Annotated in this window: 50 protein-coding genes and 1 riboswitch (1 of these 51 running past the window's edge); of the genes, 43 read left to right on the plus strand and 7 right to left on the minus strand. The window is 38.6% G+C overall.

The window, feature by feature from the left end; translation table 11 throughout:
• Positions 1–273, minus strand: the 5' portion of a protein-coding gene (locus OU989_RS02275) for a cell wall hydrolase (protein ID WP_274795499.1). 153 nt of this gene lie to the left of the window's left edge; 273 of the gene's 426 nt are visible here — the first part of the coding sequence; it begins with the start codon at positions 271–273; its stop codon lies beyond the left edge, outside the window.
• 241 nt (positions 274–514) lie between these two features.
• Between OU989_RS02275 and OU989_RS02280 the strand changes: the two genes are divergently transcribed.
• Both OU989_RS02280 and OU989_RS02285 read left to right on the plus strand, forming a co-directional pair.
• A complete protein-coding gene (locus tag OU989_RS02280; protein ID WP_197278966.1) occupies positions 515–685 on the plus strand; it encodes a hypothetical protein in 171 nt (56 codons plus the stop codon).
• 216 nt (positions 686–901) lie between these two features.
• Positions 902–1084 carry a hypothetical protein gene (locus tag OU989_RS02285; RefSeq protein ID WP_274795500.1) on the plus strand — a complete coding sequence of 61 codons (183 nt, stop codon included), beginning with the start codon at positions 902–904 and terminating at the stop codon, positions 1082–1084.
• A 41-nt stretch (positions 1085–1125) separates the two neighbouring features.
• On the opposite strand, the gene hemQ is transcribed toward OU989_RS02285, so the two are convergent.
• Positions 1126–1875: a hydrogen peroxide-dependent heme synthase gene (gene hemQ / locus OU989_RS02290; protein WP_274795501.1), complete on the minus strand. Its 750-nt coding sequence runs from the start codon at positions 1873–1875 to the stop codon at positions 1126–1128.
• Positions 1876–2030: 155 nt separating this feature from the next.
• Here hemQ and OU989_RS02295 point away from each other — a divergent pair, with 155 nt between their 5' ends.
• Complete coding sequence (locus OU989_RS02295; RefSeq protein ID WP_274795502.1) at positions 2031–2867, plus strand: octanoyl-[GcvH]:protein N-octanoyltransferase; 837 nt, start codon at positions 2031–2033, stop codon at positions 2865–2867.
• Positions 2868–2901: 34 nt separating this feature from the next.
• On the opposite strand, the gene OU989_RS02300 is transcribed toward OU989_RS02295, so the two are convergent.
• Complete coding sequence (locus tag OU989_RS02300; RefSeq protein WP_274795503.1) at positions 2902–3552, minus strand: RsfA family transcriptional regulator; 651 nt, start codon at positions 3550–3552, stop codon at positions 2902–2904.
• A gap of 236 nt (positions 3553–3788) precedes the next feature.
• Here OU989_RS02300 and OU989_RS02305 point away from each other — a divergent pair, with 236 nt between their 5' ends.
• The 3 genes from OU989_RS02305 (at position 3789) to OU989_RS02315 (ending at position 11539) form a co-directional block, all read left to right on the plus strand.
• Positions 3789–4013 (plus strand): YuzB family protein, encoded by a 225-nt coding sequence (locus OU989_RS02305; RefSeq protein WP_049667962.1) that lies wholly within the window; start codon positions 3789–3791, stop codon positions 4011–4013.
• Between the two features lie 210 nt (positions 4014–4223).
• A complete protein-coding gene (locus OU989_RS02310; protein ID WP_274795504.1) occupies positions 4224–5528 on the plus strand; it encodes an HD domain-containing protein in 1305 nt (434 codons plus the stop codon).
• 461 nt (positions 5529–5989) lie between these two features.
• Positions 5990–11539 carry a collagen binding domain-containing protein gene (locus OU989_RS02315; RefSeq protein ID WP_274795505.1) on the plus strand — a complete coding sequence of 1850 codons (5550 nt, stop codon included), beginning with the start codon at positions 5990–5992 and terminating at the stop codon, positions 11537–11539.
• 46 nt (positions 11540–11585) lie between these two features.
• Here OU989_RS02315 and OU989_RS02320 read toward each other — a convergent pair whose 3' ends face one another.
• Together OU989_RS02320 and OU989_RS02325 are read right to left on the minus strand one after the other, a co-directional pair.
• Positions 11586–12248: a class A sortase gene (locus tag OU989_RS02320; RefSeq protein WP_274795506.1), complete on the minus strand. Its 663-nt coding sequence runs from the start codon at positions 12246–12248 to the stop codon at positions 11586–11588.
• A 77-nt stretch (positions 12249–12325) separates the two neighbouring features.
• The gene (locus tag OU989_RS02325; protein WP_004231516.1) at positions 12326–12511 is read right to left on the minus strand and encodes a 2-hydroxymuconate tautomerase; all 186 of its coding nucleotides are present in this window, start codon (positions 12509–12511) and stop codon (positions 12326–12328) included.
• Positions 12512–12678: 167 nt separating this feature from the next.
• Between OU989_RS02325 and OU989_RS02330 the strand changes: the two genes are divergently transcribed.
• Positions 12679–13197: a YwhD family protein gene (locus tag OU989_RS02330; RefSeq protein ID WP_274795507.1), complete on the plus strand. Its 519-nt coding sequence runs from the start codon at positions 12679–12681 to the stop codon at positions 13195–13197.
• A gap of 341 nt (positions 13198–13538) precedes the next feature.
• Here the strand turns inward: OU989_RS02330 and OU989_RS02335 are convergent, their stop codons facing one another.
• Positions 13539–15611, minus strand: coding sequence for a transglycosylase domain-containing protein (locus OU989_RS02335; RefSeq protein ID WP_274795508.1), 2073 nt, complete (start codon positions 15609–15611; stop codon positions 13539–13541).
• A 317-nt stretch (positions 15612–15928) separates the two neighbouring features.
• On the opposite strand from OU989_RS02335, the gene speB reads away from it, so the two are divergent.
• The 24 genes from speB (at position 15929) to OU989_RS02455 (ending at position 43064) form a co-directional block, all read left to right on the plus strand.
• Entirely contained in the window at positions 15929–16801 is an 873-nt protein-coding gene (gene speB, locus OU989_RS02340) for an agmatinase (protein WP_274795509.1), read from the plus strand.
• A 205-nt stretch (positions 16802–17006) separates the two neighbouring features.
• Positions 17007–17285 carry a hypothetical protein gene (locus OU989_RS02345; protein ID WP_274795510.1) on the plus strand — a complete coding sequence of 93 codons (279 nt, stop codon included), beginning with the start codon at positions 17007–17009 and terminating at the stop codon, positions 17283–17285.
• 23 nt (positions 17286–17308) lie between these two features.
• A complete protein-coding gene (gene yidC, locus OU989_RS02350) occupies positions 17309–17941 on the plus strand; it encodes a membrane protein insertase YidC (protein ID WP_274795511.1) in 633 nt (210 codons plus the stop codon).
• Positions 17942–18095: 154 nt separating this feature from the next.
• A complete protein-coding gene (locus OU989_RS02355) occupies positions 18096–18527 on the plus strand; it encodes a YwiB family protein (RefSeq protein ID WP_274795512.1) in 432 nt (143 codons plus the stop codon).
• Positions 18527–20194 (plus strand): arginine--tRNA ligase, encoded by a 1668-nt coding sequence (gene argS, locus OU989_RS02360; protein ID WP_274797263.1) that lies wholly within the window; start codon positions 18527–18529, stop codon positions 20192–20194. Before OU989_RS02355 ends, argS begins: the two co-directional genes overlap by 1 nt.
• Positions 20195–20238: 44 nt before the next feature.
• Positions 20239–20367, plus strand: a complete 129-nt coding sequence (locus OU989_RS02365) for a hypothetical protein (RefSeq protein ID WP_274795513.1) — start codon at positions 20239–20241, stop codon at positions 20365–20367.
• Between the two features lie 118 nt (positions 20368–20485).
• Positions 20486–20875, plus strand: a complete 390-nt coding sequence (locus tag OU989_RS02370) for a MerR family transcriptional regulator (protein ID WP_274795514.1) — start codon at positions 20486–20488, stop codon at positions 20873–20875.
• Positions 20868–22370 (plus strand): class I adenylate-forming enzyme family protein, encoded by a 1503-nt coding sequence (locus tag OU989_RS02375; protein WP_274795515.1) that lies wholly within the window; start codon positions 20868–20870, stop codon positions 22368–22370. Before OU989_RS02370 ends, OU989_RS02375 begins: the two co-directional genes overlap by 8 nt.
• A gap of 1 nt (position 22371) precedes the next feature.
• The gene (locus tag OU989_RS02380; protein WP_274795516.1) at positions 22372–24039 is read left to right on the plus strand and encodes an acyl-CoA dehydrogenase family protein; all 1668 of its coding nucleotides are present in this window, start codon (positions 22372–22374) and stop codon (positions 24037–24039) included.
• Positions 24040–24096: 57 nt separating this feature from the next.
• Positions 24097–24280: riboswitch (cobalamin riboswitch) on the plus strand.
• A 142-nt stretch (positions 24281–24422) separates the two neighbouring features.
• Positions 24423–25391 (plus strand): ABC transporter substrate-binding protein, encoded by a 969-nt coding sequence (locus OU989_RS02385; protein WP_274795517.1) that lies wholly within the window; start codon positions 24423–24425, stop codon positions 25389–25391.
• Positions 25388–26389: a FecCD family ABC transporter permease gene (locus tag OU989_RS02390; RefSeq protein ID WP_274795518.1), complete on the plus strand. Its 1002-nt coding sequence runs from the start codon at positions 25388–25390 to the stop codon at positions 26387–26389. The genes OU989_RS02385 and OU989_RS02390 overlap by 4 nt, the downstream gene beginning before the upstream one ends.
• The gene (locus OU989_RS02395) at positions 26386–27846 is read left to right on the plus strand and encodes an adenosylcobinamide amidohydrolase (protein WP_274795519.1); all 1461 of its coding nucleotides are present in this window, start codon (positions 26386–26388) and stop codon (positions 27844–27846) included. Before OU989_RS02390 ends, OU989_RS02395 begins: the two co-directional genes overlap by 4 nt.
• 12 nt (positions 27847–27858) lie before the next feature.
• Positions 27859–28422, plus strand: a complete 564-nt coding sequence (locus OU989_RS02400) for a cob(I)yrinic acid a,c-diamide adenosyltransferase (protein ID WP_004231536.1) — start codon at positions 27859–27861, stop codon at positions 28420–28422.
• Positions 28423–28691: 269 nt separating this feature from the next.
• A complete protein-coding gene (locus OU989_RS02405) occupies positions 28692–30926 on the plus strand; it encodes a heterodisulfide reductase-related iron-sulfur binding cluster (protein WP_274795520.1) in 2235 nt (744 codons plus the stop codon).
• Between the two features lie 198 nt (positions 30927–31124).
• Positions 31125–32330, plus strand: a complete 1206-nt coding sequence (locus OU989_RS02410; RefSeq protein ID WP_274795521.1) for an acetyl-CoA C-acetyltransferase — start codon at positions 31125–31127, stop codon at positions 32328–32330.
• Positions 32330–33181 (plus strand): 3-hydroxybutyryl-CoA dehydrogenase, encoded by an 852-nt coding sequence (locus OU989_RS02415; protein ID WP_274795522.1) that lies wholly within the window; start codon positions 32330–32332, stop codon positions 33179–33181. Before OU989_RS02410 ends, OU989_RS02415 begins: the two co-directional genes overlap by 1 nt.
• Before the next feature lie 56 nt (positions 33182–33237).
• Positions 33238–34374, plus strand: a complete 1137-nt coding sequence (locus tag OU989_RS02420) for an acyl-CoA dehydrogenase (protein WP_274795523.1) — start codon at positions 33238–33240, stop codon at positions 34372–34374.
• Between the two features lie 199 nt (positions 34375–34573).
• On the plus strand, positions 34574–34870 hold the full coding sequence (locus OU989_RS02425; RefSeq protein ID WP_274795524.1) for a hypothetical protein: 297 nt from the start codon (positions 34574–34576) through the stop codon (positions 34868–34870).
• 52 nt (positions 34871–34922) lie between these two features.
• A complete protein-coding gene (locus tag OU989_RS02430; protein ID WP_274795525.1) occupies positions 34923–36059 on the plus strand; it encodes an acyl-CoA dehydrogenase in 1137 nt (378 codons plus the stop codon).
• Between the two features lie 3 nt (positions 36060–36062).
• Positions 36063–36695: a TetR/AcrR family transcriptional regulator gene (locus OU989_RS02435; RefSeq protein WP_274795526.1), complete on the plus strand. Its 633-nt coding sequence runs from the start codon at positions 36063–36065 to the stop codon at positions 36693–36695.
• 93 nt (positions 36696–36788) lie between these two features.
• Positions 36789–40037, plus strand: coding sequence for a fused isobutyryl-CoA mutase/GTPase IcmF (gene icmF / locus OU989_RS02440; protein WP_274795527.1), 3249 nt, complete (start codon positions 36789–36791; stop codon positions 40035–40037).
• A gap of 142 nt (positions 40038–40179) precedes the next feature.
• Positions 40180–40338: a hypothetical protein gene (locus OU989_RS02445; RefSeq protein ID WP_274795528.1), complete on the plus strand. Its 159-nt coding sequence runs from the start codon at positions 40180–40182 to the stop codon at positions 40336–40338.
• 153 nt (positions 40339–40491) lie between these two features.
• Positions 40492–41031: a DNA-directed RNA polymerase subunit delta gene (gene rpoE / locus OU989_RS02450; protein ID WP_274795529.1), complete on the plus strand. Its 540-nt coding sequence runs from the start codon at positions 40492–40494 to the stop codon at positions 41029–41031.
• A 440-nt stretch (positions 41032–41471) separates the two neighbouring features.
• Positions 41472–43064, plus strand: coding sequence for a CTP synthase (locus OU989_RS02455; protein ID WP_274795530.1), 1593 nt, complete (start codon positions 41472–41474; stop codon positions 43062–43064).
• Between the two features lie 51 nt (positions 43065–43115).
• Here the strand turns inward: OU989_RS02455 and OU989_RS02460 are convergent, their stop codons facing one another.
• Positions 43116–43646, minus strand: a complete 531-nt coding sequence (locus tag OU989_RS02460) for a DUF2529 family protein (protein WP_274795531.1) — start codon at positions 43644–43646, stop codon at positions 43116–43118.
• A gap of 155 nt (positions 43647–43801) precedes the next feature.
• Between OU989_RS02460 and OU989_RS02465 the strand changes: the two genes are divergently transcribed.
• The 12 genes from OU989_RS02465 (at position 43802) to rpmE (ending at position 57619) form a co-directional block, all read left to right on the plus strand.
• Positions 43802–44161: a response regulator gene (locus tag OU989_RS02465; RefSeq protein WP_274795532.1), complete on the plus strand. Its 360-nt coding sequence runs from the start codon at positions 43802–43804 to the stop codon at positions 44159–44161.
• 650 nt (positions 44162–44811) lie between these two features.
• The gene (locus OU989_RS02470) at positions 44812–45666 is read left to right on the plus strand and encodes a class II fructose-bisphosphate aldolase (RefSeq protein WP_274795533.1); all 855 of its coding nucleotides are present in this window, start codon (positions 44812–44814) and stop codon (positions 45664–45666) included.
• A 149-nt stretch (positions 45667–45815) separates the two neighbouring features.
• Positions 45816–46466: a fructose-6-phosphate aldolase gene (gene fsa / locus OU989_RS02475; RefSeq protein WP_274795534.1), complete on the plus strand. Its 651-nt coding sequence runs from the start codon at positions 45816–45818 to the stop codon at positions 46464–46466.
• A gap of 65 nt (positions 46467–46531) precedes the next feature.
• Positions 46532–47818: a UDP-N-acetylglucosamine 1-carboxyvinyltransferase gene (locus tag OU989_RS02480; RefSeq protein WP_274795535.1), complete on the plus strand. Its 1287-nt coding sequence runs from the start codon at positions 46532–46534 to the stop codon at positions 47816–47818.
• Positions 47819–47913: 95 nt separating this feature from the next.
• Positions 47914–48870 (plus strand): class II fructose-bisphosphatase, encoded by a 957-nt coding sequence (gene glpX / locus OU989_RS02485; RefSeq protein WP_274795536.1) that lies wholly within the window; start codon positions 47914–47916, stop codon positions 48868–48870.
• A gap of 228 nt (positions 48871–49098) precedes the next feature.
• Positions 49099–50382: a transcription termination factor Rho gene (gene rho / locus OU989_RS02490; RefSeq protein ID WP_274795537.1), complete on the plus strand. Its 1284-nt coding sequence runs from the start codon at positions 49099–49101 to the stop codon at positions 50380–50382.
• Positions 50383–50507: 125 nt separating this feature from the next.
• The gene (locus OU989_RS02495; protein WP_274795538.1) at positions 50508–52406 is read left to right on the plus strand and encodes an AraC family transcriptional regulator; all 1899 of its coding nucleotides are present in this window, start codon (positions 50508–50510) and stop codon (positions 52404–52406) included.
• Between the two features lie 85 nt (positions 52407–52491).
• Positions 52492–54216 (plus strand): ABC transporter ATP-binding protein, encoded by a 1725-nt coding sequence (locus OU989_RS02500; protein ID WP_274795540.1) that lies wholly within the window; start codon positions 52492–52494, stop codon positions 54214–54216.
• 37 nt (positions 54217–54253) lie between these two features.
• Entirely contained in the window at positions 54254–55048 is a 795-nt protein-coding gene (locus OU989_RS02505; protein WP_274795541.1) for an ABC transporter ATP-binding protein, read from the plus strand.
• Positions 55049–55067: 19 nt separating this feature from the next.
• A complete protein-coding gene (locus tag OU989_RS02510; RefSeq protein ID WP_274795542.1) occupies positions 55068–56120 on the plus strand; it encodes a FecCD family ABC transporter permease in 1053 nt (350 codons plus the stop codon).
• On the plus strand, positions 56117–57151 hold the full coding sequence (locus OU989_RS02515; RefSeq protein WP_274795544.1) for a FecCD family ABC transporter permease: 1035 nt from the start codon (positions 56117–56119) through the stop codon (positions 57149–57151). The genes OU989_RS02510 and OU989_RS02515 overlap by 4 nt, the downstream gene beginning before the upstream one ends.
• A 264-nt stretch (positions 57152–57415) precedes the next feature.
• Positions 57416–57619 (plus strand): 50S ribosomal protein L31, encoded by a 204-nt coding sequence (gene rpmE / locus OU989_RS02520; RefSeq protein WP_004269457.1) that lies wholly within the window; start codon positions 57416–57418, stop codon positions 57617–57619.
• Positions 57620–57671 lie beyond the last annotated feature (52 nt).

Raw genomic sequence — 57671 nt, forward strand, 5'->3', positions numbered from 1 at the left:
AATCACCCGTTTTGCTAACCGAATATCTTGATCACGTGCTCGTTGATAAAAATAACTTTTTTGAGTCGCTTCAAAGCCTCCTGGACGTTGATAAACCATCTGCTCAATTGTTCGAATATCACCAAAGTCTAAACAATCACCCCTTACACGATTAACACCAACATTCCCAACCATTAACATGCCTAGCTCTCCTTCACCTTCTGCTTCGGCACGCATAAGTCTTGCTAGTAGGGCTGTTTGTGCATCATTCGTCTTGATAACAGCGATTTTCATACCTCCTCGCAGACAGTATATGCACGAGGGTATTGTAGACATGTTCAATTTTGATAAGAAAGACAATCACACATCAAAGTTAGTATGCATATAGTAGTAATAACGACAAATGCCCATAAATTAATTTATAATCCTACAAGTTCCATAGTTTTTTAGATAAAACGGGTAAATAGAAAAAGATAGAAATAGGGGAACGTGAAATGAATTGCATGTGTATTCCATACATGTGAGGTGATGGGTAATGGAAATTGGGGTTTGGTTCGGGATTTTATTAAGTGCAGTATTAGCCTTTCTACTAGGAGAGTTTTATGGACAGCCACTCCATTGGTACCTCTTTATATTAATTATTGTGATTGGCTTTTTTATTCAAACGGTTATTTTAATTTTAAAGGTAAAGGATGAAAGCTCTTAAGGAAGTATGTGGAGGTTAAAATCTACTGGATAAGAAAGTGTCATCGTAGAGGGATGGCGCTTTTTTATCTTGGATCTGGCGAAGCGTTATAAGAATATATCCTCAAAAAAGATGAATCTTGCCTAGACGTAAAACTTTTACGTAGCAAGTATAGTAACTATTAACCGAGACATACTAAAGATGAAATAATATATGCATTTATGAAGGAGCGTATCCATGCGTATTTTTAGTATGTTTGTAGCCATTATTATCAGTGCTTTTTTGGCAGTAGCAATAGCAGAATACTACAATCAACCATATAATGGGTATTTGATTTTTCTGATGATTCTTACTGGATTTTTTATTCATATCATTATTTTAATATTTGAATCCGAGAATGCTGAAGAAAACGAAATTTAAAAATGCGAGTCCATAGCAGGGACTCGCATTTTTAATTGGTATTAAACAGTTAAGAATTTAACCAGTTTATCTTTATCCAGTAGGTTTCCGACGAAGAATTCACCGAACTCGCCGTAGCGTGCAGATACTTCATCGAAGCGCATTTCATATACTAATTTTTTGAATTGTAGCACATCATCAGCAAATAATGTTACGCCCCATTCGTGATCATCAAAGCCCACAGAACCTGTAATAATTTGCTTAACTTTACCAGCATAGCCTCGGCCAATCATTCCGTGAGAACGCATTAATGATTTACGCTCATCCATTGATAGCATGTACCAGTTATCGTTCCCTTGACGGCGTTTATCCATCGGGTAGAAGCATACATATTTAGCACGTGGAAGTTCAGGATATAAACGTGCACGTACATGTGGATTTTGGTACGGATCTTCATTTGATTCGCCGGCTAAATAGTTAGAAAGCTCCACAACAGATACATAAGAGTATGTAGGAATTGTAAAATCAGCTATCGCTAATTTATTAAATTCTGCTTCAAGCTCTTGTAGCTCATCCATTGTTTCACGCAATGTCATAATCATAAAGTCAGCTTTTTGGCCAACGATTGCATAAAATGCATGTGCACCTGTTTTTGCGATATCAGCTTCGTTTAGCTTTTCTAAATAAGCAATAAATTCTTCTACTGCTGCCTGACGTTCTTCAGCAGAAACAAGTTTCCAAGAAGCCCAGTCGATTGAGCGGAAGTCATGTAAAGCATACCAACCATCTAATGTAATTGCTGCTTCATTCATTATTGAAAACACTCCTTTATAAGTGAATACCATTCAAAAATTAGTTTATCATAGTTTGTACAAAATCCCTAAATTCATGATAGTAGTTCACGAATTTGACACCAACAAGAGATAATGTATGCTAAGAGAAGAGATGTAGATAGAGGAGTACCAATATGAAAAGTATGTTACAACAGCCAATTTGGCGTTTTTATGATCAATCGATTAGTGCAAAGCAAAGATCACCGTTAGAATCATTTGCTACAGATGATACGTTGTGTCAATTAGTTGGACAATTAACTTCGCCGCCAACAATTCGTACCTGGGTTCATGAGGCTTCGGTTGTACTTGGTATTCAAGATCATCGTTTACCTTATGTTCAACAAGGTATGGAATTACTAGAGTCTAGAGGCTATCATCCTATCGTTCGTAACTCGGGTGGATTAGCGGTGGTGCTAGATGAAGGAGTTCTCAATATTTCTATTATATTGTCTGAACAAACTCAGTCACTTAGCATTAATGATGGCTATGATGTAATGGTAGATCTTGTGCAGGGGGTGTTCCCAGAAGTAGCTACTAAAATTGAGGCTTATGAAATAGTAGGCTCTTATTGTCCAGGATCTTATGATTTAAGTATTGAAGGGAAAAAGTTTGCAGGTATTTCACAAAGACGTCTACGCCAAGGAGTAGCTGTTCAAATCTATTTATGTATTGAAGGAAGCGGCTCACAACGTGCTGCACTTATTCGTGACTTTTATGAGGAAAGTTTGCAACAGGCAGAGACAAAGTTTGTGTATCCTCAAATTGTGCCTGAAGTCATGGCTTCGCTTTCAGAACTTGTCGATCCAAATTTAACAGTAGAGGCGGTTGTCATTCGTCTTCAGCAACTACTTCATCATTTAGCTGAGGAAGTTCGTCCTCAATCTTTCGATAATGAGGAATTAAAGCTATACGGTTTTTATTTACAGCGTGTTTTCGAGCGCAATGCCAAAATGCTTGAACGAAAGTCATAGACTCATTATATGAAACATAAAAAAGGCGATGCTGCTAATTAAGCGCATCGCCATTTTCTGATTGATAAATAGAGCTGCTTGTTACAAGGTTGCCGTTTTTCTCCATTTTGAAAACAGGCGCAATTCGCTCTTCCTCTTCATCTAATGTAACAAGTCGTCTAGCGCGATTCATAATTTGAACAAATTGCTCGTAATCCTTGCGAATCGCTCGATTTTCTTCTTCTAGTTTTGTAATAGTTTTCTCTAGCTTTTTATTTTTCTCAGATGTTACATGTACAAGCTGTCTCCATTTTGAAGATTCATTTCCTACTTCACCAGAATGCTGTAAACGTAGTAAATAGGCTATAACAATATCAAGAGAAAGAGCAGATAGTGGAATTGATTTTCCTTCTGCTGCACTACTATTTACTGTAAACATACTAGAAGCACGTCGTCTTGCTGGTGCTCCCAACACTCGCATTCTCTCTTTTCTTTCCTTCTTTGCTTCTGCTAATTGTTCCTCGTATTCTTTACGAACAACCGCATTCCAACGAAAACCACAGGCTGCAGCAGTACGGTTCAATGCATCACCAGCTTCTTCAAAGGCATTGAGCTGTGTGCTACCTTCCGTTACATGTCGAATAACCGCCTCTGCTAATAATTCATCGTTTTCTTTTAACCAAGCATCTTGTCTTACTTTACTCATTTTTTAAATCCTCCCACCTTTATTGGTAACTTGTTATTTAAGACTAGCATGACCAATCTTTTAACCTTTTATTCATCTATGTAGAAGGAAATATGCTTGAATAGAAGGGGAAAAATGCGATACAATACCCGATGTAGGTTTGTACGTATGCTGCATACTTAAATATGTGAAGGTCATGCGTTCAATAGAGCGATATTTTTGTTTAAAAATACTATATAGAAAGGGTTGTTGACAAAATGGCAAACGAATTTAAAGTTTGCGATGAATGTCAGGCCGTTAACTTAAAAACGTTAATTCCAAAATTAAAGGAAATCGATCCTGATGCAACCATCGAAATAGGCTGTCATTCTTACTGTGGTCCAGGACGCAAAAAAACATTTACCTTTGTAAATAGCCGACCTGTTGCTGCCTTAACAGAAGAAGAACTTATGGAAAAGGTTTTAGCAAAATTAAAGAAATAAGTAAAACATCATGCTATCTCTACTTGTTAGGGATAGCTTTTGTTTTTGTTTATTTTTAGATGGCTATAAATATTAGACCAATAGAACTTGGGGTAAATTGGATTATAGCTGAAAAAGGTTGTTAGTATCTATAGAAAAAAGGTAATAAGTATGCTAGTCCTAGATTTATCGCATATAATAGAACTATAACAAAATGGGGGTGCTATCCAAATGACATATGCAGACGCTAAATTGCAAGAAGAGAAAGTATTTAAAGACCCTGTTCACCGGTATGTACATGTTCGAGATCAGGTGATATGGGATTTAGTGGGTACAAGAGAATTTCAGCGTTTACGCAGAATTCGTCAGTTAGGTACCACATTTTTAGTATTTCATGGAGCGGAACACAGTCGCTTTAGCCATTCTCTTGGTGTTTACGAAATTGTCCGACGTATTGTAGACGATATTTTCGTGGGTCGCCCTGATTGGGATGAAGGTGAGCGACTATTAGTATTATGTGCAGCCCTTTTACATGATTTAGGACATGGACCATTTTCACATGCCTTTGAAAATGTCTTTGAGCTGGATCATGAATACTATACAAGGCAAATACTATTGGGCGATACGGAAGTAAATGCAGTATTAAAAAAAGTAGCAGATGATTTTCCTGAAAAGGTCTCGCAAGTAATTGAAAAGACATATCCAAATAAGCAAGTGATCAGTTTAATCTCAAGTCAAATCGATGCGGATCGTATGGATTACTTGCAGCGCGATGCTTATTTTACAGGTGTTAGCTATGGTCACTTTGATATGGAGCGGATTTTAAGAGTAATGCGCCCACGTAAAAACCAAGTGGTAATAAAAGCAACAGGTATGCATGCAGTGGAAGATTATATTATGAGTCGCTATCAGATGTATTTACAAATTTATTTCCACCCAGTGTCCCGTAGCGCAGAAGTGATTTTAAATAATATTCTTAAACGAGTAAAACAATTAAGCTTAGCAGGTTATACATTTAAGCATGAACCTACACACTTTCTAGCATTTTTCCGTAATGCTATCACACTAGAGGATTATCTTGCGTTAGACGAGAGTATACTTTTTACATATTTTCAGCTATGGATGCAAGAGGATGATGCTATTCTAAGTGATTTAAGTCGCCGCTTTGTTAACCGTAAGCTATTTCAGTACATTGATTTAGACCCTGGAGTCGAGTTAGATAAATATCAAAAACTCCAAGAGCTTTTCAAACAGGCTGACTTGAACCCAGATTATTATCTTGTGCACGATACAACGGCAGATTTGCCATATGATTTTTACAGACCTGGAGAAGAAGAAGTACGAGTACCGATATTCTTAGAAATGAAAAATGGTGAGCTACGGGAGCTTTCGCGAGAATCGATTATAGTTGATTCTATTTCAGGACGTATGAAGCGAGATCATAAAATCTATTTTCCATTAGATTTTTTAGAGGATACTACTACACATTCCATTGTAAAAGAAGAAATACTAGCCTTGTTGAAAGGTCAAAAATAAAAATTAAATGTATAAAAATTTGTATATAAAAAAAATTTTCTGAATTATTGTGAAGAAACAGTAAAAGAACTCAATTTGAGTTTTCTTTTACTGTTTTTATTTATGTATAAATATAAATCAAATGGAAAATATTTAATTTTTCATAAGTAAATAAGCCTTAATTGTTTAGAATTTGTTCAGTTATCACTAATACAATATAATTCTATAATCCTAGGGGTGGTGAAGAATGTCGATTATGTGAATCTAAAGTAATGGGCGATAACATAATTATTTATATTATATTCTTGGATAATCGTTATTGCCTATTTAATGTGCTTTTTTGCAAGGTAATCAACTTTGACGACAATCAAAATGAAGAAAAGAGGGATCGACCTATTGTTTGTAGCAATGAATATTAAAAGAATGCCTACGTCGTCAGCAAACACACAGGTATCTCTCTGAACTTAGAAAAGGAGAGAAGCATGAAAAACTTAAAAAAACTAAACATAGCAATAATTTTATTGCTACTCGTATTCCAAACAGTACTTTCGCCGATTTCAGTGTTTGCAGATGAGGGTAATGACATACGGCCAATAGAAAATACGAATACAGGTAGCGGTACTAGTGAAGAGTCAGAACTGACTAATGAAGCTGAACCGGTAGAACAACCAACAGAAACACCAGCAGTACCAGAAGGAGATGCTAGTACTGATAATGGAGCAGAGTCAACAGAACCATCACAACCAAGTAACGAAGAAGTGGGGAATGATTCTGAACCAGTTGTACCAGACGAAGAAGGTGCTACTGAGACTGGAGAGGATACAGATACTGAAACGGATGAAACAGATGAGGCAGTAACTCCAGAGGAAGAGCAGCTTGAGGAGCCTATGCAAGCTGATACACCGATGCCACTTGCATTTACACCTGAATCTATGCAAGCTGATATTAGCATGTCGTTTAAGAATTTAATACTAAATGGTACACCAATTCGAGATGCTACTGATTTAGCAAACTATTCAGGACCAAAGCCGAGAAAAGGTGATCAGGTAACTTTAAATTATAGCTTTGCAGTAGATCCAACAAAGAACTATGGAGTAGGCTCTACATTTACATTCCAACTCCCGGCCAATATGATTGAAGAATTCACATCAGGCTCTTTCAATGTTGCAAGAACAACAGAATATGCGAGCTATCATTCAACATATGACAGTGCAACAAAGACGGTAACAGTTTTCCTAGATAGTGATATTGAAGAGGCGCAAGCTGGGAATATTACTTTTGACTTCGTAGCTAAATTTGGTAATTTTGCTGATGAAGAGGAGCTTGAGCAAACACTAATTATTCCAATTGAAGGTGGAACAACAGTTAACTTACCATTTGAATTTGCACCGTTAGGTAACGGAGATTTACTGAAAAAAAGTGCCGCTGCAATTAAACGTGATGCAAATGGTAAAGTGACAATTCCATGGACAGTTTGGGTAAATACAGGTGGAGAAAAACTGAATGGGGCAAGTTTAAATGATGTACCAGATATTAAACATGCATTAACAGGAGATATTACAGTTGAGCGCTATAAAGTAGGCTTAAATGGTTTTAATCCAAATAGTCCCGGTACACCTGAGACGATATTAGAAACTGCATTTCCTATTAATTTAACAGATGGGAATTATGCATACAAAGTAACATACAATACTGTCGTAACAGCTGATCCAACAGATTCAAGCATGACGTATAAGAATACAGCTACATTGATAGGAACTAATATTCCAACAACGACAGCGGATGGCACTCAAACTGTGCAGTATGGTCCTAGCTTAGATAAAGCAAGAACTGGTGATAAATATAGGTCAGAATGGACAATTAAGTACAATTGGCTTGGTCAAAAAATTCCTGCAGCTCAAGCTATATTAACAGATACATTAACAACTTCTTCTGATACTACAGGAAAACATAAAATTGACTACACAAGCTTTAAAGTATATCGTGTGACGCTATCAAATGATGGTCAAACTGAACAATCTGCTACACTTCTAACAAAAGGCAAAGATTATACTTTAACAGAAGATGATTATGATTTTAAAATAGATTTTGACAGTCCATCAAACACTACAGGACCAAACGGTGAAGTAACATCAGCATTTAAAATTGTTTATAATACAGAGTTAGAAGATGAGTTTGTAACAGATGCCAATCAAGGTACGGTTACAAATACTGTCACAAGAGGAGATGGTGGATCAGATATAGCCACTGTTGATCTTACACCAGAAATCTTTAATAAATCACGTGGCAAAATTGACTATGAAACGAAAACAATTGATTGGACTTTAACAATTAAGGCTGAGAAAAACTTGGATAACCTTGTTATTGAAGACGACTTTACAACCACAAATAAACCTGGAGACACATTAAAGCATACATTGACGCAATGGAGCGACTCAACATTTTATAATGTGACAGGCGCAGGCTCTTTAGATTATGCTATTACAGATAAAAGCGGCAATGCTCCAGCAGCAGGTAATGAAGGCTTTAAAGTAACATTTTCGAATACGATTCCAGCAGGAAGTACAATTACTATTAACTACAAAACAAAGTTTGATATTAAGCCAAATGGTAATGTAGCAACTATGTATCGTAATCTAGCAGAAGTTACTTGGGATGGTGTAGAAAGTACTGGTAATCAAGCTAGTAGAACAGCAGACTATTCACCTAACCAAGATTCTCCAACAAATAATAATGGTTATAAGAAGGTAAAGGTAAATAACAATACACAGGAATTTGCTTGGCGTGTAGGTATTAATATTAATAAACAAGATATTGATAGAGCTACATTAACGGATACATTAGGTGCAGGTCACTATATCCCTGTTCCAAATGGTGAAACATTAAAAGAGCAAATCACAATTACAAGATTGAATTTAACAACAGAAGAAGGTACAACAACTGGTCAGCCACAGTTGGATTCATCTAAATGGACTGTTTCCGAAACAGTAATGGATGGTAAAGTAACAGGCTTTGTTATTACATTTTCAGGACTAGATGCAAGTGAAAACAATGAAGCATATTTAGTAGAGTATACAACAAAAGATGCTGATGATATTTATGGACAAAGTAGTGGCAATGCAAGTCAATATACAAATAGTGCAGTGTTGGATACGCCACATAATGGTAATTACACATATAATGCAATAGCGACAATTAGTAATCATGCAAATGAATTAATTACAAAATCAGCAGCTCCTCGTCCAGCAGCAGATATTATCGAATGGACAGTAACAGTTAATGCTTCTAACTCTAAGCTTGGAAATATTGTATTAACAGATAAACCTTCTGCTAATCAAAAAGTATTAACAAATTCATTTAAAAAGCAAGAAATTAAGTTGAATGAAAAAGGTGATTTAGTAACTGGAAATACTATTACTATCAATGAAAATGAGATTGTTATAAATCCAGATGGCAGCTTTAGCCTTGACTTAGGAGAGCTAAACGATAAAGGTTATATTGTTACGTATTCAACTTTCTTTATGGGCGATGGCAACACTGGAGAAACTATAAGTAACGTGGCTTCTATTGGCTATGCAGGAGCTTCAGCAGCAGGCACAACTGACCAGGATGGAGATTCAAAACTCTTTAAGTATAGTTCATCGGATTCAACTGCTTCAGCTACTAGAGGTACTATTCAACTGAACAAGTTTAAAGTAAATCCTTTATCAGGAGTGCGAGAAGTATTTGAAGGCGTAACATTTGAGTTATGGAATAAAAATAATACAGTTAAGCTTGCTGAAGGTGTAACGGATGCTAATGGTAGGGTAGCATTCGAGCAAGTACGCTATGGTAAATATACTTTAAGAGAAGTGACACCAACAGGCTATGAAGAGATTCAGCCATTTGAAGTCACGATGAACGCACAATTCGATATTTTAGTTGGTGGAGAACCATATGTTGTTGAAAATATCGAAAGTGTTACTGATCCAAATGCGTGTCCTAAATTTACAATTACAGTGAACGATGCAAATGGTAATCCAATTAGCTCAGGTAAAGACATCAAATTATTGAATAGCAACGGCATAGAAATAGCTCAAGGCTCAACGGATGCAAATGGGCAATTCACAGTGAAACGACCTGACACAGGTGGTTCAGAAAAAGCTGTACAGGCGGGATTATATACTGTAGAAGTAAAGAACGGAGCAGATAGTATTGTTTTAGAAAATGCAGAGATTACTGTGAAGTATGGGGATGATTGTAAGGCTGAGGTACAGCAAGCAAAAGCTTGTCCATCAGTAACAATTACAATTAACGATGAAAATAACAGTCCACGTCCAAATGTAACAGTAACTGTAAAAGATTCGAACAATACTATACTCGCTACAGAAACAACAGATAGTGATGGCAAATTTATATTACCATCTACAACATCAGCAGGTACGTATAAAGTATATGAAGGTAAACAATATTTAGGCACAGTAACAATTGATTATACAACTGGCTGTGAGGTTGAATTAACAATAGCTAGAGCGTGTGAAACATTTACATTAACAATTAATGATGTGGATGGTAAGCCGCGGGAAAATGTAGCTATAGAGATTGTTGACAAACAAAATTCTAATAAAGCATTCACTGGTAAAACGGATGTAGATGGAGAAGTAGTATTTGTTAACCTTCCACCTACAGGTCTTCCGCCAGCTGAGTATGAAGTGTATGAAAATGGTAAAAAGATTGATGAGTTTGCAGTTGATACAAACTGTGCCCATACAATCCAACCAGCACCAGCGTGTCCGCAGTTTACTGTAGAGCTAAAAGATGATAACGATGTATTAGTGCCAGCTAGTCAAAGCGTAGTCATTAAGGGCAAATCAGGTAACATCATTCCAACAAGTATAGATGTAGATGGACGCATTACATTTGTTTCACAAGATGTGCCAGCAGGTGTGTATGATGTGTTTGATAACAAAGTTTACTTAGGTGAAATTGAAGTATCCTATAAACAATCTTGTCAAACAGAGTTACAAATTGCGCCAGCATGTCCAGATTTCACATTAACAATTAACAATGCATATGGGCAGCCACGTGCAGGTGTAAAAGTTACAATTGCAGGTGAAGATGGGATTGCTGTAGAGGAAAATGGTTCAACAGAATTTACAACAGATAGCCAAGGCCAAATTGTTATTAGCAATTCAATTATCAAGCCAGGCAAGTATATTGTAAAAGAGAATGGTGAAACAATTATTGGTACAATTACAGTAGGTAATACATGTGAGGCTACAATTCAGCCATCACGACCAGTTACACCTCCAGATCCAGTTGAACCAGGAAACCCAGGTCCAAATAACCCGGTAGATCCGAATAAACCAGATCCAAATAACCCGGTGGATCCGAATAAACCAGATCCAAATAACCCGGTAGATCCGAATAAACCAGATCCAAATAACCCGGTAGATCCGAATAAACCAGATCCAAATAACCCGGTAGATCCGAATAAACCAAATCCAAGTAACCCGGTAGATCCGAATAAACCAGATCCAAATAACCCGGTAGATCCGAATAAACCAAATCCAAATAACCCGGTAGATCCGAATAACCCAGATCCAAGTAACCCGGTAGATCCGAATAAACCAGATCCAAATAACCCGGTAGATCCAAATAAACCAGATCCAAGTAAGCCATCAAATCCAACACCAGGACCAGACAATCCATCTCCTTCTGATAAGGGGGATGTAACTGTACAGGATGTGATTAATCAAGGTCAGCAATTACCAGGCTTTGATCCATCAAATGCAACAAAGCAAACATTAAAGGCTTATCAAGACTTCCTTAACAATTATAATAAGCTATCAAAAGAAGATCAGTCTAAAGTAGCTCAAGCTATTGATATTAATAAAATTAAAGCAGATGCAGAGCGTTTAGAATCATTGCTAAATTCAAAAGGTAAATTACCACAAACAGATGGAGCAGATCAAACACCGTTTATATTTGTTGGCTTGATTCTTGTTATTGGTGCGTTATTGTTAATGCGTCGCCGCCAAACAAAGGCATAATTAAAATTAATAATAAAAAGCGCCTCCAATTTGGAAGGCGCTTTTATTAGGGCTGAAGGATATCCTGTGCATCTTCTATAGGATAGCTTTGCACAAAGTCTGCCTGTATAGCTAGTCGCTTCGTTCCTTTCTCTGCACAAGTAATCAATGTTAGTAATGTTTGGTCAGGAAGGTCGTCAATAATATAAATATCTGTTGCAGCAATCACTTTTTTGGTTGCCAATTTATATTCATACACATCTGTCATATCTGTTACATAAATGATGTCGCCAACTTGTGCTTGATAGAGTGGGCTAAATAGAATATCCTTATTCTCGAAATAATGACCTGCTAACGCATAGTTTCCTTGTCCAAGCTGCTGATCAGGCTTCAGTGTACCAGCCCCAGCGGCAAGGACAGCGTTGCCAACGCCCTTTAAAATAGGAAGCTGCATCTGTACATTTGGCACGATAATACTGCCTATTACAGGCATATTGCTAGCCTTTATTTGCGCTTGGAGCACCTCTGCAATAGAAAGTGATTGTACATTGTCAAACTCAAAATCTGCATGTGCTTGATTGTTTTTTTCAATATCCGTTGCACTATAATCGGCTGTATTTAATTGATCACTTAAACGGTCAATAATTGCATTTTGAATGGGCTGAATAAAAATAAGTAATAGACCAATAATCAGTATTAAAATAAGTAAGATTCGTTTGTAGTGCTTCAATCTATCACATCCTGACATTGAAATAACAAAATCTCTATAAAAAAGGGTAGAGTGTTACTTGCTCTACCCAGTTTTTCTTATTTATCACTAAAACGTACGCCTGCAACGCCGTAATGGTTTTTAGACATTTCTTCGATAAAAACTGTTACATTTTCTGCAGGTGCATTTACCGTGCGAGAAACGGCCTCTGTTACTTCTTTGACAAGAGCACGTTTTTGTTCCTCTGTACGACCTTCAAGCATTTTCACTGTTACGTATGGCATAATATTGCCTCCTTTATAGAATAATGTTGTATAGTTAGTTTATAAGAAAGTATAAACTTCTTACTTGCGTTGAGGCATACGCGCAATGTTGAAAATAGCGTATAGTATGACAAAATAATGCGTCGATATGCTTTCCTTTATAATAGCAGAATGGAGGATATTTAAGTATGGCAAATGAAGAAAAACCAAAACAAAAAATGGGTTTTACCATTATAAAAAATGATCCAACAGATGGACATAAAGGGTTTGGAATTGGTTCACTTTCACTAGAGAATGTATCGCCCGTGATAATTGATGTAGAAGAGGGGACGGCTTCTGTTGAGATTGGTGCGATGCATGCACGTAGTGATGTAGAACGAGGTATTAAATTTACGGTAGATCGCGCTGATTCAGAGGGTGGAAAACCGTATTGGCTAGTATGGGTGACTATCGATCATAAAGAGGATGGGCCATACTATGCAGGTGTAACTGCTTGTGAAATGGTTGTTAATCGCGAAAAGCGTCGTGGTTATAAAATTTTAGCTGACCATGTAAACAAAATGGATAAATCCATGAAGCGTCAAATTATTGTAGAGCATATGGATGCACCGTCTAAAAAAGTATTGGCTACTTTCCTAGAGCAACTTAATCCTGAATTATGGAAACGTAGTGAGGAGCAATTGCGTCAAGACTTATTTGTTGAATAGTCCAACAATGATTGAACAATCTGTGACATTTTGCAATCGCTTTCGATATTAGGTTGAAAGTGGGTTTGAAACAAAGTACACTTGATGCAGAGCTTACATTTTAGTAAGCTAGGACACTTGGTATCGCGAATGTGATGAGCGCTATGCGGCATTTGAACAACCCAAACCCAAGCCAAATGCCCCATGATGCTCATACTTCGCGAACCATAAAAAGAAAAGCTTTCTGTTCCCACGGACATGTTTCCGGGGAAGAGAAAGCTTTTCTTATTTTTTTGTCTATTCGTTACTTTGTCGAGAGCCTTCATAACATAGAACGTGTAATGCTCAAAAAGGTTTCCGAATTATTGCTTATTTTTTTCATCGCCTTTGAAAAGTGAGAATGGAAGCATGTTCCAAAACTCTCCCCATGTATTACTGTCAAGAATATCGAAGTTTGTACATTTTTCAGTTGGTACATCTTTTGATTCAACATAGATAAGACGCTGTTTAGGACAAGCATCAGTCGCTAGTTTCCCTGTTTCGATATCAATGACAACGCCTTCTACACCTTTAGGTTTTTTAAAATCTTCATTTTTTGTTCCTTTGTTGACAGTTTCCATAAAGTCGATCCAAATCTGTTTTGTGGCAGAAGTGTCTTCCTTTGTTGTAAGGTTTTTACCCTGGTCGTAGCCATTCCATACACCAGCAGTTAGGCTTGGTGTGAAACCAATTAGCCATTGGTCACTATTAGTAGAGCCTGATTTGGCAGCATAAGTATGTGTCATTCGTGAACGGATACTAATTCCTGTAGCAGGTGAATAATCACTGAACACAGGGTCGAAAATACCTGTCATCATTTCAGTTAAAATGAATGCATTTTCTTTTGAAATAGCCTTCTCAGCCTTGCTTGTAACATCTTTGTTTTCATAAATAACATCGCCATTTGCATTTTTAATGGACACAATTGTTGTTGGAATGGTTTGCTGTCCCTGCGACGCTAAAATATTATAAGCATTTGTCATTTCATATAGCGTCGTTTCAATTGTACCAAGTGCGATTGATAAATTATCTTTCGCACCAATCCCTACGCTAAAACGGTTTGCCATATCATGAAATTCCTTGAAGCCGATGTCCTCTAATGTTTTAACCGCGTATATATTATCTGAAATAGCAATTGCTTGCGCCATTGTCATATCATGATCTGCAAACTGACCATTGACGTTTTTAGGTGCATACGTTCCACGACCATTATCATAAGTAAAGGTCGTTTCACCGACATCTAAAAAAGTAAGTGGTGTGTAGCCATTTTCTAGTGCGGCCGCATACAATATCGGCTTTATAGTAGAACCTGGTTGACGTTTAGCTTGCGTTACACGGTTAAATGAGCTCACTGAATAATCACGGCCTCCAACTAATGCAGTAACAGCACCTGTTTTCGATTCCATACTAACGAATGCTGTTTGGAGATCATTCGCAGGCATATTTTTTGCAACTGCTTCTTCAGCTGCTTTTTGATGCTCCAGGTTAAGCGTCGTTTGAATCGTCCAGCCACCTTCACTAATATCGAGATTTTTTGTTTTTAAAATTTCACTGGCCTCTTGCCAAGCAACATCAAGGAAATAAGGAGCGACAGATTTTGTTGCAACCCAACTATCATTTTTTAAGACAAGCTGTTCATTTTCAGCACGTGTTTTTTCCTCTTGTGAAATAGCCCCTTGATCTGCCATAAGCTTTAAAATAACATGTTGGCGATTTGTAGCCTTTTCTAAATTGGCAATCGGCGAATAGATACTTGGTCCCTTTGGAACACCCGTTAACATGGCTGCTTCTGCAAGGGTTAAATCGCTGGCAGATTTCCCGAAGTAAAACCGACTCGCAGCTTCCACACCATACATGCCGTGACCATAGTAGACAGTATTTAAATATCCCTCTAGTATTTCGTCCTTATCATAAAAAACTTCTAATCTATAAGCATAAAGGGCTTCATTTAACTTACGTGTCCAAGATTTTTCATGGGAAAGATAAAGGTTACGTGCATATTGCTGCGTAATTGTACTAGCTCCTTGGACCTTTCCACCAGCTTTAATATCCACTAAAATGGCACCAGCAATACGTGAATAATCAAAACCGCCATGTTTATAAAAATCTTTATCCTCAACAGCAACTACTGCTTCTTTTAAATAAGGTGACATCTCATCGAGACCAACCCAATAACGTCGTTGATTTGTAAAGTGGTCCCCAATTTGGTTCTCATTTTCATCTAAGAAGATGGAGGCTTTCGGTACGGTTAAAGGCGGTGCACCAGCCACTTGAACATAGATGCGGAGAGCGACAAATGCTACGACAATTGCAGATGCAAAGGCGACAAAAAGAGTAAGGGTTTTACGGGTGCGCTTTACACGCTTTTGCTTTCGATGATAGCTTTTTCGTTTCATCCGACTTCACCTCGTTTTCTCACAACTTCGAATTTAGCTTTAGTATGTGTTCGAACAATCATCTTTAATCGAAATTCTAACTAAAAACTATTGCACTTTATTCAAAAACATCTATACTTTTTTTGTACTACTTGAAACGCAAGCATTCGACATAAACGTCACACCTTGTAGATTTTAATCGAAATTTGCTAGACGTTCCAATAATGTATACGAGGATGAAAGGATACAGGTTTCATTACAATCCTGTAAGCCATAATAGAGGAAATTGAAGAATAGCGATGAACAAAAACATATTTTAATGATTCGGAGGGCTAGCAATGAGATTTGATGAAGCTTATTCAGGAAATGTTTTTATAAAAAGTCACCCTACTTATGAGGATGCACAAGCAGTTATTTATGGGATGCCAATGGATTGGACAGTAAGTTATCGTCCAGGATCACGCTTCGGTCCACAACGTATTCGTGAGGTATCAATTGGTCTTGAAGAGTACAGCCCATATTTAGATCGTGAGCTTGAAGAAGTTAAGTACTTCGATGCAGGTGATATTCCACTACCTTTCGGGAATGCACAGCGTTCATTAGATGAAATTGAAAAGTTCATTGAAAAATTATTAGCGGATGGCAAAGTTCCAGTTGGTATGGGAGGGGAACATTTAGTGTCTTGGCCTGTCATGAAGGCTGTTTCTGCTAAATACGATGACCTTGCGATTATTCACTTTGATGCACATACGGATTTACGTGTGGAATATGAAGGAGAGCCACTTTCTCACTCAACACCAATCCGTAAAATTGCAGAACATATCGGACCAAAGAATGTCTATTCATTTGGCATTCGTTCAGGCATGAAAGAAGAATTTGAATGGGCGAAGGAAAACGGCATGCACATTTCAAAATTTGAAGTGCTTGAACCATTAAAAGAAGTGCTACCAACATTAGCTGGACGCAATGTTTATGTAACAATCGATATTGATGTTTTAGATCCAGCCCATGCACCAGGTACTGGGACGGTTGATTGTGGTGGTATTACATCCAAAGAATTACTAGCCTCTATCCATGCTATTGCAGCAAGTGGTGTAAATGTTGTAGGCTTTGACCTTGTAGAAGTAGCACCAATCTACGACTCATCAGAAATGACAGCAAACACAGCCTCTAAATTATTACGTGAAATGATTTTAGGCTGGGTAAAATAAGTAAAATAGCGATTTGTTGGGGTTAGCTAAGGCTAGCCCCATTTTTATATTTAAGACAATAAAATTGAAACTTATTTCAATTACTTTCGTATAAGAAAAATAGAGTAAAAAGAAATAATCTAAGGACATGATTTCAATGGATAGTATCCGTACCTGAAATCATGTTTATTCCTAGCTAACGTAATAAAAATAGGGAAGGAGGAGTATGATGATTTGGTCACTTCTCATCAATGATTTATTCATCTTTGTCAGTACAATGGAATACTTTTGGCTATTAGCTTCTTTACTTTTAACTGTACTAAGTGTTCATTTGCATTTGTATTTAGTTAATAAAATAACCATTCAAGAAGTGAAGGACGAAGAGTTTGAAGTTGACTATAATATCACGAATACTTGGACTCCACCTATGTTAACGTGGTTTGTTCTTTGTATTAGAACGTCAGAAGATAATGAGGAAGAAAGTGTCTCTCCTAGTTTCATTTAAAGTTTAAACTAGGAGGAATAGCATTGTTAACATTTTTAGCACAACCTATCATTTACCTCATACATTTCATCCATTCTTTCACAGGAAGCTATGCGATTAGTGTTATTGGTATTACGATAGCGGTAAGATTAATGCTTATGCCGTTATTTATTCGATCGGCTCAACACCAAAAGCGTTCAAAAGAATTAATGACGTCAATTAAGCCTGAATTAGATGCGCTAACTGCTAAGTTTAAGAATAGTAATAACGAATCTGAAAAAATAAAGGTTCAACATCAAATTCAGGAGTTAACAGCAGGTTCTTTAAAAAGTTCGTTATTAGGTTGTTTGCCAATCATTATTCAATTACCTATATTATTTTCACTGTATTATGCGATTAAACTAGATTCAGTTATCGCAAGTGAAAATTTCCTTTGGATGAATTTAGGTACGATAGATATTGGCATTTCGATGATTGCTTGTTTGATCTATTTAATTCAAAGCTGCATTTCTTTAGAAAAAAGCCAGCCATTAAATATGAAGGTTATGGTGTTCGTTAATCCAATCATGATCCTTATTTTTAGTTTGTTCAACCCTGCGATTATTCCAATATACTGGACTGTTAGTGCTTTATTATTAATGATTCAACAATTGATTATAAAAAAAAGGTATAGATAGAATGATAAAGTCCTCTCTTAATAAAGGGAGGATTTTTAATTTTTCCATATAAACACAGCAGATGTGTTCTAGTTGACTTCTACCTTGAAAAAACATCCGTATTCATCCTATAATAAAAAGGTTATAGTAAAAGACTAAAAAGGGAGCGTCCGTTATGGCGAACGATGTAAGATCGCAAGTGAACATTAAGCTCATTTCTACAATTCATCCAAGCGATGGAGAGTCCGAAAGTTATGAAATGTGGCTTAAAGGGCAGCTACTTGAAAAAGCAGGAAGCTTGTATTTGAAATATGAAGAGGTGCAGGAGGATAAAACCATCCGCACAACGATGAAATTAGGTCAAGAGAAGGCACTCATTATGCGTGCTGGAGCGGTTAATATGCGGTTACCACTTAACATAATTGAACAACAAATGGGACATTATGAGAGTGAGTTCGGTTCCATGCCACTCGTTATAGATACGAAGAAAATGACATTTACGAAGCAGGCAGTAGGCGGAGATTTCCATGTACAGTACGATTTACTAATGGGTGGGCAATCCGTTGGCAACTATACATTAGATATTACATTTACGGAGGTACAATGATGAACGCAGTAGAACAAGTACAACAGGCTATAAAAGCAGCACTAGCTCAAGCTGTTGAAAAAGCTGGCTTAGTGGAGGCTGGCACAGAATTAACGATTCACCTGGAAACACCAAAGGATAAAGCAAATGGTGACTATGCAACTAACATTGCGATGCAATTAACGAAGCTTGCTAAAAAGCCACCACGTGCCATTGCAGAAGCTATTTTAGAAAACCTTGATACAGCTGGAACAGATATCGAAAAAATCGACATTGCTGGTCCTGGTTTCATGAATATTACCGTGCGTAAAGATTTCCTAACAGGGGTAGTTACACAGGTCCTTGAGCAAGGCGCTGACTATGGTCGTTCAAATGCTGGCGCAGGTGAAAAAATTCAAGTGGAGTTCGTTTCTGCGAACCCTACAGGGGATCTTCATTTAGGACATGCGCGTGGAGCATCTGTCGGAGATTCATTGTGTAATGTATTAGATATGGCTGGTTACAATGTCTCACGTGAGTACTATATTAATGATGCAGGAAATCAAATTAATAACCTTGCTTATTCATTAGAAGCACGCTATAAGCAAGCGTTAGGACTAGATGCTGAAATGCCAGAGGACGGCTACCATGGCCAAGATATTATTGATATCGCTGGCAAGCTTGTGAAAGAGCATGGGGATGCTATTCTTGCAAAATCAGATGAAGAGCGTTTTGCATTCTTCCGCCAGCACGGTTTGGCGTTGGAATTAGATAAATTAAAAACAGACTTAGCAAACTTCCGCGTGAACTTTGATGTTTGGTATTCAGAAACATCTCTATATGAAAACGGTAAAATTGAAGTAGCTTTAGATAAATTAAAAGCAAATGGCCATGTGTTTGAAGAGGATGGTGCCACTTGGTTCCGCTCTACAACATTTGGGGATGATAAAGACCGTGTGTTAATTAAAAATGATGGGTCTTTCACATATTTAACGCCAGATATTGCTTACCATGAGGATAAAATTGTTCGTGGCTTCGATAAGTTAATCAATATTTGGGGAGCTGACCACCACGGGTATATTCCACGTATGAAAGCAGCGATTCAAGCACTTGGCTATGATCGCGATACATTAGAAGTTGAAGTGATTCAAATGGTTCAGCTTTATAAAAACGGAGAAAAATTCAAGATGTCTAAACGTACAGGGAACGCAGTAACGATGCGTGAGCTTGTTGAAGAGGTAGGCCTTGACGCAGTTCGTTACTTCTTCGTGAAAACAGCTGGCGATTCTCATATGGACTTTGATCTTGATCTTGCTGTATCACAATCTAATGAAAACCCAGTGTACTATGCACAATATGCACATGCACGTATTTCGTCTATTTTACGTTCAGCAAATGAGCAAGGTTTTGCTGCCACAACAGAACATTTGAATCTGTTAACAGCAGAAAAAGAAATTGATTTACTGAAAAAAATCGGCGATTTCCCGAGAGTGGTTGCTGAAGCAGCGAAACACCGTACACCTCACCGTATCGCAAACTATATTCAAGAAACAGCAGCTGCATTCCATAGTTTCTATAATGCAGAAAAAGTATTAGATGCTTCAAACAAAGAATTAACAGAGGCTCGTTTAGCATTAATTACAGCTGTACGCACAACAATTGCCAACGCACTGCGTTTAATCGGCGTATCTGCACCAGAAAAAATGTAATCCTTTTTAAGCTCCTAACATGAAATGTGTTAGGGGCTTTTTTGATGGATAAAAAGCGAAAAGTGAGCGATAGATTTCTAAAAGTGACGGATAGAGCAATGAAAATGATGGATAAAGCTCCAAAAGTGGTGGATAGAGCACTGAAAATGTCTGATAAACCTACAACTGAATGAAGAGAACACTAGATTATCTGCTTCACTCTTAATTTTTCTGGAAATTTCGAAAATTTTGTTGAACTTTACGTTAACGTCAATGGTATACTGTTGCCAATTAGGAGAGGGGGGGATGGCTTTGATAACAATTCAGGAGGTAGCAAAGCAGTTTAATGTGTCAACACGTACTATTCGTTATTATGAGGAACTTGGTCTTCTTTGTCCCCATCGTTCATCTACCAATCAACGAACCTTTTCAAGGAAAGAATTGGCGAAGCTCAAGCTTATATTCAGAGGAAAGCGTTACGGCTTTTCGTTAGAAGAAATTAAGGAAATGGTTTTACTGTTTGATTTTGATCGTTCGGGTATTCAGCAATTGGAGCGAACCGTTGAATACGGAGAACAAAAAATTCAAGAGATAGATCACAAAATAGCCGAGCTTACACAAATGAAGCAGGAGTTACAACAAATGCATAGCATGTTTAATGAAAAATTAGCGACTTTAAAGGGAGAGATGCACGATGAATAGTTCCAATTTGTTAGCACGTAATGCCCGTAAGTATCCAAAAAAAGAAGCCGTTATTTGTCATGGCAGAAGAGTGAATTACCTTGATTTAGATGAGCAAGTGACGCGATTTAGTCATGCCTTGCTGGAGCAAGGAGTAAAGCAGGGTGATAAGATTTTAATCTTTATGCCGAACACTTTAGAGTTTGTTGTGAGTTATTTTGCCATTCAGCGTATCGGAGCTATTGTTGTTCCAGTTAATGCGAAATTTACATTGCAGGAGGTCGAATATGTGGCGCAGCATGCCGAAGCGAAAGCCATTGTCGTTCATGAGGCCATTTTTACTGCAGTCGAGCATCTAGCTATTGTCCCAATAAAAATTAAAACAGGCTCAGAAAAAGCAGGCTGGCTTCATTATGAAACGATGATACAAGATGCTAGTACACAACTGATAGATTGTCAGCTTCATGAAGATGACGCTTCGACTATTTTGTATACTTCAGGTACAACAGGTAAACCAAAGGGTGTGTTATTTAGCTATCGTAATATATTAACAGTGGCACAAATGATAGCGGTTGAAATGGAAGTTAAGCCTGAGAGTCGGATTTTGCTCATGATGCCATTAACACACTCGGCACCATTGCATTTATTTTTAATGGCAGGCGTATTAGTAGGTTCGACAAATGTGTTAACACCAACTTTTACTCCTGATCTATTTATTGATTCAATTGAACAGGAAAAAACAACGCATTTCTTTGGTGCACCTGTTGCTTATCTATTAACAGCGCAGATGCCAAGATTGAAATCAGCTGATTTGTCTTCAATGAAGTGGTGGGTCTATGGTGGTGCACCCTTATCCCAGCAAGAGGTTCGTTTCATTCAACAAGCATTTCGAACAAGTAATTTAACTTGTGTGTATGGCTTAACGGAGGCGGGACCAAGTGGCTCATTATTGTTTGGGAAGGAACATGAAACAAAGGCAGGTAGTATTGGTCAGCGGGCCCCGCTTGGTACAGAATTAAAAATTGTCAATGATAATGGAGAAGATGTAAGTGTTGGTGAAGTAGGGGAAATTGTATTACTAGGTGAGGGGAATATGCTTGGCTACTACAAGAATGAGGTAGCGACTAATGCGGCCTTTATAAATGGTTGGTTGAAAACAGGGGACTTAGCTCGAATGGATGAGGACGGCTTTATTTGGATTGTTGATCGGAAAAAAGATGTGATTATTTCGGGCGGTGTCAATATTTATCCGAAAGAAATAGAAGATTGCCTATTAGGCTATGAGGGCATATTTGAAGTGGCAGTTATTGGTGTACCACATCCGCAATGGGGAGAAACGGTGAAGGCGGTTTATTCTGCTAATCAAGAAATTAATGAAAATGCTTTAAAAGAATATTTAGAGGACCATCTTGCGAAGTATAAAATTCCACGCATTTTTGAAAAAGTGAAAGCGCTACCACGAAATGCTTCAGGCAAAATTTTAAAACAATCCTTGAAGGGACAAGAGGTGAGATAGTATGAAAGTTTTACAACAGGAGAAAACGCGGCCGACGAATTTTTTTACAGATGATGAGACGCTCCAAAAAGTGATAGAAATGATGTTAGATCAAGAGTTTTTATCCTACGCAAAGCAAGAGCTAGCGGATTTCGGGGAGCTATGTGCAGGTGATATTGATGCAAGAGCGAAACATACAGATCGACAGGGGGAGCCTCGCCTTCAAAGGTATGATGCTTATGGTGAAGAGATATCAGAGGTTTGGGTCAATGATGGCTACAAAAAAACAATTGAGGAGACATATAATACAGGCATTGTTGGCTACGTGCACAAGGATATTCCGCAGCTAGGGCGCAAAGGAAATTATGTCTATAGCTTTGCGCAAGGCTATTTGCTGTCCCATGCAGAGCCAGGTTTTTATTGTCCTGTGACATTAACAATGGCTACTGCCTATCTATTAGATCATTATGCTGATGACGAGGTTAAACAGCGTTTCTTACCACATGTTTGTGCAACAGGTGATACAGAGTTATATGAAGGAGCAACATTTTTAACTGAACGTCAAGGGGGCTCAGATGTAGGGGCGAATGTTGTGGAAGCGAGAAGGGAAGGCAATGAATTTCGCCTCTATGGTGAAAAATACTTCGCTTCCAATGCCGGTATGTGTGGGGTAGCAATGGTGTTGGCACGTCTAGAAGGTGCACAAGCAGGCTCTAAAGGATTAACCTTATTTGCTGTTCCTTGGCGTAAAGAAGACGGAACGGCAAATCATCTACGTATTCGACGACTAAAAGATAAGTTGGGTGTTCGGGCAGTTCCATCTGGTGAGGTTGAATTTGATGGTGCACTTGCTTATGTTGTAGGTGAACAAAGTAAGGGGATTTATTATATGCTGGAGGCACTGAATCTCTCAAGAATTTGCAATGCCGTAGCATCGATTGGGATTATGCGTCGAGGTTTCTTAGAGGCGAAGCATTATGTGACAAATCGATATGCATTTGGCAAGCCTTTAACACAATACCCAATGATTCAAGATACATTAGGGAAATTTGCAGCTAAGCTACATGTAGAAGTAGCGACCGTTTTTGATCTTATTCAATTATACGATAAAGTAACGAATGGGCATGGAACACAACAAGATGTTATTATGAATCGTTTATATATTGCCATTATGAAAAAGGAAACGGCAGAGCAAGCGGTTCATTATGCTAGTGAAGCAATTGAATTACATGGTGGCAATGGTTATATTGAGGACTTTGTGACACCGCGCTTACTGAGAGATGCTCAAGTGTTGACGGTATGGGAGGGCACGGCTAATATTCTGGCGTTAGAGCTTATTCGGTTAGTGGATAAGTTTCAGGCACATGAGCTTTTTGTCAATGAGATGGAAGAACGGTTAGAAAAATTAACAGATAGCGCTTTGGTGCAAATTGTGAGAGAGCAATTGGTGAAACTAGCTGGGATCTTACAAATTTTTAGTGCTTTAGATGATGCCACGAAAACATTTGAAGCAAAAGATGTTGCAAAGAAAATGGCGCTGTTATATGAAAGTGTCGTAGCAGTTGAATGGGCGCAAAAATTTGGTGGAAAGTATGAAAAGCTTGCGGACGTTTATTTAGAACAGGCATGGTCATTGCGACAAATTGGAGATCAGATGAAAACCGTACAATATTTTTCTGATATTGTATAGAAGCTAGAAGTCGTCTTGAATAGGGGCGACTTTTTTTCGTTTTCATGTATAATAAAATCAACTGAATAGTATAAAGGTTCTTTACTTAAGTAAAGTGAAAAGGGAAAACGGTGTAATTCCGATGCGGTCCCGCCACTGTAAATGTGAGTTTTTTCAAAAGATGCCACTGATGATATTCGGGAAGGCTTGAAAAGACGTAATAAGCATAAGCCAGGAGACCTGCCTTTATAGTATAGACATAACAGCCTACGAGGATAGGGTGGTGGATTTTGTATCAGTTCTTTGGTGCAATGTTAACCCCTCATCATTCGTAGATTAGGGGTCTTATTTGTGTAGGAGAATTTCTGCCCAAATAAAGCACAGATCAACGAAGGAGGATTCACATGAAGAAATTTTGGAAGATAGGATTATCAGCATTTTTAACACTAGGGTTGCTAGCTGCCTGTGGCCAAGAGGAGAAAAACGACAAGTCGTCTAATGAACCGCAAACACAGCAAGAGACATCACAGGTGGACGAAGCAACTTTCCCAATGACCATAACAGATGCCATTGGCAAGGATATAACACTAGAAGCTCCTCCAGAGAAAATTGTTTCACTTATTCCAAGTAATACTGAAATATTATTTAGCCTTGGTTTAAAAGATGAAATAGTAGGGGTTACAGACAACGATGATTATCCACCAGAGGTAGCTGAAAAGGAAAAGGTTGGCGGTATGGAATACAATATTGAAAAAATTATTGCCCTCAACCCAGATATCGTTTTTTCACATGAATCTAGCATGTCTCTTTCAGAAGCAGCGATTGAACAGCTTGAGTCAGCGGGTGTAAAAGTATTTGTCGTCAATAATGCACAAGATTTTAATGAGACATACACGACGATTGAGCAGCTTGGTCGAGCTACAGGGAAATTGCCAGAGGCTGAAGAAGTTATTGCCAACATGAAGGCGAAGGTAGAAGAAGTGCTGGCCAAAGTAAAAGATGTTGAACCAAAGAAAGTGCTAGTAGAAGCATCTGATGAGCCAGATATCTATACAGCTGGGAATGGTACGTTTATGAACGCGATGCTTGAAATGATCCATGCAGAAAATGTAGCGGCAGATGCTGATGATTGGTATAAAATTGATGCAGAACAGATTATCGCTAAAAATCCAGATGTCATCGTGGTGACATATCACTATGTACCAGATATTTTAACTAAAATACCACAGCGTGCTGGCTTCGATACAATTAATGCTGTGAAAAATAAAGCAATTGTACAAGTAGATGAAAACACAACAAGTCGTCAAGGTCCTCGTTTAGGAGAAGGTCTTGAAGAATTAGCAAAAGCGATCTATCCAGAGGTATTTAAGTGAAAAAAATAGCAGTAGCCTATTTAGTAACAGGCACGCTTCTTCTTATTAGCATCTGGTGTGGCGTAGCAATAGGCTCAGTGCATATTCCATTTGAAGTATTGTGGAATCAGGCGGTTGATGAAACAGCCGCCAATATCTTTTGGAAAATCCGCTTGCCACGTGTATTGTTAGCGGGACTAGTAGGGGCTTCTCTTGCTATTGCAGGAGCTGCCTTTCAAGGTTTGCTAAAAAATCCATTAGCAGATCCATATACACTAGGTGTTTCATCTGGTGCTTCGGTTGGTGCTGTAATGACGATCTTTTTTAGCCTATCTATACCTATTGTAGGTTTATATGCATTACCCATTTTTAGTATGATTGGCGCTATTATCACGATGGTAGTTGTGATGAGTTTTGCTAGAATGGTAGACCGTTCATTAAAAATGGAGACATTGATATTAACAGGTGTTATTTTTAGTTCATTTTTAGGTTCACTCATTTCTTTAATGATTGCTTTATCTGGTGAAGAGCTACGCCAAGTCGTTGGTTGGTTACTTGGATCTGTATCAATGCGTGGATGGCCATATGTCCAAATGATTATCCCGTTTGTTTTGATTGGCTCACTTATGCTATGGACACAAAGAAGAGAGCTAAATGTTTTATTATATGGTGAAGAGAGAGCGAAACATCTTGGGGTTAATGTAAAGCGGAGTAAGCATTTGATTTTAGCAGGTGGGTCCATGTTAACGGGAGCGGCTGTAGCGGTTTCTGGGACAATTGGTTTTGTAGGCTTAGTTGTGCCGCATATGACAAGAATGATTTGGGGTTCTGATCATCGCCATTTATTGCCATTATCATTTTTAAATGGCGCCACATTACTGATTATTTGCGATTTAGTAGCACGAACAATTATCTTGCCCAGAGAGCTACCAATTGGTGTGATTACAGCATTTATCGGAGCACCTGTTTTCTCCTACATATTTTATAAGCAACGAAGAAGCAAGGGGGTACGGGCATGATTGTGGTCGAACATCTATCAGGTGGCTATGAAGACGTAGCAATCGTCAAGGATATAAGCTTCACTGTTGAGAAGGGGAAAATTCTAGGTATTCTAGGACCGAATGGTAGTGGGAAATCCACATTATTAAAGGTAATGAGTGGTATACTACCAGCTATTGATGGAACAATTACTATAGATGGGAAAAATATCCTTTCCTATAATGCTCGTGCTTTGGCGAAAAAGATGGCTGTACTACCTCAGCTTCATGCAAATGCTTTTTCAAACAGTGTGAGAGAGGCCGTTTCACTTGGGCGCTACCCGCATCAAACAGGTTTTTTCTCGAGTTGGTCTGAACAGGACGAACAGGCTGTACAACATGCTATGCTACAAACAGGCGTGAAGCGTTATGAGCATACTGCCATGGAATTTTTATCTGGCGGTGAACAGCAAAGAGTTTTTGTTGCACAAGCATTAGCTCAAACAGCTGAAATTTTACTGCTGGATGAACCAACGAATCATCTTGATATTGCACACCAACGTCAAATTTTAGATTTGGTTCGGCAGGAAGCTGTGGAGTGTGGTTTAACGGTAGTGATGGTCCTACACGATATGAATTTAGCCTCTCTTTATTGTGATGAATTATTGCTTATGGAAGGCGGACAAATGAGAGCACTTGGTGAACCACATGAAGTATTAGTTGCTTCCCAAATCGAAGAAGTTTATCAAGCTCGAGTGACTACCTATGCCCATCCTGAATTACCAAAACCACAAATTACAATGATGCCCTCAGCTACCGATTTTCAGGAGCGGGCTGTCATCAAAAAGGAACATTTCACCATAACAGAACATTATATTCAACTCAAGACAGAGATTCCTTTAAAAACAGTATCCTCTGCTGTTCATAATCCTGGTATCGGCTGGCATAACTGCTTATTAAATCGCTCTGTACCTAGTGATTATGTCATTAGTGATGTGAAGAGAGAAGTCAACGAGTTTTTGCGTAAGGGTAAATTTTCGCCTACAAATACGGTTGTTATGTTAACAGCAGTACCAACATCTCTAGTAGCAATGAATGAATTTTCTGCTCCTTTTGGCAGTATGATAGTAGCTGTAACAGCTGGTGTAGGGAATGCGGTTGATGTGTCACGTGTACATGAAAGACAGGATGATCCATATATTGGTACTATTAATACATGGGTCATTATCAATGGCTGTTTATCAGAGGAAGCATTTTTTCAGGCAATGATGACAGCTACTGAGGCAAAAACGAAAGCTTTACATTCAGAAAATATACGTGACGAGCGTAGTGGAACCATTGCTACAGGAACTGCTACAGACAGTCTTTTAATTGCAGCGACGCAAAAAGGGGAAGAAATGCTGTATGGTGGTCCAATTACAGAGGTTGGTAAAATGATTGCTAAAGGTGTTTATGAGACAACGGTTCAGGCAATCAGAAATTATAAAAATTCATTTTAGGAGATGAGAGAAATGAAGCTTTACACGAAAACAGGTGATACAGGGAAAACAAGTCTTATTGGAGGTCGCGTTGATAAAGATAGTTTGCGTGTTGAAACATATGGGGCGATTGATGAATTAAACTCCTTTATTGGTAAGGCTGTTAGTGAATTAGATCAAGCGCTTTTCAAGGATATTTTGACAGACCTAGAAACAATTCAGCATGAACTATTCGATGCAGGTGGAGATTTAGCCAATGTGATGAAAGAGCGCCACTATAAATTAACAGAACAACCAATTGAGGTGCTTGAAGCACGTATTGATGCATTATCCGATGAAGCACCACCGTTACAACGCTTTATATTGCCAGGAGGTGCACCAGCAGCTGCTACTTTACACATTGCTCGTACAGTTGCACGTCGAGCAGAGCGTGAAATGGTAACGCTTATGAAGGAAGTTGAGGATGTGCCAAAGGTTGTTCAAAAATATTTAAATCGATTATCAGATTACTTATTTGCTGCTGCACGTGTTGTGAATGCTCGATTAAATGTAGCAGATGTAGAATATATTCGTAGCGGCAATGTCTTTAAAAAATAAAATGTAATTTAATGTTGTATCAGTGAATCTCTAGTTGTAATTGATTAGGAAAGTAAAAAATGCTACTTTGAAAAAAATTCAGGGTGGCTTTTTTTCTTGTAAAATGTAAGAATATAAAATTATCAGAAATATTTCCGTTTTATGTTGACTGAATGCTCACTCATTTATTAGAATAGGAATATAATGATAAAGTGACGTACATTTCCGTATGAACTAGCAAATTTTCCACAAAGAGAGAAAATGACGACAAACTAAAGGGGGGACCAACCATGAGTCCATTATTAATTGCTAACATTGTCTTAACAGTCGTGGTTGTGCTTTATGCAGTAGGATTGTTCTTCTATCTGTTAAAAACACGCTATAAATATGTGCAATTGGGGAAAAAGGTTGAGTTTGATGAAAGTGTTAAGGAACGACTTCGCTATATTATGGTCAATGTATTTGGTCAAAATAAGCTATTAAAGGATCCGAAAAGTGGATTAATTCACGTTATGTTTTTCTATGGGTTTTTAATGGTACAGCTAGGTGCTATTGATTTAATCTGGAAGGGGTTAGCACCAGGATCACATCTGCCATTAGGCATATTCTATGGTGTCTTTACATTCTTCCAAGAGCTTGTGGTTTTAATGATTTTAATCGCAGTAGTGTGGGCATTCTACCGACGCTATGTGGAAAAGCTAGTGCGTCTAAAGAGAGGATGGAAAAACGGTCTTGTATTAATTTTCATTGGGGGATTAATGGTATCAACATTACTTGCCAATGGTATGGGGTTAATTTGGCATGGTGAAGGATTAACGTATACAGAGCCAGTTGCTTCTAGCATTGCTGCTATTTTTGGTTTCTTACCTACATCAGTAGCTGCTGGAGTATTTTATGTCATGTGGTGGGCACACCTTTTAATTTTACTAACATTCCTTGTGTACGTTCCACAATCTAAGCATTTCCATTTAATTGTAAGTCCGCTTAACGTTTACATGAATCGTTTAGATCGCACAGGTACATTAACACCAATCGATTTTGAGGCTTTAGAAGAAGCTGGTGAAAACGTTGAAAGTGAAGAGGATATGCCTTCAATTGGGGTTGGGCGCATACAGGACTTCACGCAAAAGCAAATGCTAGATTTGTATTCTTGTGTAGAATGTGGGCGCTGTACAAATATGTGTCCAGCAACAGGAACAGGAAAAATGCTATCTCCAATGGATTTAATCGTAAAACTACGCGATCATCTAACATTTACTGGAGCTGTTGTAACGAAGCAAAAGCCTTGGGTACCATATCAATTCTTTGCCAATACAAAGGGTAATCAACTTGCAATGGCTGCTGGTGCTGAAGGTGCTGTGATTGAAGATATTTACAGTCCATCTTTAATTGGCGATGTCATTACGGAAGAAGAAATTTGGGCTTGTACGACTTGTCGTAACTGTGAGGATCAATGTCCAGTAATGAATGAGCATGTTGATAAAATCATTGACCTACGTCGTTATTTAACAATGACGGAAGGGAAAGTAAACCCAGATGCGCAACGTGCTATGACAAATATCGAGCGACAAGGAAACCCTTGGGGCTTAAACCGTAAAGAGAAAGAAAACTGGCGTGACCTTGATCCAACAATCCATATTCCAACAGTAAAAGAGCTGAAAAAATCTGGTGAGGAAATGGAGTACTTATTCTGGGTTGGCTCGATGGGGGCATTCGATAACCGTTCTCAAAAAATTGCTTTGGCGTTCTGCCGCTTATTAAACGAAGCTGGTGTGAAGTTTGCAATTTTAGGTAATAAAGAGAAAAACTCTGGGGATACACCTCGACGTTTAGGCAATGAATTTTTATTCCAGGAGCTAGCTACAGCAAATATTGATGAGTTTGTTAAAAACGATGTGAAAAAAATCGTAACAATTGACCCTCATGCTTACAACATCTTTAAAAACGAATATCAAGATTTTGGCTGGAAAGGTGAAGTTTATCACCATACTGAATTATTAAATCAGTTGATTGAAGAAAATCGTCTAGCGCTAAATTATGAGGTGCATGAAACAATTGTTTTCCATGATTCTTGTTACTTAGGACGTTATAACGATGTCTATGATGCTCCGCGTGAAATCTTACGAGGTATTCCAGGCGTGAAGCTTGTAGAAATGGAACGAAACCGCGAATCAGCTATGTGCTGTGGTGCTGGTGGAGGCTTAATGTGGATGGAAGAGCATGTCGGTAACCGCATTAACGTGGCGCGTACAGAGCAGGCTCTTGCAACAAATGCATCTGTTATTTCCTCTGGATGTCCTTACTGCTTAACAATGCTAGAGGATGGCACAAAGGCAAAAGAAGTGGAAGATTCAATTGGAACATTTGATGTTGCAGAATTACTAGAGCGATCAGTGTTTGGTGAAAAAGTGAAGGCTACAGAACAATCTTCTGAAGAAGCAAAAGAAGATACACTTGAAGAAGTCGTAGCGTCAGTAGAAAACATTCAACAAGACGAGAATGTTGAAGCAAACGCAGAAAAATGATCACTATTGCAGAAATATTTTAGTTATCTGAAAAATATAAATTGCACAATAAAAAATTGTTTTGTAGAATAAGATTAAATAGAAATGGGAGTTGAAATAACAAACTCCCATTTTTTATCGATAGGAGTCGAGCGAGCGTTCAGTCAATAAAATGCTTCACTACTTCATCGAGTACGTAAAACAAAAGGGGTGTTTTACTTGAATAGAACTGTAATTTTAGCAGGAGCAAGAACAGCATTTGGTAAATTTGGTGGTTCATTATCGCCATTACATGCAAGTGATTTAGGGGCAATTGCAATAAAAGGTGCATTAGAGAAAGCAAATATTGCATCAGAAGAAGTCAATGAAGTGATTTTAGGCTCTGTATTACAAGGGGGACAGGGGCAAATTCCTTCTCGACAGGCAGCAATAAAAGCCAATTTACCAATAGAGGTAAAAACAGAAACAATTAATAAAGTTTGTGCGTCGGGGATGCGGGCTGTAACATTAGCCGATCAATTGATTCGATTAGGGGACGAAGAAGTGATTGTTGCTGGTGGAATGGAGTCTATGTCCAATGCTCCGTACTATCTATTAAATGGTCGAAATGGTTTAAGAATGGGAGATTCCACAATGGTGGATGGCATGCTATATGATGGTCTAACTTGTGCTTTCGATAAAGCAAGACCACATATGGGGAGCTATGGCAATGCGACGGCTCAAGAGTTTTCACTAAGCCGTGAGGAGCAGGATGCTTGGTCAGTACGCAGTCATGAACGTGCTCTTGCAGCAATTGACAAAGGATATTTTGCAGAAGAAATCGTACCGGTAGAGATTCCTCAACGCAAAGGCGAGCCGCTTATTGTCGATACAGACGAAGCACCAAGAGCAGGTACATCCTTGGAGGTACTAGCGAAGCTGAAACCAGCCTTTGATAAGGATGGCACAATTACAGCAGGTAACGCACCTGGCGTTAATGATGGTGCATGTGCCCTTGTTGTTATGAGTGAGGAACGAGCAGCACGTGAAGGCAGAGAGCCCTTGGCAGTAATTATTGGGCACGAAGAGCTAGCAATAGAGCCTGAAAATTTCCCGCAAACTCCTGGTCTTGTTATTAATAAATTGCTGAAAAAGACTAATAAATCATTAGCTGATATTGATTTGATTGAAATTAATGAAGCCTTTGCAGCAGTTGCTTTAGTTAGCAAGCAATTAGCTGATTTAGATGCAGAAAAGGTCAATGTAAATGGCGGTGCAGTTGCTTTAGGTCATCCGATTGGGGCGTCTGGAGCACGTATTATTTTAACGCTTGCACATGAATTAAAGCGCCGTGGTGGGGGTATTGGCATTGCAGCAATTTGTTCAGGCGGTGGTCAAGGAGATGCAATTATGATAGAAGTACCGAAAACAGGGGGACTGAACTAATGGGAATTCAAAAGGTAATGGTCATTGGTGCAGGGCAAATGGGCTCTGGCATTGCACAGGTTTGTGCACAAGCAGGCTATGAAGTGAAATTAAACGATATCAAACAAGAATTCTTCGAGCGTGGGATTGGGGTTATTACAAAAAATCTTTCACGTGATATAGAAAAGGGTCGTAAAACGGAGGATGAGAAGGCGGCTATTCTAGGTCGAATTACTATGTCACTAGATTTACAGGATGCTAGTGATGTAGACATTATCATTGAGGCAGCTGTAGAAAATATGGACATTAAGCAATCCATTTTTAAGCAACTTGATGAAATTGCACCTACACATGCTATTTTAGCTACGAATACATCTTCACTGCCAATTACAGAGATTGCAGCGGTAACAAATCGTCCGGAACAAGTAATTGGGATGCACTTTATGAATCCGGTACCTGTTATGAAGCTTGTAGAAATCATTAGGGGATTAGCAACAGCGGATGAAGTGTACAAAGCTGTTGAAGAGATGACGATTAAGTTATCAAAAACACCAGTGGAAGTAAATGACTTCCCAGGTTTTATTTCAAATAGAATCTTGCTTCCGATGATTAATGAAGCAATTTATGCACTTTATGAAGGCGTAGCTACAAAGGAAGCAATTGACGATGTTATGAAGCTTGGTATGAATCATCCAATGGGACCATTAACATTAGCAGACTTCATTGGCTTAGATACTTGCCTATACATCATGGAGATTTTACATGAGGGTCTAGGAGATAGTAAATATCGTCCTTGTCCACTGCTTCGCAAATACGTAGCAGCAGGCTGGCTAGGGAAAAAATCAGGAAGAGGCTTTTACGTATATGAATAATCCTATGGGGATGGGGTTATAGATGCAACGGACAACTTAGAGGGGTGACATTATAGATGCATTTGCAATTTACAGATGAGCAAATTATGATGCGCGATATGGTTCGTAATTTCGCTCAAGAAAAAATTCAACCATGGGTAGAGCGAATGGAGGCAGGGGAATTCCCCCGAGAGATTCTTCAACAAATGGGTGAACTAGGATTAATGGGGATTACAACACCAGAAGACTTAGGTGGATCTGGTATGGATTTTACATCGTATATTATTGCGATCAATGAACTATCGAAAGTAAGCGCTGTAATGGGGGTTATTTTATCGGTGCATACATCGGTAGGTACAAATCCTATCATTTACTTCGGGAATGAAGAACAAAAGAAACGTTATGTACCTAAGCTTGCAGCAGGGGAATATTTAGGGGCGTTTTGTTTAACAGAGCCGAGTGCAGGTTCGGATGCTGGTTCATTACAATCAAAGGCAGTAAAAGATGGCGATGAATACGTCATAAATGGCTCAAAAGTATTTATTACAAATGGTGGTGAGGCTGATGTGTATATTGTCTTCGCATCGACTAACCCTACTGATAAAACACGAGGTATTTCGGCCTTTATTGTCGAAAAAGGAACACCTGGCTTAATTATTGGAAAAGATGAACAGAAAATGGGCTTACACGGCTCACGTACTGTTCAATTAACATTTGATAATTGTCGTATTCCAGCCGACAACCTACTTGGGGAAGAGGGGGAAGGCTTCAAGATTGCGATGGCCAATTTAGATGTTGGACGCATTGGTATTGCAGCACAGGCATTAGGTATTGCTGAAGCAGCACTAGAAGCGGCTACTGCTTATGCAAAGGAACGTGTACAATTTGGTAAACCAATTGCTACACAACAAGGGGTTGGCTTTAAGCTAGCTGATATGGCAACAGCGGTTGAATCAGCAAAACTATTAGTCTATCGCGCAGCAGATTTACGTGCAAAAGGTTTACCTTGTGGAGCGGAAGCCTCAATGGCTAAACTCTTTGCATCACGAACAGCTGTACAAACTGCAATCGAAGCTGTTCAAGTATTTGGCGGCTATGGCTATACAGAAGATTATCCAGTAGAACGCTACTTCCGCGATGCAAAGGTCACAGAAATCTATGAAGGCACAAGTGAGATTCAAAGATTAGTCATTAGTAAACATTTACTGAAATAAAGCCTGATGTTAGGTTATGTTGATGAATTAATGGAGGAGAAAGTCGCTCTGTATAATGGGGAAATCGATCAAATAAGTGTGGACACCGTTCAGAAGAGAGAGAACTCCGCTTAAAGAAGGGATAGAACCCTTTTATGGGAGAAATGCACTCAAAGGAAGTGGAGACCGGCTCTAAAGTTTGAGAAACCCGCTCTAAAGTGTGAGGAATCCGCTCAAAGGAAGTGGAGACCCGCTCCAAAGTGTGAGAAACCCGCTCAAAGGAAGTGGAGACCCGCTCCAAAGTGTGAGAAATCCGCTCAAAGGAAGTGGCAACCCGCTCCAAAGTGTGAGAAATCCGCTCAAAGAGTGTGGCAACCCGCTCCAAAGTGTGAGAAATCCGCTCAAAGGAAGTGGAGACCGGCTCCAAAGTGTGAGAAACCCGCTCAAAGAGTGTGGAGACCGGCTCCAAATTGTGAGAAATCCGCTCAAAGCGATCGAAATCCTTCAGCCGACATAACAGCATACAGGTAGCTACAGAACAGAGTCTAATTAAAAAGGGGAAATGGACAATGAACTTTCAGTTAACAGAAGAGCATGAACAATTACGTGAAATGATTCGTGATTTTGCGATAAATGAAGTGGCGCCAACAGCGGCAGAACGTGATGAGAATGAAGAATTCGACCGTGCTATTTTCGATAAGATGGCAGAGCTTGGGTTAACGGGTATTCCGTGGCCTGAGGAATATGGTGGCGCAGGATTTGATTACCTTGCGTATGTCATTGCTGTCGAGGAATTATCACGTGTTTGTGCTTCAACAGGGGTAACGTTATCGGCACATACGTCATTGGCAGGCTGGCCACTTTACAAGTTCGGTACAGAAGAACAAAAACAAAAATATCTTCGTCCAATGGCTGAAGGAAAACATATTGGAGCTTACGGCTTAACAGAACCAGGATCAGGTTCAGATGCAGGCGGCATGAAAACATATGCAAAACGTGATGGCGATGATTATATTTTAAATGGCTCAAAAATCTTTATTACAAACGGTGGAGTGGCGGATACATATATTGTATTTGCTGTTACTGATCCAGAGGCAAAACATGGTACATCAGCATTTATCGTAGAAGCTGGATTCGAAGGTTTTTCTGTAGGTAAGAAAGAGAAGAAATTAGGGATTCGTTCATCTCCAACAACAGAAATTATTTTTGAAAACTGTCGTGTGCCAAAAGAAAATCTACTAGGTGCTGAAGGGGAAGGCTTTAAAATTGCTATGACGACACTAGACGGTGGACGTAATGGTATTGCGGCTCAAGCTGTAGGAATTGCGCAAGGAGCACTTGATGCAGCAGTTGACTACGCAAAAGAACGTGTACAATTTGGTAAACCAATCACTGCCAATCAAGGTGTATCCTTTAAATTAGCAGATATGGCTACTCAAATTGAGGCTTCTCGACTTCTTACATACCAAGCGGCTTGGTTAGAGTCTAATAACCTACCGTATGGGAAGGCATCTGCAATGGCGAAATTGATGGCTGGTGATACAGCAATGAGTGTAACGACAGAGGCGGTTCAAGTATTTGGTGGCTATGGTTATACAAAAGATTATCCGGTAGAGCGCTTTATGCGTGATGCCAAAATTACACAAATTTACGAGGGTACGCAGGAGATTCAACGTCTAGTAATCTCGCGTATGTTAACGAAATAATCGATGACTGAAAAAGATAAAAGGCCCCAAGTACAGTCAACCGTAAAAGATGAAAATTTAATCGCCATTCGTCGTGAACAAATGATTCAGGGAGCTATTAAGTTATTTAAAGAAAAAGGCTTTCACCGTGCTACGACGAGAGAAATTGCAAAAGCTGCTGGCTTTAGTATCGGTACGTTGTATGAGTACATTCGAACTAAAGAAGACGTTCTTTATCTTGTATGTGATAGTATTTATCACCATGCGATGGAGCGACTTTCGAGTTACGAGATTAAAGCGGGAACTATCGATGAGTTAAAAGAAATGATTCGAGAATATTTCCTGCAAATTGATAGCATGGTTGATGAGCTAACAATCATGTATCAAGAAACCAAATCATTATCAAAAGAAGCACAACGCTATGTATTTAGTAAAGAATTTGAAATGGTTGCTACATTTGAGCGATTGCTACAGCGTTGTGTACAGTCTGGAGAATTAACAATGACAGACAAGCAAATCCATTTAGCAGCCAATAACTTAGTTGTATCAGGACAAAGTTGGGCGTTCCGCAAATGGGCATTACATCGTCAGCATTCAATTGAAGAGTTTATTGATATGCAAATTACATTGTTTATTTCAGGCATAAAGGGGTTCTAATATTTCGTAAGGGGTTTGTCGGTAATTGCATACAGCGACATTGCAATTGCCGGCTTTTTTCAATTCATTAAGGGGAGAGAGTGAGGATTTCATATGACAAAGGTAGAAGTATATCGTCCAAAAAATCATGTACGTTTTGTGACAGCATCGAGTCTTTTTGATGGACATGATGCTTCAGTCAATATTATGCGACGCATTTTACAATCGAGCGGTGTGGAAGTAATCCATTTAGGTCATAACCGCTCGGTTGAAGAAGTCGTGAATGCTGCGATACAAGAAGATGCACAAGGTATTGCTGTTTCTTCTTATCAAGGCGGACATATGGAATACTTTAAATATATGTATGATTTACTGCGTGAAAAAGGAGCACCTCATATTAAAATTTATGGCGGTGGTGGAGGGGTAATTTTACCTCGGGAAATAAAAGAGCTTCATGCATATGGCATTGCAGGAATTTTCTCACCAGAGGATGGCCGTGTATTAGGGCTACAAGGAATGATCAATGAGCAAATTAAAGGAACAGACTTTCCTACTGCAACAGGTAACTATTTAGAGAAATTAGAGGCATTAACAACAGATACGCCAGAAATTTTAGCAAATTTAATAACAGCAGCTGAGTCAAATGATGATGAAGCTACGAAAGAAATGTTGGATGAGGCACGAAAGCGTTCTAAAGGTACACCTGTAATGGGGATTACAGGAACAGGTGGAGCAGGGAAATCTTCTTTAACAGATGAACTAATTCGCCGATTCTTAAAGGAATTCCCAGATAAACGTGTAGCCATTCTGTCCGTTGATCCAACAAAGCAAAAAACGGGTGGGGCATTACTTGGGGATCGAATTCGTATGAATGCTATCTTCAATAACCGTGTTTACATGCGTAGTTTAGCAACTCGTGGCTCACGTACGGAATTATCAGCATCGATTGGTGATGTTCTAGATGTTGTACGAGTAGCAGGCTATGATTTAATCATCGTAGAAACAAGTGGTATTGGTCAAGGTGATGCTGAAATTACAAAATACACGGATCTATCTATGTATGTGATGACAAGTGAATTTGGTGCACCAACACAGCTTGAGAAAATCGATATGATTGATTTTGCAGATGTTATTGCTATTAATAAATTTGAGCGAAAAGGCTCAGAGGATGCATTACGCCAAGTTCAAAAACAATATCAACGTTCAAGAGAGCTTTGGGAAGAATCACTTGATGCTATGCCAGTATACGGTACGATTGCTAGTCAATTTAATGATAAAGGGACCAATGCATTATTCGCAGCCTTAGTAAATATTATTAATGAGAAAACAGGCTACAATTGGGAAACGAGCTATGAGCAATTTGCTAAGACACAAAAGCAAGATGTTATCATTCCAAATGACCGTCGTTATTATTTACGGGAAATTACGGATACAGTTCGTGGCTATCATAAAAAATCAGAACAGCAGGTGGCATTTGCCCGACGTCTGTTCCAATTAGAAGGGGCCATGGCAGCAGTTAAGGAAAAGGCGCCAGATGATGCTCTTGTCGCATCGCTTGCTTCTTTAGCAGAAGGTGTTAGGGACGAATTAACAGCAGAATCCAAGCGTATATTGGATAATTGGCAAGCTTTAAAAGAAGCCTATGCTGGCGATGAGTTTGTGACAAAAGTTCGTGATAAAGAAATTCGCACAATCTTAAAAACAACCAGTCTTTCTGGTACGAAAATTCCAAAAGTAGTATTGCCAAAGTTTGAGGACTACGGTGAAATATTGCGTTGGGTTTATAAAGAAAATGTGCCTGGAGAATTCCCATATACAGCAGGAGTTTTCCAATTCAAACGTGAAGGTGAAGATCCAAAGCGTCAATTTGCTGGTGAAGGCACGCCAGAGCGAACAAATAAACGCTTCCACTATTTATCGAAGGATGATGATGCAAAGCGTTTATCTACAGCATTTGATTCTGTTACATTGTATGGGGAGGACCCAGATTACCGACCAGATATTTATGGTAAGGTCGGCGAATCAGGTGTATCAATCTGTACACTAGAAGATATGAAAAAGCTTTATGCAGGCTTTGATTTATGTGCTCCTTCTACATCTGTTTCCATGACAATTAATGGTCCAGCACCTATTATTTTAGCCATGTTCATGAATACAGCAATTGATCAACAAGTACAATTGCGTGAGAAAGAGTTAGGACGTACTTTGACAGTTGAAGAGTTTACGGAGACACGTGAGAAAACATTGCAGGTTGTGCGTGGAACAGTGCAGGCTGATATTTTAAAAGAAGATCAAGGGCAAAATACATGTATTTTCTCAACTGAATTTGCTTTACGTATGATGGGTGATATTCAGCAGTACTTCATTGATCATAAAGTGCGTAACTACTATTCAGTTTCTATTTCCGGCTACCATATTGCAGAGGCTGGAGCAAATCCTATTTCTCAATTAGCCTTTACCTTAGCAAATGGCTTTACGTATGTAGAGTATTATTTAAGTCGAGGCATGAATATTAATGACTTTGCACCAAACCTATCGTTCTTCTTCTCAAATGGATTAGATCCTGAGTATACAGTTATTGGACGTGTTGCTCGCCGTATTTGGGCAATTGTTATGCGTGATAAATATAGTGCGAATGAGCGTGCTCAAAAGCTGAAATATCATATTCAAACATCTGGTCGTAGTCTACACGCACAGGAGATTGATTTTAATGATATTCGTACAACACTACAGGCATTAATGGCTTTACAAGATAATTGTAACTCATTGCATACTAACGCCTATGATGAGGCTATTACTACGCCTACTGAGGAATCAGTGCGCCGTGCGATGGCTATACAAATGATTATTACGAAGGAACATGGTTTAGCGAAAAATGAAAATCCGCTACAAGGTGCGTTTATTGTAGAAGAGTTGACAGATCTTGTAGAAGAAGCGGTCCTTGAAGAATTTGATCGTATCAATGATCGTGGTGGGGTGCTAGGTGCGATGGAGACGCAGTACCAACGAGGTAAAATTCAAGAGGAGTCCATGTACTACGAAATGCTAAAGCACTCTGGTGAGTTACCGATTATCGGTGTCAATACTTACTTAAATCCAAATCCACCTTCAGATGCAGATATAGATAATATGGAAATTGCCCGTGCCTCAACTGAAGAAAAGGAAACACAAATTCACAATTTACAAGCATTCTGGAAGGCGCATGAAGGGGAAAGTGAAGCAGCTATTGCACGTTTACAAGAAGTTGCTGTCAATAACGGCAATATTTTTGCTGAGCTGATGGAAACAGTAAAAGTAGCTAGTTTAGGACAAATTACGAAAGCCTTATATGAAGTAGGTGGACAATATCGTCGTAACATGTAATGGTAGTTCAAAACTTCATCATTTCTAATAGTTTTATTTAATTTTTGTAACTCAAGCATTTAGTGTCTAGTCTTTAGATTAGGCACTTCTTTTTATTTTCGTTATAATAGAAATGTAAAAAAAAGGGGAGGCGCGGTAGAGGATGAAAGCAGTAATTCACTACATAATTATATTAGCTTTAGTATTGGGAGCCTTTTTCCTGTATAATAAGCAAATTGGCGCTATTCCTTTACTACTATTATCTGTCTATTTGTTTTATCTTGGAATAAAAAAAATGCGTAATATAAAAAACAGTAATTGAAGCTAGCAAAGGGGCTAAAACTTTGTATATAATGGGTATTATGCTTATTGTATGGAAAGTACCTTTTGCGTGGCCTTTTTTGCTGCGCTTGGAAAATAAAGCACCATGTAATTTTAATACGTCCATTGTGATGAGGGAAAGGAAGTGCACGAATTGAATTTTCGTGAAATGACAAAGGAACAATTAACAGAAGAATCGTTAATTAACTTAGCTTATGCAGTTTTAAATGAAAAACGTGCCTCAGTGTCTTTTAATGATTTGCTAAAAATAATTCAAGAACTTGTAGGCTATAGTGATGAAGAAATGAAATCCCGTCTACTACAATTTTACACAGATATCAATATAGATGGCCGTTTCTTATATAATCAAGAAACAGGTTGGGGCTTACGTGAATGGTTTAAAGTTGAGCAAATTGAAGAAGAAACAGCACCTTCAGTTAAGACTCAAAAGAAAAAATCTAAAGCTGCGTTTGATGAGGATGAGGACCTTGATGATGTAGATCTAGATGAAGAGGATATTGATTTTGACGAAGACTTCGAAGAGTTCGTTGATGAAGAAGAACTTGATGAAGAAGAAGAGGATAAAGAAGATATCGATTTTGATGATGATGAATTAGAAGACATTGATGAAGAGATCGATGAAGACTTTATTGATGAAGAAGAAGAGTTTGAGGAAGAAGAGGAAGAGATCTAATACAGTACTCTTAGAATTTTCTTTCTTTTAAGCTCAATGTAAAAAATCTTGACTTCTACCACGGTTCCGTTTAATCTTTTACTTGGGCTCCTTAAAAGAAGGAGAAAGACCGTGTATATAATACGCTCCCCCTGCAAACCTATGCAGGAGGAGCGTTTTTTTGTTTTTAACTTTTATTCAGTTTAGTTCTCCCATGCTTTTAATACAGCTATGAATATAAATGTTTTTATTTATTCATGATGTAAGTAAACGGTACTGAATAGTTGTTAGAGTTTTAAGGTTTAAAGGAAAGTGAAAAGAGATAGAACCGATTACAGCTTCGAATCGACTACGTTTTGTAGACATTCTCGGCTTTTCTTTTTTTAGGGTATTAGAATGTAAGTTGTTTTGAACCCTAAATGATTTAGTGATTTAAGTACATCATAAGGAGGAATTTATTCATGACGAAGTATATTTTTGTAACAGGTGGGGTTGTATCATCTCTTGGAAAAGGGATTGTTGCAGCATCTCTAGGTCGTTTATTAAAAAATCGCGGTTTAGAAGTTACGATTCAAAAATTTGACCCATATATCAATATAGACCCAGGTACAATGAGCCCTTATCAACATGGTGAAGTATTTGTAACGGATGATGGTGCTGAGGCTGACTTAGACTTAGGACACTATGAACGTTTCATTGATATTAACCTAGGAAAACATTCTACAGTAACTTCAGGTCGCGTTTATCAATCTGTTTTACAGAAAGAACGTCGTGGAGATTATAACGGTGGAACAGTTCAAGTAATTCCTCATATTACAAATGAAATCAAAGACCGTATCCAACGCGCTGGTCGTGAAACAAATGCAGACGTTGTTATTACAGAGGTTGGAGGAACAGTAGGTGATATTGAATCATTACCATTCCTTGAAGCAATCCGCCAAATGAAAACAAATTTAGGGCATAACAATGTAATGTATATTCACTGTACACTTATTCCTTATATTAAAGCAGCTGGTGAGCTTAAAACAAAACCTACACAACATTCTGTAAAAGAATTGCGCTCTTTAGGAATCCAGCCAAACATTATTGTTGTACGTACAGAACAAGAAGTACCACAAGATATGAAAGAGAAATTAGCATTATTCTGTGATGTTCAACCACATGAAATTATTGAATCTCGCGATGCTGAGCATTTATATGAAGTACCATTAAACCTTCACGCACAAGATATAGATGATATCGTTCTTGATCATTTTGGTATTGAAGCTCCAGAGGCAGATATGGAAGAATGGCGCGAACTTGTAGAAAAGGTGAAGAACTTACCAAATAAAAGAAAGGTAGCATTAGTAGGGAAATATGTAGAACTACAAGATGCTTACATTTCAGTAGTTGAGGCATTAAAGCATGCAGGTTATGTATATAATTCTGATATTGAAATTGACTGGATTAATGCAGAACACGTAGATGCAGATAATGTTGCTTCACTTTTAAAAGGTGCAGACGCAATTTTAGTACCAGGTGGCTTCGGTGATCGTGGTGTGGAAGGCAAAATTTTAGCGACACAATATGCACGTGAAAATGATGTACCTTTCTTAGGTATTTGTTTAGGTATGCAATTGGCCACAGTAGAATTTGCTCGTAATGTCCTTGGCCTAAAAGGTGCACATTCTACAGAGCTTGATGCCAATACAGAGTATCCAATTATCGATTTCTTACCTGATCAAAACGATAGTGTTGATATCGGTGGTACATTACGTTTAGGATTATATCCATGTAAATTAAAAGATGGCTCTAAAGCAAGCACAGCTTACGGCAAAGAGCTTGTTTATGAGCGTCACCGTCATCGCTATGAATTTAATAATGAATACCGTGAAGCAATGGAAGCAGCTGGTCTTGTCTTCTCAGGTACAAGCCCTGATGGCAAATTGGTTGAAATTATTGAGCTACCAGAAAACAATTTCTTTGTAGCATGTCAATTCCACCCAGAGCTAGTTTCACGTCCAAATCGTCCACAACCATTGTTCCGTGATTTTATCGGTGCAACATTTAAATAAATTAAAAAGAGTTGTCTCGTTTATTGAGACAACTCTTTTATTTTGAATAGCTTACAGTTCTTCCTCGTCAAAGCCGAGCATTTCGTCATAAGCAATTTTTACTGCCTCGTATACAAAAAGGCCAGCCATTGCATGAGGAACAACAATTCGTTGTCCTAAATCATTTGGTAACAACCCGCCTTTGACACGTGTAGAGATATACGTATAGGCCAAATCTGCAAGAGGATTTTCTGCATCGGCTAGTTCACTAGCTACAGCAGCAAAAGGAATAAAACGTTTATTTAATTCTTGGGCTAAAGCGAGTGCCTCCGGATCTTGTGCACTACGTGTAAAAATACAAACGCGGTCGGCTTCTGTTAAGCTTGTATCCGAAGTCCATGGAGCTAGCTTGTTAAATGGTTCGACTGCTTGGAGTGCATTGAACTCTACAACTTGCATTTCACCAAAGCAGATGAAATATACGTGACCCTCACCAATGGCTGCTTGTGCAAGTAGCCTTGCTGTCTCCTCGATGGCATCCTCTTCATTTTGGGTTATTCTTTGTAATAATCCACTTAATTGTGTTGTTAGTATTTTTGACATGTTTCCACCTCTATCAATATTATAGAGGTGGAAAAGATAGAAAGCAAAAGCAGATAATTTATAATACTAGAAGGTATTAAGCTGAAAAAGGAGAATTATACATAATAACGAAAGTATTTGTGTAAGACTAAAAATAAAAAAGGGCGGAATGCGATGTGAAACGATTACTTATTGTCGATGATCAGCAGGGGATTCGTTTACTTTTAAATGAAGTGCTGAAAAAGGAAGGTTATATTACATATTTAGCGGCTAATGGTTCAGAGGCATTAAAGTATGCAGATGAGCAAAAAATGGATTGTGTTTTATTGGATATGAAAATCCCTGGTATGGACGGTATTGAAATTTTGAAGCGTTTAAAAGAAAAGTTTCCAAAGCTCCCTGTCTTTATGATGACAGCCTATGGCGAGTTAGATGTGGTAAAAGAAGCTTTAGAATTAGGAGCTATTCGTTACTTTACAAAACCATTTGATATTTTTGAAGTACGTGATGAGGTAAATAAAGCTTTACAGGTGTAAAAAGCAGGCAGTGGACACACGGCCTGTTTTTTTCTGTCAGTTGCGTTGCGTTGCACTCCGCTTTCGTGTAGAAAATAATAGCCCCTGCTTTTCAGGGGCTTGGCCTCCGTTTCGTTTCACTGCACTGCGGCTGACACTGTCGCTACGTTGCACTCCGCTTTCGTGTAGAAAATAATAGCCCTTGCTTTTCAGGGGCTGGCCTCCGTTTCGTTTCACTGCACTGCGGCTGACACTGTCGCTACGTTGCACTCCGCTTTCGTGTAGAAAATAATAGCCCCTGCTTTTCAGGGGCTGGCCTCCGTTTTGTTTCACTGCACTGCGGCTGACACTGTCGCTACGTTGCACTCCGCTTTCGTGTAGAAAATAATAGCCCCTGCTTTTCAGGGGCTGGCCTCCGTTTCGTTTCACTGCACTGCGGCTGACACTGTCGCTACGTTGCACTCCGCTTTCGTGTAGAAAATAATAGCCCCTGCTTTTCAGGGGCTTGGCCTTCGTTTCGTTTCACTGCACTGCGGCTGACACTGTCGCTACGTTGCACTCCGCTTTCGTGTAGAAAATAATAGCCCCTGCTTTTCAGGGGCTATTATTTTTGCTATGATTGAGGAGCATATTTATGTAGAAAGAATAGTCCTATGAGGAGGATTTTTAGTATGGCATTAGTATCTATGAAAGAGATGTTAATTAAAGCAAAAGCAGAGGGTTATGCTGTTGGTCAATTCAACATTAACAACCTTGAATGGACACAAGCAATTTTACAAGCAGCAGAAGAAGAAAAATCTCCAGTGATTCTTGGTGTTTCTGAAGGCGCAGGTAAATACATGGGCGGATTTGTCGCTGTTGTTCACATGGTAAAAGGTTTAATGGAATCTTACGGTACGACAGTTCCTGTAGCGATTCATCTTGACCATGGTTCTAGCTTTGCAAAATGTAAAGAAGCAATTGATGCAGGCTTTACTTCCGTGATGATTGATGCATCACATCACCCATTTGAGGAAAATGTTAAAATTACTTCAGAAGTAGTAGAATACGCACATGCTAAAGGCGTTTCTGTTGAAGCAGAATTAGGAACAGTTGGTGGGGATGAAGATGGCGTAATCGGTGGTATTATTTACGCTAATCCAGAAGAATGCCGCAAAATGGTTGAGCTAACTGATATCGACTGCTTAGCACCAGCACTTGGCTCTGTACATGGTCCTTACAAAGGAGAGCCGAACCTAGGCTTTAAAGAAATGGAAGAAATCTCTAAGCTGGCAGATCTACCACTTGTATTACACGGTGGTACAGGTATCCCAACAAAAGATATCCAACGCTCCATTTCATTAGGTACAGCTAAAATCAACGTCAATACTGAAAATCAAATTGAAGCAACAAAAGTAATCCGTGAAATTCTTGACAATGACAAAGTGGTTTACGATCCTCGTAAATTCCTTGGTCCAGCACGTGAAGCCATCAAAGCTACGGTTATTGGTAAAATTCGTGAATTTGGAAGTGCACAAAAAGCATAATTTTTGCATTTAATATGTTACAAAAGCATAGATAAATACACATAATAAGAGAAGTGTTGATGCTTTCAATCGACCTTCTCTTGTTTTTGAAATAATGAAAATTTGGAAAATAACTAATAATATAAGAAAAATGATCAGGAGGAAATATAATGAAATTTTTCATTGATACAGCAAATTTTGAAGAGATTAAAGAGGCACATGCATGGGGTATCTTATCAGGAGTTACAACAAACCCATCGTTAGTTGCTAAAGAAGAAAATGTTTCTTTCCATGATCGTCTACGTGAAATTGCTGAGCTAGTTGATGGCTCTGTGAGCGGGGAAGTTATTGCGCTTGATGCAGAAGGAATGATTAAAGAAGGTTTAGAATTAGCTGCGATTGCTCCAAACATTACAGTGAAACTACCAATGACACCAGCTGGATTAGAGGCTTGTCGTTACTTTGCAAACAAAGGTATTAAAACAAATGTGACATTAATCTTTAGTGCAAACCAAGCATTAATGGCTGCGCGTGCAGGTGCTACATACGTATCACCATTTATCGGCCGTTTAGATGACATTGGTCAAAATGGTGTAGAACTAATTGAAACAATTGCTGATATTTTTACAATTCATAATATCGATACGCAAATTATTGCTGCCTCTGTTCGTCATCCACAGCACGTTACGGCTGCAGCATTAGCGGGCGCACATATTTCAACTACTCCGTTTAAAGTATTAAAACAACTTTTCCACCATCCATTAACGGAAAAAGGAATTGAAGGATTTTTAGCGGATTGGAATAAGAGAAAAGGCGAATAATAAGAATATACAGTGTGAGCGAATTGCAAAAAATACTACTTTCCAATCATGAGGGAGAACGCAAAATGGATGTTTATAAAATTACTGGCGAAAATCGTCTTCAAGGTACAATTAAAGTTAGTGGTGCAAAAAATAGTGCAGTCGCCTTAATTCCTGCATCAATTTTGGCGAACTCTCCAGTGACTATTGGAGGGATACCCGAAATTTCAGATGCATGGACATTAAAGGCTTTGTTAGAGGAAATTGGCGGGGAAGTTTCGTTTGAGAATGGTAAAATGACGATCGATCCAACCGATATGATTGCATTGCCGTTACCAAATGGTAACGTTAAAAAGCTACGCGCTTCCTATTATTTAATGGGTGCTATGCTTGGTCGTTTTAAGAAAGCAGTTATTGGATTACCTGGAGGCTGCTTTTTAGGACCACGTCCAATTGATCAACATATAAAAGGCTTTGAGGCATTGGGAGCTAAAATTACCAATGAACATGGGGCGATATATTTACGCGCAGATGAATTGATTGGGGCAAAAATTTATTTAGATGTGGCCAGTGTTGGAGCTACAATTAATATCATGTTAGCCGCAGTCCTTGCAAAGGGACGTACTGTCATTGAAAATGCTGCAAAGGAACCTGAAATTATCGATGTAGCAACACTTCTAACGAATATGGGAGCTAATATTAAAGGTGCAGGTACAAGTGTTATCCGTATTGAAGGTGTGGAAGAATTACACGGTACCGAGCATACGATTATTCCAGATCGTATTGAAGCTTCTACATTTTTAATTATGGCTGCAGCAGTCGGTGACGGTATTACTATTGATAATGTTATTCCACTGCATTTAGAAGCTATTATTGCCAAGCTTCGTGAAATGGGTGTGAAAATTGAAATTGGGGAAGAAAGCATTTATGTGCCTAAAACAGACCTCTCAACATTACAAGCGGTGGATGTCAAAACCTTGGTATATCCAGGATTCCCGACGGATATTCAGCAACCACTTGCTGTGTTAATGTCACAAGCATTCGGTTCCTCAAAAGTAACAGATACTATTTATACAGCTCGATTTAAGCATATTGATGAACTTCGACGTATGAATGCAGATGCTCGAGTAGAAGGAAACACGGCTATTATTAAAGGGCCAAGTAAATTGCATGGCTCAACCGTAACAGCTACAGATCTTCGCGCTGGTGCAGCTTTAGTATTAGCTGGTCTCCTAGCGGAAGGTGAAACAGAAATTCATGATATCTATCATATTGAACGTGGCTATAGCTCACTTATTGAGAAATTACGTGATTTAGGCGCTGATATTCGACGTGAAACCATCATGGCACGCGTAGCTGAGACAAAGGAATAATGAGAGCTAAAAGTTTTCAACCAATTATGTTACAATAGAGGTAATTTGAATGTTTTGGCACGTATAAGATGCCAATAACGGGAGGCAAAGCAACAATGGAACGTAGTTTATCGATGGAAGTAGTACGAGTAACAGAAGCAGCAGCAATCGCATCCGGGAAATGGATGGGGCGCGGTTTAAAAATTGAGGCAGATGATGCAGCAACAACAGCGATGCGCAAAATGTTCGATACAATTCCAATGCATGCTACAGTAGTAATTGGTGAAGGTGAAATGGATGAAGCACCAATGCTTTATATTGGTGAAGAACTTGGTTTACGAAATGGCGGTCCACAGGTAGATATTGCAGTGGATCCACTAGAAGGTACAAATATTGTGGCAAAAGGTACAAATGGTGCGATGACAGTACTTGCGATTGCAGATAAAGGGAATCTGTTAAATGCTCCAGACATGTACATGGAGAAAATTGCCGTTGGACCAGAAGCTGCTGGGAAAGTAGATATCAATGCTTCTGTCACTTATAACTTATTACAAGTTGCAAAAGCTAAAAATAAAGATATTTCTGATGTTGTCGCTACTCTTTTAGATCGACCACGTCACCAAGCAATTGTTGATGAAATTCGTGAAGCGGGTGCACGTATTAAATTTATTCAAGATGGCGATGTTGGTGCAGCGATTAATACTGCTTTTGATGAAACAGGTATTGATATTATGTTTGGAACAGGTGGCGCACCAGAGGGCGTTATTGCAGCTGTCGCGTTAAAATGCCTGGGTGGAGATTTCCAAGCAAAACTTGTACCAGAGGATGAGGAGCAATTAGAACGCTGCACAAAAATGGGTGTAGATGTTGAAAAAGTTCTTTATTTAGATGACCTAGTAAAAGGTGACGATGCTATTTTTGCAGCGACTGCTGTAACAGATTGCGAGCTTTTAAAGGGTGTTCAATATAAAGGTGCTTATGCCTTAACACATTCAGTAGTTATGCGTGCTAAATCTGGTACGGTTCGTTTTGTTGAAGGCCGTCACGCTCTTGAGAAAAAACCTAGATATTAATGATATTTTCTTCTAAAATATACCTAGTACATCTATTGTGCTAGGTACCTTCTTCTTTAATTAACCATCCAATATTTTGTAAGGCGAAGTTTCGTTTTATGGTAGAAAGTGTACCAGTAGTTATTATTAAACTAAGGCACCATATAAGCGTTAACAGAGCCTATCGTAAAAACTTCAATGAAAACCCCAATAATGTATTATATTTTGAAAAAGACTGGAGTTGTGCATATGTCTGCATTGACAATCGCTCAATTAGAAAACATGACGTTAAAAGAGCTTTACGCCCTTGCACGCCAATATAAAATTTCATATTATAGCAAGCTAACGAAAAAAGAATTAATATTTGCTATTTTGAAAACGCGTTCAGAGCAAGAGGGCTATTTCTTTATGGAAGGCGTACTAGAAATTGTTTCGCAAGAGGGCTTTGGCTTCCTTCGACCAATCAACTACTCTCCAAGTAAAGAAGATATTTATATTTCTGCATCCCAAATACGTCGCTTTGATCTACGTAATGGGGACAAGGTGTCAGGAAAGGTGCGCCCACCAAAGGAAAATGAGCGCTATTATGGCCTATTACAAGTAGATGCTGTTAATGGCGAAGATCCTGAAGTGGCGAAAGAACGTGTTCATTTCCCTGCATTAACACCTTTATATCCGAATCGACAAATTAAGCTAGAAACAACACAACGTAATTTATCGACACGTATCATGGATTTAGTTGCACCTGTGGGCTTTGGCCAACGTGGTTTAATCGTTGCACCACCAAAGGCGGGGAAAACATCTTTATTAAAAGAAATCGCGAACGCCATTACAACCAATCATCCTGAAGCAGAGTTAATTGTCTTACTGATTGATGAACGTCCTGAGGAAGTTACAGATATTGAACGTTCTGTCAATGCAGATGTTGTCAGCTCAACTTTCGATGAAGTGCCAGAGAACCATGTAAAAGTGGCAGAGATTGTATTAGAACGTGCACGACGTTTAGTGGAGCATAAGCGTGATGTCATTATTCTAATGGACTCAATTACACGTTTAGCGCGCGCTTATAACCTAGTAATTCCACCAAGTGGACGTACACTTTCAGGTGGTATTGATCCGGCGGCTTTCCATAGACCGAAACGTTTCTTTGGTTCAGCTCGAAATATTGAAGAAGGCGGTAGCTTAACGATTTTAGCAACAGCTTTAGTCGATACGGGTTCACGGATGGACGAAGTAATTTATGAAGAATTTAAGGGAACAGGTAATTTAGAGCTCCATCTTGATCGTCAGCTTGCAGAGCGCCGTATTTTCCCAGCGCTTGATATTCGTCGTTCAGGTACACGTAAAGAAGAGCTTCTTCTTGAGCCAGAGCAACTTGAAAAGCTATGGGCTATCCGTAAAACGTTTTCAGATGCGCCTGATTTTGCAGAGCGCTTCCTGAAAAAAATACGTACAACAAAATCGAATGAAGAGTTTTTTGAAAAACTTAACGAAGATATGAAAAAAGCAACAAAGGGTAAGGGGCTTTTATAAAATAGCAATCATCACCATTGACAAGAAATCGTCAATGGTGATTTTTTTTTATTTTAAAAGATTGTTGATATTGATAATCATTATCAATATACTGGAGCTATAACAACTGTTGAAAGGAGACGAAGATGAACTATGATGCCTACATGCTTCTTTGGCAAAATACATTCCTTCAAGTGAAGCATATCGAATACATAAATAAAGCAGAAGTCCGAATATCAAAAGTATTAACCTATAGCACATTTCTTATTGTCACAGCAGGCGATGCACAGGTTGTTATTGATGAACAGCCTTATCATGTACAACGCTTCACTATTTTTCACATCGGAAAATCTCAATGTCTTCAGATTACTGCGCAGCATAGAGTTAGTTACTTTCTTATAGGTTATAAAGGCAGTGTCATGTACAGAGATGCTTTTTTACAGCATTTACAAATACAATACCAACCTTTTCAAACATGCTTTTCTTGTGTACCTGCGAACCCAATCATCATTCACAACATTCTTCAGGATATGTATAGTAAATGGAATTCTGGCTCTATTCAAGAGCATCTATCAGTTAAAGCTTCGATGTATGAGTTTATTTATCTTATATTTCATGAAATGGCTGATGGACAAGGCACTCCACATGAAGTGGATAAAGCTGAAGTAGCACACTTGTATATTAAACAACATCTTCATCAACCATTATCTGTGCAAACATTAGCAGATATGCTTCATATCAGTACGCGTCATCTTTTACGTATTTTTAAAGCTCGTTTTGGGGTGGGACCACAAATTTATTTACAGCAATTGAGAATAGAGCAAGCAAAAAAATACTTGCTGACCCATCATTATGGCATAAAAGAAATTGCTATTTCACTAGGTTTTGAAGATGAATACTATTTTAGTCGAGCATTTAAAAAGGCGACAAATATGGCACCAAGCAGTTTTAGGCTGAAATATGCAAGTTCTATGTCCGAAATTGCCATTACAAATGAGAATCGTTTTCAATACAATAAGAATCAGCTCGCGCAAGCAAAACGATTTGAGAATGGAGAAAATGAATTCATGAGGCAAAAGATGATTCAGCATATCAAAATATCTTTTTTATTAAGCTTGCTAGTTTTATTAGCAGCATGCAATGAAGATACTAGTCAAACTAAAGAGGAGCAACAAACACCACTTACTCCAGAGACTAGAATCGTGATGGATGATAGTGGACGCAAAGTAGAAATTCCGATGAGAGCAGAGAGAATCGTAACAGATTGGTATCTTGGTCAAATTTTAGCGTTAGATATTGTACCCGTAGGAGGAGTAACGGCTAACCTCGATTATGCTGCCTTTTTAAAGCAACATTACAAGAATGGGGAAATTACCAATATTGGTACGGATGGTAAGGTGTCATTAGAAAAGGTTTTGGAGTTAAAACCAGATTTAATCATTACATGGAATCCAGAAGATGTAGAGAAGTTCGAGAAAATTGCACCAACCCTTGTATTCGCTGAAGATGCTCATCCATCAGCAACTGAAGAAATTAAGGCGATGGGTAATTTTTTAGGAAGACAGGACGAGGCTGAAACATTTACAAAAGAATTTGAAGATCGTATAGCAAAAGCGAAGCAAAAAATTAATGATGTGATTCCAGATGGAGCAACATTTACTATTTTTGAAATGTTTCAAAAAAATGCATCAGTTGTTGGAAATTCAGGCGTATCAGGCGGTAGAGCACTCTATCAAATCTTGGAAATGAAACCTCAAGGAAAGGTGCAAGAGTTATATGATTCAAAGGAAGCGAGTGGTGGGCGTTATGAGATTTCCTATGAGGTAGTAGGAGACTATGTAGGTGACTATAACTTCATGATTAACTTCTTTTACAAAGATGAGAAGTTACCAGCCACATGGGCAAATTTAAATATTGTAAAAAATAATCAAATACTAGAGCTTCCATCTGAATTTTATTTTGCTTCTGATCCGCTTTCTGGCTTACATCAAGCTGAGGAACTGGTTGACAAAATAGCTAACTTTACGAAGGCTCAGCAACAATAATTGTGAAAACTGGGAGCTATCTGTATAAAACAGATAGCTCGTTTATTAGATTGGGCGAATGATATCGCAAGAGGAGGCAGCAACAATGTTATTACAGCGTTTTTTTTCCTATTATAAGCCCTACAAAGGTTTATTTATTTTAGATTTTAGTTGTGCGATTTTAGTGGCATTAATCGAGCTAGCATTTCCGATTGTATTAAATAAAGTAATTGATGATATTCTCCCTGATGGAGAAATGAAGTGGATTATTATGGCAAGCTTATTGCTGTTTGCCTTATACATCTTCAATTCCATTTTACATTTTATCGTTTCGTATTGGGGACATATGCTGGGAATAAATATTGAAACGGATATGAGAAAGGAATCCTTTAGTCATGTGCAAAAACTTTCCTTTAGGTTTTTTGATAATAATAAAACAGGACATCTAGTTTCTCGCTTAACGAACGATTTAATGGATATTGGTGAGCTTGCTCACCATGGTCCAGAGGATATCTTTATTGCGGCAATGACGATTATTGGGACATTCGGTGTCATGTTCTATATTGATCCAACTTTTACGATTCTCATTTTCTTACTTGTACCTATCATCTTAATTTTGACGATAATTTTTGGGAAATTAATGTCTAAAGCATTCCGCCAGATGTTTGGGGATATAGCAGATTTCAATGCTCGCGTTGAAAATAATGTCAGTGGCATTCGTGTTGTACAAGCCTTTACCAACGAAGAGCATGAGATTCAACGTTTTAAAGTAAATAATGAAAGATTCCGTATGACTAAGTTGTTTTCTTATAAAGTTATGGCTTGGAATGAAGCCATTTCAGGCATTCTCACGAAGGTTTTATCATTATTTACATTATTTGTTGGAGCATTTTTTGTATTAAATGGCCATTTAACTAACGGTGATTTCATCGCATTTATTTTACTTTCAGGTATCCTTTTAGGGCCAATAAACAAAATTAATATGTTTATAGAAAGCTATCCAAAAGGCATGGCAGGATTTAGACGCTATATTGAATTCCTTGAAACAGAGCCTGAAATAGCAGATCGTCCAGAGGCAAAAGCAATCAATGAAATTGAAGGAGAAATAATATTCAAGGATGTCTCGTTTGGCTACACAGATAATTATCGTGCTTTACAGCTAATGAACTTAAGGGTTTGCCCTGGTGAAACAGTGGCACTCGTAGGACCCTCGGGTGCAGGGAAATCTACAATTTGCAGTTTATTACCTCGGTTTTATGAAGTAAATGAAGGCTCTATTAAAATTGATGGCATTGATATCCGTGATTTTAAACTGCAATCGTTGCGTTCGCATATAGGGATTGTCCAACAGGATGTCTTTTTATTTGATGGCACTATTCGTGAAAACATTGCCTATGGTAATTTACATGCGAATGAAGAAGATATTTGGAATGCAGCACAACGAGCACAGCTTACCGATGTCATCCAAACTCTTCCTGAGGGAATGGATACATTGATTGGTGAGCGTGGTGTGAAACTATCAGGCGGGCAGAAGCAAAGATTATCGATCGCTCGTATGTTTTTGAAGAACCCCAAAATTTTAATATTAGATGAAGCAACATCAGCATTGGATACAGAGACTGAACAAGCTATCCAGCAAGCGTTAAATGAGCTAGCCATTGGACGTACTACATTAGTAATTGCCCATCGTTTAGCAACGATTAAAGATGCAGACAGAATTGTAGTTGTCTCGAAAAAGGGTATTGTTGAAGAAGGTACACATGAGCAATTAATGGAACGAAAAAATGCTTACTATGGCTTGTATACAGCTCAATTTGGTTTACAAATATAAGGGTGATAGTGCGCTCGAAAAAGAAAGGAAGTTAAAAATGGCAGTACTAGAAATAGATCGTGTTGCGATAGGTTATCCCTCAGCGCTCATCGTCAATGATTTAAGTGTGAAAATTCCTAAAGAACAAATCTCCACAATTATTGGTCCAAATGGTTGTGGTAAATCTACTTTATTAAAAGCTGTAGCCCGTGTACTTCGAACACAAAATGGAGCAATCTATTTAGATGGCAAAGCTATTCACCAATTAAAGACAAAAGAAGTAGCGAAAAGGATGGCTATTTTACCTCAAACGGCAACAGCACCAGGAGGGTTAACGGTTTTTGAGTTAGTATCATACGGTCGTTTTCCACACCAAGTAGGATTTAGGAATTTACACAAGGAAGACTATGAATATATCCATTGGGCAATTGATGCTACAGGGCTGAGAGAATATAGTGATCGACCCATTGAAGCATTGTCAGGTGGTCAGCGCCAAAGAGTATGGATTGCCATGGCATTGGCACAAGGCACAGATATTTTAGTACTAGATGAACCAACAACTTATTTAGATTTAGCACATCAGCTTGATATTTTATTGCTGCTTCAAAAGCTAAATAAAGAAGAACGACGAACAATTATCATGGTATTGCACGATTTGAATCATGCTTCCCGTTTCTCGCATTTTCTGATGGCCATGAGAGAGGGCAATTTAATCGTGAATGGCAGTCCAAAAGAAGTGATGACAAAAGAAAATTTACAAACCGTTTTCAATATCGACGCAGAAATGGCTGTTTGTCCATTTAGTAAAAATCCAATTTGCTTATCTTATCAGCTGCACGACATGAAGGTATAAAATTTGAGGAGGAAATAGAATGACTACGTCGACAGAAGTAGGGGAGCTCAACGAAATACAAAAGCTCCAGAAACGATCTCATCCGATCCGTGGAGCAGTAGCCTTAATTGTTGGAATAATTGGATTAATATTTACCTTCGTTTTATCGATTTCCTTTGGTGCTGCGGATATTTCATTGGGTACTATTTGGACGGCAGTTACCCAATATTCCCCTGGATTAACAACACATCAAGTTATTCATGATATTCGCTTACCTCGCGTACTTGGAGCTGCATTAGTGGGCGCGAGCTTTGCAGTAGCAGGGGCGATCATGCAAGGGATGACACGCAACCCGTTAGCAGACTCGGGATTACTAGGCTTAAATTCAGGAGCTGCCTTGATGCTAGCAATATGCTTTGCCTTTTTCCCTGGTCTACCTTATATGTATTTAATTTTATGGTCCTTTGTAGGAGCAGGTCTTGGCGTTCTCATTGTTTATGGAATTGGCTCACTGTCTAATGGTGGCTTAACACCAATGCGACTTGTTCTAGCTGGAGCTGCTGTCAGTACATTGCTTGGCGCACTAGGGGAAGGGATTGCTCTTTACTATCGCATTGGACAAAATCTAGCTTTTTGGTATGCGGGTGGGGTTTCGGGCACAAAATGGAGTCATCTACAGATTTTATCTCCATGGATACTTATCGCCATGATCGGTGCACTTACTCTATCACGTTCGATTACTGTGCTGAGCTTAGGCGAAGAAATTGCTGTTGGACTTGGGCAACGTACGGCTGCTGTAAAAGTATGGGGAATGATGATTGTTTTAATTTTAGCAGGAGCCGCAGTTTCTGTTTTAGGGGCAGTTGGTTTTGTAGGATTAATTATCCCTCATTTAACAAGATACATAGTAGGTCATGATTATCGTTGGATTATTTCCTGCTCAATCCTATATGGGGCATTGCTTGTAGTACTAGCTGATCTTATAGCACGTATGCTCAACCCACCATACGAAACACCTGTTGGCGCGCTTATTGCCTTTATCGGTGTACCTTTTTTCCTGTATTTAGCACGTAAGGGAGGAAAAGAACTATGAGTAATTGCTATTTAACACCAAGTCAAATTAAGTTAAAAAGAAAAAATATCTCCATTATGGTGATACTGATAGTTTTAATCTTCATTACCTTTATTATTAGTATGAATACTGGTGTCATTAAGCTAACACCTTTGGATATTTTGTGGACGCTTTTAGGACAAGGAGATGCACAACAACAAGTAATTTTATTTGAGTTCAGGCTACCTAGAATCGTCATTGCTGTATTCGTAGGGATGGGCTTAGCAATTTCAGGAGCTATTTTACAAGGTGTTTCAAAAAATGCTTTAGCAGATCCAGGGATACTAGGAATTAATGCTGGTGCAGGCCTGGCTGTCATGCTCTATGTATCATTTTTTCCTATTACAAAAGCAGCGCCTGTTTATTTACTACCAGTATTGGCTTTTATAGGGGCAGGTTTAACTGCGGTTATCATTTATACACTTTCTTATAGAAGGCATGAAGGTATTACACCGATGCGCTTAATTTTAACTGGGGTAGCAGTAGCGGCAGGGATTAGCTCTGCTATGATTGTGCTAACATTACGTCTGTCACCAGAAAATTATCAATTTGTAGCAACATGGCTAGCAGGGAGCATTTGGGGTTCAAATTGGCTATTTGTGTTTTCATTGTTACCTTGGCTAGTTATTTTATTGCCTTTTGTTTTTGTAAAAGCAACGGTATTAAATGTTTTGAATTTAGGTGAATTAACAGCTGTGGGGCTTGGGGCATCCATAGAAAAAGAGCGTCGTTGGTTGTTAGTAGCTGCTGTTGGCTTAGCAGGTGCTAGTGTTTCCGTAAGTGGAGGGATTGGTTTCGTAGGGCTGATCGCACCACATTTAGCTCGACAGCTTGTTGGAGCTAAGCATCAGTTTTTACTACCAACCGCAGCACTGTTAGGAGGCTTTCTAGTTTTAATGGCGGATACGGTTGGTCGTTCTATTTTTGAACCATCAGAAATTCCAACTGGGATTGTAGTAGCTGTTATAGGTGCGCCGTATTTCTTATATTTGTTGGCAAGATTGAAGGAATAATTATGATTACACAATATCGCTTCAAAGTACGAGATGAAAAATAGTGTTAGTAGACTGTGATTATCGAGAATCTCGAGAATAGGAACAACCAGAAGTGTTGTTTTTAATATTTTTTTCTTGAAAAGAATAATTCGACTATGCTATACTTCATAGGTATGTAACGTGTACATATATAGCTGATGTTTCGCTCATATTCGGGCTATGTAAGGTACAGTTCGATAATACTCTGTTCCAGATGGTTCAGGGCGAGAGGAGAAAACGAATATGAAACAAGGAATTCATCCAGACTACAAAGAAGCAACAGTAACTTGCTCTTGTGGGAACACTTTCAAAACTGGTTCAGTAAAAGAAAACATCGTTGTCGAGTTCTGCAACGAATGTCACCCATTCTATACTGGCCGTCAAAAATTCGCGTCTGCTGATGGTCGCGTGGATCGTTTCAACAAAAAATACGGTCTTAAAAACTAATGTTAGTTTAATACCTGCCAAGCATGCGCTTGGCAGGTATTTTTTTCAGAAA

Origin of the sequence: Lysinibacillus irui (assembly GCF_028877475.1) — a bacterium.
In the GTDB taxonomy this organism is placed as follows: domain Bacteria; phylum Bacillota; class Bacilli; order Bacillales_A; family Planococcaceae; genus Lysinibacillus; species Lysinibacillus irui.

What these genes read in the sequence shown, in the direction of transcription:
- OU989_RS02285 (WP_274795500.1), top strand. Translation starts at nt 902, where the DNA reads ATGCGTATTTTTAGTATGTTTGTAGCCATTATTATCAGTGCTTTTTTG.
- OU989_RS02330 (WP_274795507.1), top strand. Translation starts at nt 12,679, where the DNA reads ATGGCAAATGAAGAAAAACCAAAACAAAAAATGGGTTTTACCATTATA.
- OU989_RS02515 (WP_274795544.1), top strand. Translation starts at nt 56,117, where the DNA reads ATGAGTAATTGCTATTTAACACCAAGTCAAATTAAGTTAAAAAGAAAA.
- OU989_RS02500 (WP_274795540.1), top strand. Translation starts at nt 52,492, where the DNA reads ATGTTATTACAGCGTTTTTTTTCCTATTATAAGCCCTACAAAGGTTTA.
- OU989_RS02505 (WP_274795541.1), top strand. Translation starts at nt 54,254, where the DNA reads ATGGCAGTACTAGAAATAGATCGTGTTGCGATAGGTTATCCCTCAGCG.
- OU989_RS02375 (WP_274795515.1), top strand. Translation starts at nt 20,868, where the DNA reads ATGAATAGTTCCAATTTGTTAGCACGTAATGCCCGTAAGTATCCAAAA.
- OU989_RS02310 (WP_274795504.1), top strand. Translation starts at nt 4,224, where the DNA reads ATGACATATGCAGACGCTAAATTGCAAGAAGAGAAAGTATTTAAAGAC.
- OU989_RS02365 (WP_274795513.1), top strand. Translation starts at nt 20,239, where the DNA reads ATGGATAAAAAGCGAAAAGTGAGCGATAGATTTCTAAAAGTGACGGAT.
- OU989_RS02355 (WP_274795512.1), top strand. Translation starts at nt 18,096, where the DNA reads ATGGCGAACGATGTAAGATCGCAAGTGAACATTAAGCTCATTTCTACA.
- OU989_RS02400 (WP_004231536.1), top strand. Translation starts at nt 27,859, where the DNA reads ATGAAGCTTTACACGAAAACAGGTGATACAGGGAAAACAAGTCTTATT.
- OU989_RS02435 (WP_274795526.1), top strand. Translation starts at nt 36,063, where the DNA reads ATGACTGAAAAAGATAAAAGGCCCCAAGTACAGTCAACCGTAAAAGAT.
- OU989_RS02300 (WP_274795503.1), bottom strand. Translation starts at nt 3,552, where the DNA reads ATGAGTAAAGTAAGACAAGATGCTTGGTTAAAAGAAAACGATGAATTA.
- OU989_RS02415 (WP_274795522.1), top strand. Translation starts at nt 32,330, where the DNA reads ATGGGAATTCAAAAGGTAATGGTCATTGGTGCAGGGCAAATGGGCTCT.
- OU989_RS02495 (WP_274795538.1), top strand. Translation starts at nt 50,508, where the DNA reads ATGAACTATGATGCCTACATGCTTCTTTGGCAAAATACATTCCTTCAA.
- OU989_RS02305 (WP_049667962.1), top strand. Translation starts at nt 3,789, where the DNA reads ATGGCAAACGAATTTAAAGTTTGCGATGAATGTCAGGCCGTTAACTTA.
- speB (WP_274795509.1), top strand. Translation starts at nt 15,929, where the DNA reads ATGAGATTTGATGAAGCTTATTCAGGAAATGTTTTTATAAAAAGTCAC.
- OU989_RS02325 (WP_004231516.1), bottom strand. Translation starts at nt 12,511, where the DNA reads ATGCCATACGTAACAGTGAAAATGCTTGAAGGTCGTACAGAGGAACAA.
- OU989_RS02430 (WP_274795525.1), top strand. Translation starts at nt 34,923, where the DNA reads ATGAACTTTCAGTTAACAGAAGAGCATGAACAATTACGTGAAATGATT.
- OU989_RS02470 (WP_274795533.1), top strand. Translation starts at nt 44,812, where the DNA reads ATGGCATTAGTATCTATGAAAGAGATGTTAATTAAAGCAAAAGCAGAG.
- OU989_RS02295 (WP_274795502.1), top strand. Translation starts at nt 2,031, where the DNA reads ATGAAAAGTATGTTACAACAGCCAATTTGGCGTTTTTATGATCAATCG.
- OU989_RS02405 (WP_274795520.1), top strand. Translation starts at nt 28,692, where the DNA reads ATGAGTCCATTATTAATTGCTAACATTGTCTTAACAGTCGTGGTTGTG.
- OU989_RS02345 (WP_274795510.1), top strand. Translation starts at nt 17,007, where the DNA reads ATGATGATTTGGTCACTTCTCATCAATGATTTATTCATCTTTGTCAGT.
- OU989_RS02380 (WP_274795516.1), top strand. Translation starts at nt 22,372, where the DNA reads ATGAAAGTTTTACAACAGGAGAAAACGCGGCCGACGAATTTTTTTACA.
- OU989_RS02480 (WP_274795535.1), top strand. Translation starts at nt 46,532, where the DNA reads ATGGATGTTTATAAAATTACTGGCGAAAATCGTCTTCAAGGTACAATT.
- OU989_RS02385 (WP_274795517.1), top strand. Translation starts at nt 24,423, where the DNA reads ATGAAGAAATTTTGGAAGATAGGATTATCAGCATTTTTAACACTAGGG.
- OU989_RS02445 (WP_274795528.1), top strand. Translation starts at nt 40,180, where the DNA reads ATGAAAGCAGTAATTCACTACATAATTATATTAGCTTTAGTATTGGGA.
- OU989_RS02315 (WP_274795505.1), top strand. Translation starts at nt 5,990, where the DNA reads ATGAAAAACTTAAAAAAACTAAACATAGCAATAATTTTATTGCTACTC.
- OU989_RS02460 (WP_274795531.1), bottom strand. Translation starts at nt 43,646, where the DNA reads ATGTCAAAAATACTAACAACACAATTAAGTGGATTATTACAAAGAATA.
- OU989_RS02510 (WP_274795542.1), top strand. Translation starts at nt 55,068, where the DNA reads ATGACTACGTCGACAGAAGTAGGGGAGCTCAACGAAATACAAAAGCTC.
- hemQ (WP_274795501.1), bottom strand. Translation starts at nt 1,875, where the DNA reads ATGAATGAAGCAGCAATTACATTAGATGGTTGGTATGCTTTACATGAC.
- argS (WP_274797263.1), top strand. Translation starts at nt 18,527, where the DNA reads ATGAACGCAGTAGAACAAGTACAACAGGCTATAAAAGCAGCACTAGCT.
- icmF (WP_274795527.1), top strand. Translation starts at nt 36,789, where the DNA reads ATGACAAAGGTAGAAGTATATCGTCCAAAAAATCATGTACGTTTTGTG.
- rpmE (WP_004269457.1), top strand. Translation starts at nt 57,416, where the DNA reads ATGAAACAAGGAATTCATCCAGACTACAAAGAAGCAACAGTAACTTGC.
- OU989_RS02335 (WP_274795508.1), bottom strand. Translation starts at nt 15,611, where the DNA reads ATGAAACGAAAAAGCTATCATCGAAAGCAAAAGCGTGTAAAGCGCACC.
- rho (WP_274795537.1), top strand. Translation starts at nt 49,099, where the DNA reads ATGTCTGCATTGACAATCGCTCAATTAGAAAACATGACGTTAAAAGAG.
- glpX (WP_274795536.1), top strand. Translation starts at nt 47,914, where the DNA reads ATGGAACGTAGTTTATCGATGGAAGTAGTACGAGTAACAGAAGCAGCA.
- OU989_RS02395 (WP_274795519.1), top strand. Translation starts at nt 26,386, where the DNA reads ATGATTGTGGTCGAACATCTATCAGGTGGCTATGAAGACGTAGCAATC.
- fsa (WP_274795534.1), top strand. Translation starts at nt 45,816, where the DNA reads ATGAAATTTTTCATTGATACAGCAAATTTTGAAGAGATTAAAGAGGCA.
- OU989_RS02280 (WP_197278966.1), top strand. Translation starts at nt 515, where the DNA reads ATGGAAATTGGGGTTTGGTTCGGGATTTTATTAAGTGCAGTATTAGCC.
- OU989_RS02420 (WP_274795523.1), top strand. Translation starts at nt 33,238, where the DNA reads ATGCATTTGCAATTTACAGATGAGCAAATTATGATGCGCGATATGGTT.
- OU989_RS02455 (WP_274795530.1), top strand. Translation starts at nt 41,472, where the DNA reads ATGACGAAGTATATTTTTGTAACAGGTGGGGTTGTATCATCTCTTGGA.